This is a genomic window from Paenibacillus radicis (ex Gao et al. 2016), from assembly GCF_014641555.1.
Taxonomy (GTDB): Bacteria; Bacillota; Bacilli; order Paenibacillales; family Paenibacillaceae; genus Pristimantibacillus; species Pristimantibacillus radicis.
In genome coordinates this window covers 44,652-102,322 of record NZ_BMHY01000013.1, presented here as the reverse complement: position 1 = coordinate 102,322, position 57,671 = coordinate 44,652, and the positions used below count along the sequence as shown (strand labels likewise).

The following is a 57,671-nucleotide window of genomic DNA, read 5'->3' as shown; positions in this document are numbered from 1 at the left end:
AATTCAAGTCAATCGAATGCTCTTTGTCGAACAAGTCGGTCAGTACTGTATTTGCGGCAAGCGGGTCTTCGCCAAAATTGTATTTGACCGTCCAGTTGATTTCTTGTGTACTTTCATTGTAGCTTCCGGACTTCTCTAAAAACTTGCCGCGCTGGTTTTGAACCGTAGCCGGTGCTTGAACGTTAAAGCTGTTTCCGCCGACGTTGCCGGTGAACTTAGCTGTGTTCGTAAAGTTAGCTTTCGTAATGTCCGTAATGTCCGTCTCAAATACGAGGCGGTGCGGCCGGTTAATATCTCCCAGCTCCACTTTCAGCTCGGTAGAAGCTCCTGCAGGTTCCGTTACCGCGCTAGGAGTAACCAACACCGGATTCGACAATGTGCCATTCGTATTGATGTCCATTTGGTACACTTTAATGGAACCAGGAACATAAGTAAGTCCCGCAGGTATGTTGTCGGTCACTACCCCGGATTTAATATTTTTCAGGTCTGTATTAACATCTACAGTCCATGTAATTTTGGTGGCATTAAACGGCTTATCCGCTAGGCCCTTCTTATTGATAGGGGTTCCGTTGCTAGGTGCGATCGGAATTGTAATCTCATCACCAATCGCGAACTTCACTTTTACTTCCGTCTTCTGCTGCACGCTCGCGCTTGTAAATTTACTCCAGAAGTTTAATGTACCGTTCGATGGCGTACCTGCATTAATTTCCTCGTTGAACGTCATCGTGACGGTTTTCGTATTTTTATCCATCTTGAACGTGCCTACCGATGGATCACCGGCCAGATTGGTTAAAGGAATGTCATTGTACATTTCCATCTCGGCTGGCAGTTGAAATACAAAGGTATCGCCTGCTGAGTAAGTATGATTTTCCGGCAGCGCCCATTCATAGCTTAATTTAAGCTCTTTTTCAAGCTCCACCCGATATTCAGTGTTTACGTAATCATCACCCTGATAGACCGACGCGATAACCGTCTGTTCCTGATCTTTCGGAGTGAGCGTCATTTTCGTTAAGATCGTACCTTGAATCGTACCTGCAGCTTCAACCTTGTTGAAGTAACCGTTAAAATTCATGTACTGAAAGATAAGCAGAAAAGCCAGTATCATTGCCACTGATTTTTTTCTCATTGCTTTGAACCTCCAACTTGATGAATTAAATAATGAATGAAAAGATACTTTACATTCCCTCCTTTTCCGTTTATGACAATCGGCCTGCAATGGGTTGCCTTCATGCTATAGTGAAAGGCGTTGTCGTTTTTTAGCAGAAAAATAGATATGCACTCCACATTATGTCGCATGGTCCTATACATAATCTGAACAATGTCGAAATACCCAAAAGAAGGCACAAAAAAAGCCTGCTGAGTGAGCAGGCTTTACTTTTGGCAAGTATTTGGTTAGCTAACCTATGCCATCCATACTTTAAAGATCATGATGTAATCTATGTACAGGAAAAGCGCTAACGATACAGCCGTGAATCCGATTGCAAAAATATTCTTCTTCGGACGCGTCATCACTAGTCGTACGAATCCGATCCCAATCAGAATGGTGAATGCAAGCATAAACCAGTCGAAATGGTTGATGTTGCTGGTTGCTTTTGCTGCCTCTTCTGCCAAAAACATCGGGTACCCTCCTTTTATTCACACGTAGCCTATATTAATTATATGTTATCTTCTGATGCTCTTTGATGCAAGTCCGAACTTGGATTCGTAACAACTTTGTCACCATTTTTTTTATTTTCCTTATTAATGAAGCAATTTTTACGTGTTACCCTATAGACTTTACGAAATACTACCACAGCAGTCATTCCTCTAACAATAAAATGTCCATCTCTTCCATTGTTTATTACCGCCTGTTTTCTTTCTATCGCTGCCGAAGCTAAAAAAATGGTCGAATGAGCATTACTCATTCGACCGTTCATCATTCATTTATGATTCGGCAGCGCCAGCCGCGACGCTTTCTGCTTGACGATGTTTGTTAGCGGTACGTTCGCGGTCGCGTTCCAAAATTGGCTTTAAATATTTGCCGGTATAAGAGCCTGAGACTTTGATGACTTCCTCCGGCGAGCCCGCAGCGACAATCATGCCGCCGCCGTTACCGCCCTCTGGCCCCAAATCGATCAAATAATCCGCCGTTTTGATCACGTCCAGATTATGCTCGATGACAAGTACGGATTCTCCAGAATCAACAAGACGATGCAGGACATTCAACAGCCGATCGATATCGTCGACATGCAATCCCGTCGTTGGTTCATCCAGAATGTATAACGTTTTGCCGGTGCTGCGGCGATACAGCTCGGAAGCCAGCTTCACCCGCTGCGCTTCGCCGCCAGACAATGTCGTTGCCGGCTGCCCCAGTTTCATATAACCGAGTCCAACATCAAGCAGCGTTTGCAGCTTCCGATGAATACGCGGGATGTTCTCGAAAAAGCTGCAGCCGTCTTCGATCGTCATCTCCAGCACTTCGGCTATATTTTTGCCCTTGTACTTAACCTCAAGTGTTTCCCGGTTATAACGCTTGCCCTTACAAATCTCGCATGGCACATAAATATCCGGCAAGAAGTGCATCTCAATCTTAATAATTCCGTCGCCACGGCAAGCCTCGCAGCGGCCGCCCTTCACATTGAAGCTGAACCGGCCTTTCTTATAACCGCGAACCTTCGCTTCATTAGTCGTTGAATACAGGTCGCGAACATCATCGAATACGCCGGTATAGGTAGCAGGATTGGAACGAGGCGTACGCCCGATTGGCGATTGGTCAATATCGATGACCTTCTCCAAATGCTCCAAGCCGCGAAGCTCCTTGTATTGACCAGGCCGCGTCTTCGCTTTGTTCAAATCGCGAGCAAGCGTTTTGTACAAAATCTCGTTGACGAGCGTAGATTTGCCGGAACCGGAAACACCGGTTACCGCGGTAAAAATACCTAGCGGAATTTTCACATTCACACTCCGCAGGTTGTTTTCCTTCGCGCCGCGAATTTCGAGCCATTTCTCACCCGTAGCTCTGCGTTGTTGCGGTACTTCAATGAACTTCCGTCCGCTTAAATATTGTCCGGTGAGCGAATTCTCGTCCTCCATCACTTCTGCCGGGGTTCCTTCGGCGATAATCTGTCCGCCGTGAATACCGGCGCCAGGACCGATGTCGATAATATAATCAGCTGCAAGCATCGTGTCCTCGTCATGCTCAACGACAATGAGCGTATTACCGAGATTACGCATATGCTCCAGCGTCTCAATTAGCTTATCGTTATCCCTTTGATGCAGTCCGATACTTGGCTCGTCCAAAATATACAGGACGCCCATCAGGCTCGAGCCTATTTGCGTAGCCAAGCGAATGCGCTGCGCTTCACCGCCAGATAACGTACCGGCTGCACGGCTCATCGACAAGTACTCCAAGCCTACGTTGACCAGGAAGCCAAGACGGCTGTTGATTTCTTTCAGAATCAAATTAGCAATCTGGCGTTCTTTGTCGTTCAGATTAAGCGTAGTGAAAAACCGCTGCGCTTCGCCGATCGATAGAGATGTAACATAGGAAATACTTTGCGCCCCGATCGTTACCGCTAGACTTTCTTTTTTGAGCCGGTGGCCTTTGCAACTGCTGCAAGGCTTCGCACTCATATAGGCTTCAATATACTCGCGCATCATATCGGATGCGGTATCCCGGTAACGACGCTCCAAGTTATGGACGATCCCTTCGAACGGAACGTATGCTTCTTTGCGGTGGCCGAAGTCATTCTCATAAACGAACTTGACTCGCTCGCCTCCTGTACCGTAGAGCAGCTTCTTCATCTGCTCAGCAGAGAGCTCAGCAACCGGTACATCCTTCGGAATATTGTAATGCTCACACACCGCGCTTAAAAACTGAGGATAGTAATTGGATGTGCTGCCCGCCCATGCTTCAAATGCAGCTTCGTTAATTGATTTGCTCGTATCCGGTACAAGCAGATCCGGATCGACGATCATCTTCACACCCAAGCCGTCGCATTCCGGACAAGCACCATAAGGGCTGTTGAACGAGAACATCCGCGGTGCAAGCTCTTCGATGCTGAATCCGCATTCCGGACAAGCCAGGTTCGAACTGAACAACAGCTCTTCCTGATCGATAACATCGACGAGAGCACGGCCCTCAGATAGCTTCAAAGCCGTTTCCAAAGAGTCGGCTAATCGGCTGTGAATATCCGATTTCACAACGATCCGGTCCACGACGACCTCAATCGTATGCTTTTTGTTTTTCTCCAGCTCGATTTTCTCGCTCAATTCGCGAAGCTCACCGTTCACCCGTACACGTACATACCCTTGCTTCTGAATATCAGCAAGCAGCTTTGTATGTTCGCCCTTACGGCCTGAGATCAACGGGGCTAATATTTGCAATTTTGTTCTTTCCGGGTACTCCATAATCCGGTCAACCATTTGTTCGACCGTTTGCGAGGTAATCTCGATGCCGTGATCCGGACAATGCGGCTTGCCTACCCGTGCGTATAACAACCGCAAGTAGTCATAAATTTCAGTAACGGTACCGACGGTTGAGCGCGGATTACGGCTTGTCGTTTTCTGATCGATCGAGATGGCCGGCGAAAGGCCCTCGATAGAATCGACATCCGGTTTCTCCATCTGCCCAAGAAACTGCCGGGCATAAGCCGATAAAGATTCAACGTAGCGACGTTGTCCTTCCGCGTAAATCGTATCGAAAGCAAGCGAGGACTTGCCCGAGCCGCTAAGTCCCGTCAGCACGACGAATTTATCGCGTGGAATTGTGACGTCAATATTTTTCAAATTGTGGGCGCGGGCGCCCTTAATGACGATTTTATCACTAGCCAATCGAAAGCCCTCCTATCCCTTTCATCTCTCTATCCCATTTCGGCACGAAGCTCAAGCAGCGCATCACGCAATTCTGCGGCTTTTTCGAATTGCAAGCTTTTCGCCGCTTCCTTCATCTCGGCCTCCAGCCTCTGGATCAGTGACTGACGGTCTTTCTTTGACATATTGCCTTTGCCGACACCCGTCAAATAATCGGCCTTTTCTTCGGCGACCTTCGTCGCTTCGATTACGGCATGCACCTTTTTGCGGATCGTCTGCGGCGTAATGCCATGCTTCTCGTTATGGGCGATCTGAATGCCGCGACGGCGCTCCGTCTCCTTGATCGCTTTGTCCATCGAATCGGTAATTTTATCGCCGTACATAATAACACGTCCGTCGCTATTCCGCGCTGCGCGGCCAATCGTCTGAATGAGCGAGCGCTCTGAACGAAGGAATCCTTCCTTATCGGCGTCAAGAATCGAGACGAGCGACACTTCCGGCAAGTCCAATCCTTCCCGCAGCAAGTTGATGCCTACAAGCACATGGAATGTACCGAGCCGTAGATCACGTAAGATCGCAATCCGCTCCAACGTCTTGATATCAGAATGCAAATAACGCACTTTGATGCCAATTTCCTTGAAATAATCGGTCAAATCCTCCGCCATCTTCTTCGTCAATGTTGTGACAAGGACACGTTCATCCTTCGCAATCCGATCCCGAATCTCAACAAGCAGGTCATCGATTTGCCCCTTCGTCGGACGCACCTCAATGATGGGATCCAGCAGGCCGGTTGGCCGGATAATTTGCTCCACCATCGTCGGGCAATATTCCAGCTCGTATGGGCCGGGTGTTGCGGAAACATAAATGGCTTGCGTGACTTTCCCTTCAAACTCCTCGAATTTCAACGGCCGGTTGTCCATTGCAGACGGAAGACGGAAGCCGTGATTAACCAGCATTTCCTTCCTCGCCCGGTCACCGTTGTACATCGCCCGAATTTGCGGCAGCGACACATGTGACTCGTCGATCACGATCAGCATATCTTCTGGAAAATAGTCCATCAGCGTATATGGCGTTGCGCCGCGCTCCCGGAACGTCAGCGGGCCCGAATAGTTCTCGATGCCCGAGCAGAAGCCCATTTCCGCCATCATCTCCAGATCATAGCGGGTGCGCTGCTCCAGCCGCTGCGCTTCCAGCAGCTTGCCTTCTTCCCGCAATACCGCTAGCCGTTCCTCCAGCTCACGCTCGATGTTGACGAGCGCAACCTTCATCGTCTCTTCCTTGGTTACGAAGTGAGAGGCCGGGAAAATGGCGACATGCTCGCGTTCCCCGGCAATTTCGCCAGTGAGCACGTCAATTTCAGTAATACGTTCAATCTCGTCGCCAAACAGCTCGACCCGAATCGCCCGTTCATTGTTCGCTATCGGAAAAATCTCTATAATGTCGCCGCGCACACGAAACGTACCGCGGGTAAAGCTGATATCATTGCGCGCGTATTGGATATCGACGAGCTTATGCAAAATCGCATCGCGTGGCTTCTCCATCCCTACCCGAAGCGACAGCACGAGACTGCCGTATTCATTAGGAGAACCGAGACCGTAGATACAGGAAACGCTGGCAACGATAATGACGTCGCGGCGATCGAACAGAGAGCTCGTCGATGCATGCCGCAGCTTGTCAATCTCGTCGTTGATGCTGGAGTCCTTCTCGATATACGTATCGGTGGAAGGGATGTAAGCTTCCGGTTGATAATAGTCATAGTAACTGACGAAATATTCTACCGCGTTGTCGGGGAAAAATTCCTTGAACTCGCTGCATAACTGCGCTGCTAGCGTTTTGTTATGCGCAATGACGAGTGTCGGCCGATTCAGCTGCTCAATCGCATTGGCGATCGTATACGTCTTCCCTGTCCCAGTCGCTCCGAGCAGTGTCTGGTGCTTTACACCTGCGTTAACTCCCGCCACAAGCTCGCGGATTGCCCCTGGCTGATCACCTTGCGGCTTATATTCCGACTTCAACACAAACTTGTCTTTCACTTGCTTCCTCCACCCCGTTCCCGGCTCTTTGAATAACCATTTCTTGCATATATGCTTATAACCGCTATAAATATCAGGATAAACACAGATAGCTTTGCATCTGAGCATCAGCCTCCGCACTTATCTATCATTATAGTCAAATTTTCTCAAAACAAGCAGAAAAGAATCGTCTTTTACATCCCGATTCCATTTCCCCAAAATCAATATAAGAATGTATGTTCTCCTGTCTATTATAGCTTCAATAAGGGCGTGTTGCAATGGGAAAACAAGAGAAGACTCCTCCTAAACTTTGCAGTTTAGGAAGGAGCCTTCCAGTAGAGCCCACAGCGGCGATTTAGTGTCATTAGAGCGATGTTTCCTCGCTGGACGTTTTCTCCCGCGTTGTGCGGCGATTGGATGTTCTGGAGCTGCGAAGCAGCTCCAGCAAAGAGCTGGGTCCTGCTGCGGCATAATAATTCGCGTTCTCATCAGGCGCCAATATGACGCCAAGCTGATGATGGTCGCCGGCGTAACGCGCCCGCTGCACGAATTTCACTTCGCCCGCATGATTCAGAACTTCCAGCTTGCTGAGCGCCGAATTGCTTTGCAGCGCTGCATGCAAATCTTCTTTGTTATAGACGCGGGTGCCATTTACCTTAGCTAAAATCTCGCCAGATTGAAGTCCCATAGCCTCTGCCGGCGTCTCCGGCACGATGCCCAAGATACGCAGACCGCGGCGGTCATTCACGAACAATGGGCTTCTAGCCGCTTCTACCGATCGGCTGCGCCATATAATCACTTCATGCAGCAACAGGGATACCAGTGCGGCAAGCGGAAGCAGCACGGGCTGCCACCAAGCGAGCAAAGCGGCTCCCATCAAGCCGACGCTGAATAGCGTCAGCCCTTTGGCCGCATGCTTCGCCTTCTCCTTCGGGAGCATAGATCGGGTCAATTCGCTGAAGCCAATTACCATTGGCAGCGCAATGACCGTCCAGCCCTGCGACCAGTCAGCGCCAAGCAGCGGCGTCCACGGCAGCGCCGTCTGTTCGCCTCCGGCTGCCGGAACGAGCAGCAGCAGCGGCACTGGCCAGAAGCCTTGCAGCATATAGCCGCCAACCAGCTTGCCGCGCTTGCCCTCTAAGAACAGAGGCGTCGCAAGCTTGTCCCCTTGCCGGGCTACAAGCAGCGCTTCCGCCAAATGCAGAAGAGCAACGAGCATGAGCAAGCCCGGCATATCGATTTGCTCCAAAGATGCCGCCATGCGGGCAATCGTCCCGCCTTGATCGGCCAGCGGGAAAAATCCGGTCAGCCATTGAAGCAGAGCCAGAATGCCCGCTCCATAGGCGAAACATAAATAACGGATGCGGAACAGCATCAGCACTGCTGCAGCGCCCCATAACCACAGTACAGTCTCCTGGGTAATGGCGGCTCCTATAAACGCACCGATTACCGAGAAGCATAAGCCAGCCAGCAATCCAGCCAGCATAGCCCGGCCGAGCAGTCTTGGCCAGTAGTGAAGACGAACGGCAAACATTTGCCGTTCCAATCGGATTTGCCTCGTATACTGCAGGGCAATGAATAAAACCGCTATATAATAAAAAGGCTGTGCAAGCAAGTGCACCGCTGCCGATTCCAGTTGCTTTAATAGGGTTAAAGCTGTATCCACAGTTGCGACCGTCTCCTCTCCTATAACCTATGTACGCAAACAAAACCTTTGCGGCAAAAATAAAAGGCTGACTCCGACTAACCAGAGCCAACCTCTTATTTATTCGACGCGGCCAAGTTATTTCCTGCCGGCCGCTTTGATTGCTTCGATCATTTGAAGATCATGTCCTTCGTCACGCAGCCATTTCACAACAGCCTGCTCCAGCGCCTCCGCTGTTTTCACATCCACCTCACCGGTCGCTGAAAGGCCGGCATCACTCTGGAAGCTCTTCACCGCTTGAGCCGTCCCGTCGCTAAAGTAACCGTCATAGCGATCCAGATCATACCCAAGGCCGCCCAGCATCACCTGTACGCTTCGTACCTGCTCCCCAAGCATATCTTTGTGAAGCGGTTCAGCCAATGAAAGTCTGACCGCATTATATAAGGCCGGAGGCTGAACTTCGATATCGGGCTTAATCCCCTTTTCGTGAATCCAGTTGCCGTCAGGCGTCAGCCACTTCGCGATCGTCATCTTCACCAGACTGCCATCGCCAAGCGACTTGTTGTAGCTCACTTGAACCGTCCCTTTGCCAAACGTTGTCTCTCCAATAAGCACGGCGTTTGCGCGTTCTTTCAGTGCTCCGGCCAAAATCTCGGATGCGCTCGCGCTGCCTTTGTTGATAAGCACGACAAGCGGATATTTTTTCGCGACACCATCCTTCGATTTCGATGCATCCCGCTTCCCATCCCGGTCCTCGACCTGGACGATCGTCTCCTCTTTCGGCACAAAGGATTGTGCTACCTCCACGACAACTGGCAAAACTCCGCCCGGATTGTTGCGTACATCGATGACAAGGCCCTTCAGCCCTCCATTCTCTTCGAGACGGGCAAGTTCCTCCTTGAAGCGGTCTGCCGTATTCCATGAGAACTGGCGAATTTCAATGACGCCTATGCCGTCATCGCGCTTCTTGGCATACACCGTCTCGACGTCAATGTCGTCGCGAACCAAAATAAGCTCGATCGGTTCGGCATAGCCGCTCCGCACAATATTCAGCTTCGCTTTTGTTCCCTTTGGCCCGCGAATTTTGCCAACCGCCTCATTCAGACTTAAGCCATCAAGCTTCTCGCCATTGACCGACACGACGACATCTTTAGCCATCAGTCCGGCGCGCTCCGCCGGGGAGTCTTTAATCGGGGACACAATCGTAATCCGTCCCTTGTCCATCGTCACTTCCGCACCGATACCTGTGAACGAGCCTTCAATCGTTTCCGAAAAATGCTGCGCAGTATCCTTCTCCATATACACGGAATAAGGATCGTTCAACGAGGTCATCATGCCCCGGACCGCGCCGTCCACGAGCTTATTCCGATCCATTTCATGAACATATTTCGTCTCGATCAGATCGAGCACCGTATTCATTTTGGACAACTCCGCTTTGGAGAAGCCCTTGCCTTCAGCCGCGGCTGCCGAAACGGCAGGCCGTTTTCCCGCATCCTTCAGCATTCGCTGGTCCGCCCAGGTCAATGTAATTGCCATCGTGGCAATCATCGTCAACAGGACGAATGCGACTACGGTACGCCCTCTAAATTGCACCTCGACACCACCTTTGCCATGAATGGCCGCCGTACGCACAAACGCGCAAGCGAGCCATGCATGCGTCAAATTTCGCTAACCACGCTAGTATATGACAAGCCGTCCATCTTTATTGATCATTTTCCTTTTTTATATAGCTGAAAAATAAGGCAGCCGCTTGGCTGCCTCTGTCGTTTCTTCTAATTCTTCTTATTTCAAGTATCCGCTCGGATTGACCGGAACTTGATCTTTGCGCACTTCAAAGTGGAGATGCGGCCCTGTTGATATACCGGTATTGCCGCTTTCCGCGATTTTCTGGCCGCGTTTGACCGTATCTCCCTTGCTTACCAGCAAGCCGTTATTCTTTATATGGCCGTAAAGCGTCCATAGACCGTTGCCATGATCGATAATGATGCAGTTGCCGTAGCCGCTCCATACTTGCGAAACAATGACAACGCCGCCCTCAGCCGCATAGATGGATGTTCCTTGCGGTACTGCAAAATCCATACCGGCATGCAGCTTTTTCTTGCCTGTTACCGGATGAATCCGATAGCCGAAGTTCGAGCTTACCCGGTAGTTATCCCGGATTGGCATGGCAAGTTTGCCGCCGCTGTAAGGCGTTTTAATTTTTTTCTTTTCTTTTTCCAAATCGGAAACCTTCTTCGCCAGTGCAATCAGCAGTGCTTCCTGCTCCTCGCTGATTTCATCCAGTTCCTCGATCTTCTTGTTATAGTTAGCGATCAAAACTTCCTTCTGCTCTTCCTTCTTCTTCAGCTCCGACTTGTATGTCTGAAGCTTGGCGTAGGAGACTTTGACTTCATCCAGCGCTTTTGCAACTTTATCTTGCTTTTCAATAACGAGAGCCTTGTCTTTTTTATGCTGCTCCAGAATGTTGCGGTCCTGGCTTAAAATCGACTGCAAGGAATCAAAACGGTCTAGAAAATCCATAAAGCTCGTGGAGCTAAGCAAAACGTCAAGGTAAGAAACGAACCCATTCTCATACATCAATCGAAGACGCTGCTGCAGCAGCTGATCACGGGATTCGACACGCTGCTCCGCTTCCACTAAATCCTCGCCGGCTTGCTGAAGCTCCGCTTCCTTATCATCCACCTGCGTCTGTACGCGGACCAGATTGACTGTCACAGCGTCGAGCTCTTTCATAATCGTCTCAATCGATTTTTCAGCATCGGCTTTCTGTCCGTTAATCGAAGCCTTCTGCTGCTCCGCAGCAGCGGCGCTTTTCTCCGCTTGGTCGATCTGTTTTTTCGCGGCAGCAAGATCTTTATTGATTTTATCAATGGAGGAAGCGGCATGACCGCCTACAGGCTGCAACATAAAAACCGTCAGCATCGTTATGACAATAAGCAGTTTTTTCCCTTTCACCCTAGCGGTCACCTACACTTTCAAATATTTTCGAACCGAAATTGTACTTCCCCAAATACCAAGCAGCGTACCCAGACCAATCAGCAGCACACCTACCTGCATCCCGCAGTCCTCAACCGGCACCAGCTTCAGCAGCATTAATCCCAAATCTACTTTTGTCAGCCGCACGAGCTCCGAGTAGGAGAACAGCACAACCGCCGTCGTAATAACCGACGAGACGATGCCAATGATCGCGCCTTCAATGAAGAACGGCCAGCGAATAAATGCATTGGTCGCGCCTACCAGCTTCATAATGCCAATTTCACGCCTGCGGGCGATAATGGTCATTTTGATCATATTGGAAATTAGGAACATCGCCGTGAGACCCAAGCCGATTACGATAATGAGGCCGATATTGCGGACCGCATTCGTTATTTTGAACAGCGTCTCAATGGTGCCTTGTCCATATTTCACTTTGGTAATCGGCTTCATGTCATCCGACTTGTTGATTTCATTAATTTGCGCGGCAGCCGCTTCGATCGTTTGCGGATCGAATACTTCTACGGTGAATGAATCGGGCAACGGATTGCTTTCCTTGTCGTAGCCGTCAAGCAGATCATCGCCATCTTCGCCCAAGTTGTCGCGCAACAGCTCCAGCCCCTCTTCCTTGGAGACAAAAGTTACCTTGCTGACTTCTGTCATGCGGCCGATCTTGTTCTGCAGCTCGTTCTTCTTCTCCTGGTCGATATCCGTCTGCAAATAAACGCGAATCTGAACCTGGCTCTCGAAGTCCGCCGCCAAGCTGTTGATATTGAGAGCGACGATGAGAAACACGCCGAGCAGGAACAGGGAGATAAACATGGAGCTCATGGAGGCAAATGTCATCCACCCATTGCGGAGTATGCTTTTCAAGCCTTCGCGAATATGGCGAATCAGGGTGCTAAATCTCATAGCCGTACTCCCCTCTTGCCTCATCACGCGCGATATTGCCGTCCTCGATAGCGATGACGCGTTTGCGCATTGTATTGACGATTTCTTTGTTGTGCGTAGCCATCAGGATCGTCGCACCGCGGAAATTGATCTCTTCCAGCAGGTTCATAATGCCCCAGGACGTCTCGGGGTCAAGGTTGCCGGTTGGCTCATCCGCTACGATAACGGACGGATTGTTCACAATCGCTCGGGCGATCGCCACCCGCTGCTGCTCGCCGCCGGACAGCTGAGCCGGGAGACTGGCATGCTTATGCTTCAAGCCGACGAGATCCAGCACCTCCATCGTCCGCTTCTTAATGATGCGGCGGGGCGCTTCAATAACTTCCATCGCGAAGGCGACATTTTCATAAACCGTAAGCTTGGGGAGAAGTCTGAAATCTTGGAAAATGACGCCGATATTGCGGCGGACGTATGGGATTTTACGAGGCTTCAGCTTCCCGATATTGAATCCGTTGACGGAAATTTGCCCTTTGGTCGGCACTTCCTCCCGGTAAATAAGCTTCATAAATGTCGATTTGCCGGCGCCTGACGGTCCGACCAGGTAAACGAATTCATTACGATCTATGCGTACGGACACACCTTTAAGAGCATGTGTGCCGTCAGTGTAGGTCTTCCATATGTCTTGCATCTCTATCACAAAAGTCACATCCTGTTTTTTATATAAAGAAAACGGTCGATTACGGAGTAAGGGACGAGGTTGTGCGACACAACTCTCAACTCGCCAGCGTTACTAATTCGACAGGGATAGTCGAATTCCTCCACAATGGGGATTTTTCCCTCATATTTTCACAATTCTCATAATGTGTTTTTGGATTGCAGCAAGGGAAAAAAGAGCTATTTTCGACAAGGTATTCCGCGGATTGCCCGCTGCAAGAATGACAAGAATGGGCCGGCCGCTGCATATATATGAAATATTGTCATTTTGGGACAGGAAGAAGGGTGGTCAAGGGATGAAGAAAGTTCATATGGGTCTAATCGTTATTATTTCGCTGCTGCTCATCGCCTCGGTTGCTTGGGGAGGAATCTGGTATTATGCCCAGCAGGACACTGTGCCGGACGAGGTAACGGCAGGCGGCATCTCCATAGGCGGCATGAAGATTAACGAAGCGCTGGAGCTGCTGGATCAATACGAGAAAACGCTGGAGCAGCGGACGGTGAAGGTAGAAGCCAACGGAGAAACAGCAGACAGCAAGCAGTGGACGGTGACGCAAATTGGTTATAGTGCCGAATGGATTGACGTTCGGAATGATTTGGATCAGTTGCGGAAAGGTACAGTCTGGGAACGAGCCAAGTACCGCTACCACTTCCCGAAGCAATACGAGCTTGCGCAAACGTTTGACCGCGCTGTATTCGAGGATTTGGTCAACAAGCAATGGGGCTGGATCGACAAGAGCGAGTCTAAGGATGCGACCCGAACGATCACCGACAAAGATGAGGTCACCTATAAGCCGCATGTCGATGCCTTCCGGATCGACGTTGCTGCATTGGTCGAGGAGGTCAGCCCATGGGTAATCGTACCTTCGGAGGAGCTCGGCAAGGCGCCAGAAGCTTCGATTCATGCGAAGCTGCCTGTCGGGATATTGCATCCAAAGGTGACGCTGGAGCAACTGAAGGACGAGGGCATTGAGCGGAAAATTTTCGAGTATACGACCGATTTCCGAACAAGCGCTGCAGGCCGCGCCTACAATGTAACCGCGGCGGCAAATGCTTTGAATGACTGGCATCTTGCTCCAGGGGAAATTTTCTCATACGGAAAAGTCATAAAGCTGGCGGAAGAAAAATACGGGTTCAAAGAAGCACCGGTCATTCAAAACGGCAAGCTGGTTCCCGGCGTTGGCGGAGGCATTTGCCAAGTGTCCAGCACCTTGTACAATACGATTATCCGCACCGGCATCGAAATCGTAGAGCGCCGCAACCACTCGCTGCCGGTCGCTTACTTGCCCAAAGGCCAAGATGCTACGTTCGCCACCGGCGCTATCGATTTCCGCTTTAAAAACTCGACGGGCAAGCATCTCATTATCCGCACCAGTGTCGAAGGGCAGAAGCTGACAGTGAAGCTGTTCGGGACGCTGCCGGAGGATATTCGCTACGATATCGAATCCGTTACTGTGAAGGAGCTGCCTGCTACTGTGCAGCAAATTACGGATAAATCGCTGAAGGCAGGCCAACGGGTCGTCGTCCAGCAAGGACGCAGCGGCACCGTTGTCGAAACGTACCGCAGCCTCATTCAAGACGGCAAAACGGTGTCACGCGAGCGCATCACCCGCGACACGTACCGCGCCCAGCCGACGATCGTGCACGTCGGTCCCGGCAGCAGCGCGCCGTCCGCGACGCCGACGCCAAAGCCATCCGAGCAAATCGTCGAGGATGGGATTTAAAGAGGAGTTGATCGAGCGGGCAGTACTGCCGATTACCCTCGCGCAAATTAGCGAAGCTGGTTCGTTGTAACCGCAGTAAACACCGGCTAATGGAGCTCGTTCGCGCTAACCTTAGTAACCATTAGCTAACGAAACTCATTGGCCTAACCTTAGTAACCATTAGCTAACGAAACTGATTCGCTAACCTTAGTAACCATTAGCTAACGAAACTGATTCACTGCACTTGGGTAACATTAGATTAACGAAGCAGTTTCGCTGTACAGCGAAACTGCTTTCGCTATTCCGCCTCATTCCCGGCAACCTTGGCCTACAGCGAACCAAATTTCGCTTTTCGCGAAGCTAGGTTCACCAATTGCGAAACTAGGTTCGCTATTCCATTCACAAACCACAACCAGCCATCTCCGAGCGAACTTACCTTCGCTAATTAGCGAAGCTGGTTCGTTGAAGACTCGACTACCTTAGGCTTTGGCCCCCACCCGCTCCATTCAAGCGCAGCACAAACAAGAACGGCCCCTTCCGTTTCCGAAAGGGGCCGCTCTGCATAAAACGAGCTTAAGCGATGGTGTGGGTTTTAGCCCGTTTGAAAAAGGATAAACACGCAGCGGATGCATGGCGTCTCAAGAGCTTCGTCTGATCAGCCTCGCCTTCGAAAAACCGATCGTCGCGCCAAAGCCGGCACAACGCCTCTTTAGCCGCACCATGTGCCAATACTTCGCTATCGAGCAATGCATAGCATAACCTGTAGCAGATCTCTTCCACTTCTCTCAGACGCTTGATTCGCTGCGTTTTATCCATTTCCTTCACCCCGCCTCTCTACAAATGTTTGATTGGATTCGTCTGGCTCCCTTTGTTAGACAATTACTGCATGGAAATAGTTCATTATTGCTTGAAATTAGTTCAATGAAATGATCGACGTTCTGAATTGGTCTTCTTTATACGTGGATGTGACCAGCTTGGTGCCGGTTGCGTCCCAATTCAGTGTGTCAGCCGCTTGCTCGACTAGCACCGAAGTTGTTTCCCCTGTCAACGCATCTGCTACAAAAATCCCGTTGTCTCCGCTATTTTCAGAAGTCAGGCTGTAGGCCAGCTTCGTGCCATCCGGCGACCAGCGCGTTCCGAAAATTTGCGTGCCCTTTGTAATTTTGAGCAGCGTTTTCCCCTTCTGATCCACAACCGACAGCTCTCGCACGGTCTCCGACGTCTTTTTCACCATTGCCAGCTGCTTCAGATCCGGGGAAGGGATAATCCACTCCACACCCTCGGCGATCTTTTCCGGTTTCGTTCCTTCCTCCAGTGACTGGAAGTAGAGCTCCATCCGGTCGCCTGTCACATAATAGATGCCGTCATTACCCATCGCCGCTGTGAAAATATATCCGTTCGCCTGCGCGATCGTCTTCAGATTGCCGTCCGTGTCCGCTACGATCATTTTGCCTGACAGTGTCGTGAAGAAAACATGACTGTTATCGATCCACTGTCCAGAGCTCAGATCAATCGGCTCTTTGCCGAGCATGACCGACTGCTTCGTCTCCAGGTTCAGTATACGACCAAACGCGGTAGCTTCCTCCGTCATTTTGTAGAACAGATATTTGCCGTCCGGCGACACTTCCGAGAACCCTTGATTTTCCGAGGCTGGAGCAAGCGCTTCAGCTTTCTTCGTCTGCAGGTCGTACAAGTAGATATTGTTAGGTTGAACCTTTTCCCCTTCACCCTGGATCGGCTCGACATCCTTGTTCGGACGGCTAATGATCAGCTTGCCGTCACCGATAAAATTCATGCCGCGCGCATTGTCGATCGTTGTGATGCCGCTAACCGTCAGCTTCACGTTTTTCTGCACGGGCTCGTTAATAACGGTAATCGTCTTGTCCGGTTTGTTGACCGTCTCGCGTCCCCCTGGTCCTCCAAGCTCTTTGCCGGTTCCGCTGGAGCAAGCAGTCGCCAGCATGACAAAGCAGCCAAGCACCACGGTTCCTGCTATCCATTTGCTGTTTCTTTTTCGATTTGATTTCATTATATTAAGGCCCCTCTCATCGGTATAGCTGTATCGTACACAACCGATGTTTCGTCACCGTCTCCAGTTGTTTCCGATATGTTTCAACCGTGTAAAACAATTGCATCGTCATGCCTCATTCCGAAACATTGGAAATGTAATGCGAAACACGGTTCCGCCTTTCACAGCCGGAAACAGCTCGATTGTCCCGCCCTGCGCCTCCGTCAATTGCTTCACAAGAGACAATCCCAGTCCCGTACCGCCCGACCTCCGGGCACGATCCTTGTTTACCGTGAAGAACGGCTCAAAAATTTTATCCTGCGCTTCCGCCGGAATGCCGATGCCTGTATCCTCGACCGATACGATTACCTGGCCAGCATCGCTCGCTTCTGTACGAATGACGATTCGTCCGCCCGGCAAATTATATTTGATGGCGTTGTCCAGCAGATTGACGAAAATATGAATCAGGTTCTCGCGGTCCGCCCATACAACCGACGGTTTAAGTTTTGTCTCAATCGTCAAATCGAATTTCGCAGCCTTGCCGCGCATTCGCCCCGACAGGTCGAGCAGCAGTTCATCCAGCGCAACCGCCTCCGCCTGATGTTCAAAATCATATTTCTCCAGCTCCGCCAGATGCAGCACCTTATCCACCATCTCATACAGCCGCTCTGATTCCTTGCCCATGCTGCCGATCGCTTCCTCCGTCAGCTTCGGATCGTCACGGTACATACTCAATAAATCGATATAGGCGCGAATCGCGGTTAACGGCGTTTTAAATTCATGGCTGATGTTGCCGATAAACTGCTTTTGCTGGCGCTCCAATTCCTGAAGCTTCCGAATCGCCAACTCCAGCTTTCGCTGCTCCTCTTGCATTCCCGCGATATTGGCCTCGATCGAGCCGCTCATATAGTAAATGTCATTGCCCAAATCGCCAAGCTCATCACGCCGGCGCACCGGCGGCCGCTTCAGAAAATGCCCTTCTCGAATCTCCCTTGATGCGCGGCGCAGCTTGGAAATGACGGCGGCAAGCCGGTAAAAGTAGCCGTATCCGATCAAAAAGCTGGCAACGAGCACAACTAGCCCTGCCGTGCGGAATAAATCGCGAATCTCCTTCACAAAGTGAAGATCGCCGCCCGTAGAGTAGTGCAGCCGGATGACACCCAACATGCCTTCATCACTTCGAATGGGGGCAAAATAAACAACGGAATCGCCAGCCGTCTGATAAGCAATACTCCCCTTCAACGCATAACCCAACGTATCACTATAGTCGGGCGAACCCGGCGTCGTTAGGGAGCTTCCTGTCTCCTTGCCGCTGGCGTCATAAAGCGCTGTCGGCAAGCCGCTGAGCATCGCAAGGTAAAGTGACAGCCGTTTGCCGTTTTGCGACATAAACGTCGCTGCCGGCAGCCGTTCCTCGCCGGTAACGTAATTTTGCCGGACATATTGAGCCGCCACCTGGCTCTGCTTCGCCAACACCTCTTCCATCCGCTGCTGCTGATTTTGCGTGATGCCCCGCAGCACAAGCCCGCTTAGCACAGCAACGGTCAAAATTAACAGGATGCCTAGCACTAGACTCATTTTCAGCTTAAGGCTAAATCGAAATCTCATGCCCGATCTCCCGATGCTTTATAGCCAATGCCATAAACCGTCTGGAGCAGCAACTGCTGCTGGTCGCCGAGCTTTTTGCGGAGCCGCTGGATATGGATATCGACGGTCCTCGTTCCTCCCGCATACTCCATGCCCCATACGAGCTCTAACAGCTCCTCGCGCGTGTAGACACGTTCGGGATGCCCAAGCAGCAGCACAGCGAGATCAAATTCCTTTGGCGTCAGCTCGACCAATTCACCATGCGCATGCAGCGTACGCTGCAGAACGCCGATTTTCACCCCGCCCAGCTCAATGAACGCCGCTTTCTCCGGCTCTTCCGCCGCGCTCTTCTCCACCCGCCTCGCCAGCGCCTTCACTCTCGCCGTCAGCTCGCGCAGATCAAACGGCTTGGTCATATAATCATCGGCTCCAAGCTCCAAACCAAGCACCTTATCGACGATGTCGTTTTTAACCGTTAGCAAAATGATCCCGATGCCTTTACGGTTCTCCAGCCGGCGGCAGACGTCGTAGCCATTCATCCGGGGCATCATCACGTCCAGCACGATAACATGCGGCCGGAAGGACGCTGCCTTGGCAAGCGCCTCTTCCCCGTCGTACGCTGTCTCCACGATATAACCTTCCCGCCGAAAGGCATAGGCGATTGCGTTCACAATGCTTGCCTCGTCGTCCACCACCAGCAGCCGATGCTCCACCCTAGCCACACCACGCTTTCTCTATTCATCCATTAAATAACCATATGGTTCCTATTTTAAACAAAGAATATATGCGAACCATCTCCAACTTGTTTCCAACTTGTAAACAAATCGCCTCTTATGTATAGCGCCCAGCCTTGAGCATTCTCTGCGGTAAGCAAGATCATGTGTTTAGAATGCTCTATTTTAGGATAATACCAAGTACAAAACTTAAATTTGGATAAGGAGGCTCTTCCACATGTCTAATGAATTTCGTGAACTCAACCATACAGCCGCAGACTCTAGCCTTTCCGCCCCAAAAAGACTGCAAGGGACAACGGCACTTATCACCGGCGCAGCCTCTGGGATCGGCCGGGCAACCGCGATTCGTTTCGCACAGGAAGGAGCCGATTTGGTGCTTCTCGACCTGCAGAGCGACGCGCTTGCCGGTGTAAATGCGCTTGCTGAGCATTATGGTGTGCGCTGCCTGCCTATTGAAACCGATATTTCCTGCAAGGAACAAGTCTCTACCGCGTTCGAACAAGCGCATGAGGCCTTTGGCCGATTGGACAGCGTCTTCGCCAATGCCGGCATCAACGGCGTTATTACGCCTATCGAGCATATGGAACTGACCGACTGGAGCCAGACAATTGGTACGAATCTGACCGGTACTTTCCTCACCGTTAAATATGCGATTCCGCTGATGAAAGAAAAGGGCGGCAGTATGATCATCACAAGCTCTATTAACGGAAACCGTGTATTTTCCAACATCGGCTTCAGCGCATACAGCAGCTCCAAAGCAGCGGAGACGGCTTTCGCCCAGATGGCCGCGCTGGAGCTCGCAGACTACCGCATCCGCGTCAATGCGATTTGTCCCGGTGCAATTGATACGAATATCGGCCAAAGTACGGAAAAGACGCCGGAGCTTGAGGAGGTCACCATACCGGTGGAATACCCGGAGGGCAATCATCCGCTTGAAAAAGCGCCGGGCAGTCCAGTGCAGGTGGCGAATCTCGCTCTTTTCCTAGCATCCGATGAATCGAGTCATATTACCGGGACAACCGTCTATATCGACGGAGCGGAGTCACTGCTGCGCGGATAAAATAAAAATAACCTCAAGATGTCAGTCGCAACCGACTCCTTGAGGTTATTTCCCATTCTATTTGAATTACTGGCTGCGCTCCGCGTATTCCGTTACCCAAGCGGCAGCATCGGCAAGGTTTTGCTCTGCGCGTTCAATCGCGCCTTGTACCTGCACCTTCGCCGTTCCGCCGTATACGTTGCGGGCATCAACGACTTGCTCCGGCTGGAGAACCGCATAAATGCGGTCATCGAACAACGTCGAGAATTGTTTGAACTCTTCCAGCGTAAGATCGAGCAGGTATTTGTTTTGCTCGATGCAATAAAGCACCGTCTTACCGATAACTTCATGCGCTTGACGGAAAGGAAGCCCTTTGCCAACGAGGAAGTCTGCAATATCCGTCGCATTGGAGAAGTCTTGGTTGACCGCTTGGCGCATCCGGTCCTTGTTGACCTTCATCGTTGCGATCATCGGTGTGAACAGCTGCAATGCACCCTGCATCGTTTTTACCGTATCGAACATGCCTTCTTTGTCTTCCTGCATGTCCTTGTTGTAGGCAAGCGGAAGCGACTTCAGCACCGTCAGCAAGCCAACGAGGTTGCCGTAGACACGGCCTGTTTTGCCGCGAACGAGCTCCGGCACGTCCGGATTTTTCTTTTGCGGCATAATGCTGCTGCCTGTGCAGAAGGCATCGTCCAGCTCGACGAAGCGGAATTCTGTGCTCGACCACAAGATAAGCTCTTCGCTAAGACGCGACAGATGCATCATGATGATCGAAGCGTGGGACAGGAATTCCAGAATGAAATCGCGGTCGCTGACTGCATCCAGGCTGTTCTCGTACACGCGGTCGAATTTCAGCTGGCTGGCTACAAAATGGCGATCGATCGGGAACGTCGTTCCCGCCAATGCACCCGCTCCGAGCGGCAATACATTGATCCGCTTGTAGCTGTCCTGCAGACGCTCCAAGTCACGGCCGAACATCGATACGTAAGCCATCAGATGATGAGCGAACAGGATCGGCTGCGCCCGCTGCAAATGCGTATAGCCTGGAACAATTGTATCGATATTGGCTTTCGCCTGCTCAATAAGCGCCGCTTGCAGCTTTTGCAGCAGGTCAACAAACTCGACGACGCGCTTGCGCAAATACAAATGCATATCGGTCGCTACCTGATCGTTGCGGCTCCGGCCTGTATGCAGCTTGCCGCCAACCGGACCTACGTCGTCAATCAGCGTTTTCTCAATATTCATATGAATATCTTCGTCGGAGATGGAGAATTCCAGATCGCCGCGCTTGATCTTCTGCAGCACGCGGTGAAGGCCGTCTTTAATCGTCTCTACGTCATCAGCAGGCAGGATGCCTTGTTTGCCCAGCATTGTGACATGTGCCAGACTGCCTTGAATGTCCTCTTCGGCCAATTCTTTGTCAAACGTAATCGATGCCGTATATTCCTCTACTAATTGGTCGGTCTTTTTCGTGAACCGTCCGCCCCATAGTTTGCTCACTGGCTCGTACACTCCCTTACGGATGCAAGCGTGCGGATAGGCCGCTGTCTCCGCGCAAAGCGAACATACAGCGACCTATCCCAATTTGATCCGGATTATTATTTATTGTTTTGCTGTACGCCGGAAGATACTTTCAGACGCAAAGCGTTCAGACGGATAAAGCCGGTTGCATCGCCTTGATCGTAAGCTTGCGAAGGATCAGCTTCCATTGTAGCGATGTCCGGGTTGTACAGACTCACAGGGCTCTTCACGCCTGCGCCGATGACGTTGCCTTTGTACAGCTTCAAGCGAACGACGCCTGTAACGTTCTTCTGCGATTCCGATACGAGCGCTTGCAGTGCAATACGCTCAGGTGCGAACCAGAAGCCGTTGTATACGAGCTGGCTGTATTTCGCCAGCAGCGAATCACGCAGGTTCATTACTTCACGGTCCATCGTAAGGGACTCCATTTTGCGATGTGCGGAGAACAAAATCGTACCGCCCGGCGTTTCATATACGCCGCGGCTCTTCATGCCGACAAAACGGTTCTCGACCATATCAACACGGCCGATGCCATGCTTGCCGCCCAGTTCGTTCAGCTTATCCATAACGCCAAGCGGGCTAAGCTGCTCGCCGTTCACCGCCGTACAATTGCCGGCTTCAAACGTAAGCTCTACATATTCTGCTTGGTCAGGAGCGCGCTCAGGCGAAACACTCAGCACGTACATGCTTTCGTTCTCTTCGGAGCTTGGGTCGAACCAAGGATCTTCCAGCATGCCGCTCTCGAAGCTGATGTGCAGCAGGTTGCGGTCTGTGGAATATGGCTTAGCAGCCGAAGCCGTTACCGGAATACCGTGTTGTTCCGCGTAAGCGATCATTTCCGCACGTCCAGGGAATTGGTCGCGGAACGCTTCTTCACGCCAAGGAGCGATAACTTTAATGTCCGGGGCCAGTGCAGCTGCATTCAGCTCAAAACGGACTTGGTCATTGCCTTTGCCCGTTGCGCCGTGTGCGATTGCCGTAGCGCCTTCTGCACGAGCGATCTCGACCATGCGTTTCGCGATCAGCGGACGAGCGATCGATGTACCGAGCAGATATTGTCCTTCATATAGAGCGCCCGATTGGAACATCGGATAGATGAAATCGCTAGCGAACTCATCGCGCAAATCGTCGATATATACTTTCGAAGCGCCTGTTGCCAGCGCTTTTGCTTCCAGACCGTCCAATTCTTCCTTTTGGCCGATATCAGCCGTGAATGCGATAATTTCCGCATCATACGTCTCTTTCAACCATTTCAAGATAACGGACGTATCCAGTCCGCCGGAATAGGCTAATACGATTTTTTCTTTTGCCATGAGCTTGGTTGCACCCCTTAATTGTAATATAAAACTGGATTACATAATTGCTGCCATGATCGCTTTTTGCGCATGCAGACGGTTCTCCGCCTGGTCAAATATAATGGAATGCTTGCCGTCGATAACGCCCTCGCTCACTTCTTCGCCGCGATGCGCCGGGAGGCAGTGCATGAACATATAATCTTTGTTCGCATATTTCATCAGCTCTTCATTCACTTGGTAGTTAGCAAAAGCAAGCTCGCGCTCTTTTTGCTCCGCTTCTTGCCCCATGCTTGCCCATACGTCGGAGTAGATGATATCGGCATCCGCAACGGCTTCCTTCGGATCACGGCAGATGTGAATCGTCGCGCCCGTCTCGGCAGCATGCTCCTTCGATTGCTGAATCATGTCCGCATCCGGCTCATAGCCTTCCGGCGTCGCCACCGAAATGTTAACGCCAAGCTTAGCCGCGCCCATCATAAGCGAATGAACGACGTTGTTGCCGTCACCGACATAAGCAACCTTCAGCCCTTCCAGCTTGCCCTTGTGCTCCAGAATCGTCTGGTAGTCGGCAAGCGCCTGACAAGGGTGAGAAAGGTCGGTCAGACCGTTAATAACCGGAACCGTCGCGCCGCGGGCCAGCTCGACCACATTGCGGTGAGCGAACGTACGGATCATAATGCCGTCCAGATAACGGGACAGCACTTGCGCGGTATCCAGAATCGGCTCGCCGCGTCCGATTTGCAGATCATTGCCGCTTAGGAACAACCCTTGGCCGCCCAGCTGATAAATGCCAACCTCAAACGATACACGCGTGCGTGTAGACGATTTTTCAAAAATCATGCCCAGCGTTTTGCCTTTCAGCAAATGATGCGTCTCGCCTGCTTTTTGCTTCCGCTTCAAATCGATCGCCAGATCGATCAGGTAACGAATTTCTTGCGGCGTGTAGTCAACCAGCATAAGAAAGTCGCGACCTTTCAAGCTCAAAGCCAGTTCTTCCTGCACTACATCTTGCATTGAAGTTCCTCCTCGGCGAATGCGGCAGCCCGGCAGCGTCTCATCGCTCTATTGATCCGATGCGATGATGCCCCGGAGCCGCCCACTCCCTTTATTCTTCTATGTGCAATTGCTTTAATCTAACGGTGGTAACCGGCCAGCAGCTCTGTCAAAATCGCCACCGCCGCATCGATCTCTTCGTTCGTGACCAGCAAATTCGGCAGCAGACGGATGACGTTTGGTCCCGCTGTAATGACGAGCAAGCCTTGTTCCTGTGCCGCTGTAATAATCGAAGCTACCGGCTCTGCGCACTCAATGCCAACGATAAGCCCGAGGCCGCGCACTTCCTTCACAAACGAGTTGCCCGCCAGTTTGGAGCGAAGCTCGCTGATCAGGTACTCGCCCGCTTCCGCTGCACGCTGTGGCAGCTTCTCGCCTACGATTTCTTCGATCGTCGCTTTGACGACGGCCGTCGCAATCGGTGTACCGCCAAACGTCGAACCGTGGCTGCCAGGTCCAAACGCTTCACGCAGCTTTTCCTTCGCAACTGCTGCCCCAACCGGGAAGCCGCTGCCAAGTCCTTTTGCCAGTGTGAAAATGTCCGGCTCGATACCGTAATGCTCATAAGCGAACAGCTTGCCGGTACGTCCCATCCCCGTCTGAATCTCATCGACGATGAGCAGAATGCTATTTTTCTCGCAAAGCTGTGCCAATTCTTTCACAAACTGTGGATCAGCAAGCAGAATACCGCCTTCTGCCTGAATCATTTCCAGCATGATTGCTGCGGTTTTGTCAGAGATTGCTGCCTCAACTGCGCCGATGTCGTTGATCGGTATATACTTGAAGCCTTCCGGCAATGGAGCAAAGCCTTCCTTCACCTTCTCCTGACCGGTAGCGGTCAGTGTCGCCAGCGTCCGTCCGTGAAAGGACTGCTCGAACGTAATGATTTCGTAACGTCCATTGTTCAGCACCTTCTGGTTGTAACGGCGGGCCAGCTTGAATGCTGCCTCATTCGCTTCGGCTCCGGAATTGCTGAAAAATACTGCGTCGCCGCAGCTGTTCTCCGTGATAAGCCGCGCCGCATCCTCTTGATTCGGAATGCGGAACAAATTCGATACATGCCACAGCTCGTCAAGCTGCTTCACCAATGCTTCCTTTACTTTGCGGGGAGCATGACCCAGATTGGTCACGGCAATGCCGCTCATAAAGTCGAGGTAGCGCTTGCCCTGATCATCCCACAGGTAGCTTCCTTCCCCTTTAACCAGCGCGATCGGAAATCTGCCGTATGTAGGCAGCAACGATTGACCGGCGTCAACCGCCGCCGTATTCGTATCGCTCATTAATGATACCCGCCCTTCTATCGTTTCTTACGTGCTCTTCACCATCTATCGAATAATTCGCGTACCGACGCCGCCTTCTCGCACGGCTTGCGTTAGTACGCCAGGCTGTTCACCGCTCACAATGACTACCTCTTGCACACGTCCTTGGATGCACTGTACGGCAGCGCGTACTTTCGGGATCATGCCGCCGTAGATCTCGCCGCTTTCAATCATCGCCTCGATCTCTTCAACCGTCACCGACGGGAGAACAACCTTCTCGCCATCAACCGTCTTCATAATGCCCGGCACATCCGTCACAACAATCATTTGCTCCACACCCAGATGGGAAGCGACCGCTCCCGCTGCTGTATCCGCATTGATGTTGTAGCGCTGGCCGTTACCATCGATGCCAATTGGCGCGATAACCGGCATATAGCCCATCGCCATAATGCCTTCGATAACAGCCGCATTCACGTCCGTTACATCGCCTACAAATCCGATCTCATCGGCATTCGCCACGGGCTTTGCTTGAATTAGCAAACCGTCGACGCCGGACAAACCAAGCGCCTGCGCTCCGTTCGATTGGATTTTGCGGACGATTTCTTTATTAATCCGGCCGGCAAGCACCATTTCCACGACGTCAAGCACCGCTTCATTCGTTTTGCGCAGGCCGTTAACGAAGCCCGTCTCAATGCCAAGCTTGGTCAAAGTCTCCGAAATCGCCGGACCGCCGCCATGTACGATGACGGGATGTACGCCGGACTGCTGCAGCTCGCGAAGCTCGCCAAAGAAAGAATCGGGCAGCGCCGCCAGCGTGCTTCCGCCGCATTTCATTACAAATCGTTGTGCCATGTTGAATCGTTCCCCTTTACCCGCATTCCGTTACGTGCGGTAAGCCGCGTTAATGCGTACATAGTCATAGGTCAGATCGCAGCCCCATGCCGTAGCGGAGCCGTTCTCCAAGTGCAGATCTACTTTAATCAGAACGGTATCGCCCTTCAAGTATTCAAGCGCTACGTCTTCGTCGAAAGCGACAGGGCGCGACTGCTCCAGTGTCAGTATGCTTCCGAGACTCACGTCTACCGTCTCCGGATTAACAGGCTCGCCTGCACGGCCAGCAGCGGCTATGATCCGTCCCCAGTTCGCATCCGCACCAAATACGGCAGATTTGACGAGCGACGATCCGATGATCGTCTTCGCTATTGCACGTGCCGATTCATCACTGACTGCGCCATTCACTTGAACCTCAACCAGCTTCGTTGCACCTTCGCCGTCACGGGCGATCGCTTTCGCCAGCACTTCGCATACATAACGAACTGCAGCCGCGAAATCGGTCCAGCCTTGGTGCTCCGGTGTAAGCTCTGTATGCCCCGCAAGACCGCTCGCCATTGCAACGAGCATATCATTGGTGCTCGTATCGCCGTCCACCGTAATCATATTAAAGGTCAGATCCGTCACTCCGCGCAGCAGCTGGTGCAGCGGTTCGCTGTCAATCACTGCATCTGTGGTCACGAAGCCAAGCATCGTAGCCATATTCGGATGAATCATACCAGAGCCTTTGGAAGCGCCAGCGACATGAACAAGTTTGCCGTCGATTTCAACCGATACGCAAACCATCTTTTGAACCAAATCGGTCGTAAGAATCGCTTGGCAGAAATCATCCGATCCTGTGCGGTCCGCTGCCAGCTTAGCAGGCAATGCGTCGATACCGCCGCGAACCTTGTCCATCTTGAGCAGCTCGCCAATAACGCCGGTCGAAGCTACTGCGACCTGATCGGCTTCCACGCCGATCTGCTCGGCAAAGCGCGAACGCATTTCGTAGGCGTCCGCTTCCCCTTGCTTGCCGGTCACAGCATTGGCGTTGCCGCTGTTCACCAGAACGGCGCGCAGCTTTCCGTCCGAACCGATACTCTCTCGCGTCACCTTAAGCGGTGCCGCCTGGAATACGTTCGTCGTATAGACGCCAGCCGCCGCGGCCGGCACCTCACAGACGATCGCTCCAAGATCATGCCGGGTTGATTTTTTCAAACCGCAATGCAGTCCGCCAGCCGTAAAGCCTTTAGGTGTCGTAATCGAGCCTTCCGCCACGACCTTGAACGTCGCGGCTGTCGCATTTGAACCTTGCTCCAGTCCCATGATTGAATCGTATCTCCTTCATCCATTTCAAATATGCTGCACGTTGCTAATTTTGTTTATGGATATACCGGCACGAATTGCAAACCAAGCGTCTCGTCCCAGCCCATCATTAAATTCAAGTTTTGAATCGCTTGGCCAGCAGCCCCTTTAACAAGGTTGTCGATGACCGAAATGACGGTTACCCGTCCTGTGCGCTCATCCACTGCAAAACCGATATCGCAATAGTTGGAGCCCCACACTTCCTTCGTCATCGGCCATTTGCCTTCGCCGCGTACCCGAACGAACGGACGGCCTTCATAATAGCTGCGGTATAAGTCGATGAAATCAGCCGCTTTGCGGCCGCCTTGCACCGTCGCATACATCGTCGACATAATGCCCCGCGTCATCGGTACGAGATGCGTTGTGAAGGTCGTTACAACCTCACGTCCTGCCGCGTCGGAGAGTACCATTTCGATTTCTGGAATATGCTGATGCTTGTTCAGCTTATAAGCTTTGAAGTTTTCATTGAGCTCGGAATAGTGCGTGCCAAGACTCGCGCCGCGTCCCGCTCCGGAGACACCTGATTTGGCGTCAATGATAATGGAGGACGGATCAATCCAGCCCGCTTGCAAAGCCGGCACCAGACCGAGTACAGTCGCTGTTACATAACAGCCCGGATTGGAAATAAACGATGCGCCGCGCACCTTATCGCCGTATACCTCAGACATGCCGTAAACCGCCTGCTCCAAATACGCTTTGTCAGCGGGTTCCTTCTTATACCATTCTTCATATAAAGCCGTATCCTGCAGGCGGAAATCGCCCGACAGGTCAATCACCTTAAGACCTGCATCCAGCAATTGCGGAGCCAGCTTCGATGCAATTCCCGCAGGCGTCGCTGTGAATACGACATCTGCTTTTTCCCGGATTTCTTGCGGATTCACGTCATCCAGCAGTTCCGTCCGGATGTTCGTCAAATGAGGGTAGCCTTCCGTAATTGGCGTGCCCGCACTGGAGGAGGAAATCACTGATGTGACTTCAACCAAGGGGTGGGATGCCAATAGACGGATCAATTCAACGCCGCCGTAACCCGTAGAGCCTACGATGGCCGCTCTTAATTTATTGGTCATGATTCTTCTCTCCCTATGAGATCTATCATTATATTTTACATGATTCAATAGCCCATGGAAATAACGTCTTGTTTCGTATTATTATACAGTCGTATTCATAATAATACAACGCAAAAATAACCCGGTGGCAGACGTTTCCTTACTCCAATTTAAACCCTTGTCCAACCACTTCCGCCGTGTCGCTAATGATAACAAAAGCATCCGGGTCAATAGCCTTAACAAGCTGTTTCAGCTTCGCCACCTCGGTTTGCCCGACGACTACCATCAGCACTGTCCGGCCTTCCCCCGTATAGCCTCCACGGGCATCCAGCTTTGTCAGTCCACGATCCAAATCATGCAAGACCGCTTCCGCCAGCTCCTCCGTATGCTCGCTAATAATAAAGGCTACCTTCGAAACCGATAAGCCGCTCTGTACGATATCAATCGTCTTGCTGGTGACGAATAAGCCGATAAGCGCATAAAGCGCCACCTCCGGCGATATGATGATGCCGGCAGCTACGATGACACAACCATCAAAACAGGCAACCGCTAGACCCAGCGGCAAGCCTGTATACCGATGTAGAATTTGGGCTGCAAGCGCCAATCCCCCGGTCGAGCCGCGGCCGCGGAATACGAGGCCAAGTCCCAGACCTACACCGATACCGCCGTAGATCGCAGCAAGCAGCGCATTATGGGTTGGCGGCTGCCAATGGGAGCTCATCAGGACGAACAAGGGCAGCAAAGCAGAGCCAATTAACGTATTCAGCGCAAACTTGCGCCCGATCAGCCACCAGCCTGCGAAAAACAACGGAATATTGAGCGCCCATTGCGAAATGGCCGGCGTGATGCCGGTCAACCGCTGCACCAGAATCGAGACGCCGGAGACGCCGCCCGATGCGATTCCGTTAGGCAGTAGGAACAGGTTGAAGCTAATCGCAACGATCAACGAGCCCAATATGACTTGAATGACGCCCCACGCCGCCTGTTGTTTTTGGCCCATCGGCTGCTTGTGCCGTTTCCGCTGCTTTTGCCGGACGGCGCTTTCGGTTGCAATAGCCACTTCGTTCATATCCCCTTTCAAGTTCTGCTGTACCTGTGTTTCCTATGTATGACGCAAAAAAAGAAGAGCTCCTCCAATCAGTATCGGAACTCTTCTTATAGCCTATGCGCTATCCGTGCATATAAGCGGCTATTCCTTGCGAATTTGATGGCGCAAATAACCGTCGATAAAGGCGTTAATGTCGCCGTCCATTACAGCGCCGACATTGCCGGTCTCCACATCCGTGCGATGATCTTTGACCATGCTGTACGGATGGAATACATAAGAACGGATCTGGCTGCCCCAGGCGATGTCGGACTGCTCGCCGCGAATCTCAGCCAGATGCTGCCGCTGCTCCTCGATTTTACGCTCATAAAGCTTTGAACGAAGCATGTTCATCGCACGTTCACGGTTCTGAATCTGCGAGCGCTCCTGCTGGCAGGCAACGACGATGCCGGAAGGAATATGCGTAATCCGGATGGCCGACTCCGTCTTATTGACGTGCTGTCCGCCGGCTCCGCTCGCGCGGTACGTATCGACCTTTAAATCCTCGCTGCGAATTTCAATGTCGATATCATCCGTAATCTCCGGTACAACATCGCAAGAAACGAAAGACGTATGGCGACGGCCTGACGAGTCAAATGGCGAAATCCGCACTAACCGGTGAACGCCCTTCTCCGCCTTCAAATACCCGTATGCATTATAGCCCTTCACCGCTATCGTTACGCTCTTGATGCCCGCTTCATCGCCGTCCTGATAATCCAGCACCTCAACCTTGAAGCCGCGCTTCTCGGCCCAACGCGTGTACATCCGGTAAAGCATTTGGCCCCAGTCCTGAGACTCCGTACCGCCTGCGCCGGGATGCAGCTCGAGGATGGCATTCAGCTTGTCATATGGCTGATTCAGCAGCAACTGCAACTGGAAGTCGTTGACCTTCGCTACCAATGCCGCAGTGCCCTCAACGATGTCGGCTTCGATCGACTCATCGTCCTCATCCTCAGCCAGCTCCAGCATCGTTTGCAAATCTTCCTGGTCGCTGTTTAGACGCTCGTATTGCTCGACGACCGACTTGACGGCGTTCAGCTCGGAGATCAAGCTTTGCGCTTTTTCATTATCGTCCCAGAAGTCGGGAACGGTCATTTTCTCTTCATAGTTGGCGATCATCTCTTGCTTAAGATCTAAGTCAAAGAGACCCCCTAAGTTCTTGGAGACGCTTCGCTGTTTCACGCAAATCCTGTTTTACCGTTATATCGATCATAGCGTTTGCTCACCTCAATTTAAGTTTGAACCGCATAAACGCGCCGTCCCTTGCGCGAGAGTGGACGAACCACGCCTCACGCGACAGGGACTGACGCGTCCGTTCTTTTTTACCGTATGCGCCTGAACGGTATTCCGTTCTTTATCGGCTTCTTACTTCTCAACGCCGTGGCATTGCTTATATTTCTTGCCGCTGCCGCAAGGACAAGGATCATTCCGGCCTACGCGGTCATTGCGTTTCACCGGACGCTTCTCCTGGCTTTCGCCCGGGCTGTTCGTCGACGTCTGGCCCTGTGCCACCTCTTGGCGCTCCAGGTTGCTCTCAACGCGAGCCTTCATAATATATTTCGCGACTTCTTCTTGAATATGCTCAATCATTTCCTTGAACATCTCGAAGCCTTCGAATTGATATTCACGAAGCGGATCAGTACCGCCGTAAGCACGAAGGTGGATGCCCTGACGCAATTGGTCCATCGCGTCGATATGATCCATCCATTTGCTGTCTACAGCGCGGAGCACGACAACCTTCTCGAACTCACGCATTGTCTCTTCACCAAGCTCTTCTTCACGCTGGTCATAATAAGCAATGACCTTGTTGTAGATAAGCTCGTTGATTTCTTCCTTCTCTTTGCCCCACAAATCGTCTCTCGTAAGCGAATCATCCGGCAGCAGTGTCGCGTGGACGTAATCCACAATCGCTTGCAGATCCCACTCTTCGGGGATATCCTCGGATGTATGTGCATCGACGATCCGGTCGATAACAGGCGTGATCATATCCAGGACAGCTTGACGGATATTCTCGGAGCTCATTACGTCGCGGCGCTGTTTGTAAATAACTTCACGCTGCTGGTTCATGACATCGTCATATTGCAAGACGACTTTACGGGTATCAAAGTTGTTGCCCTCTACCCGTTTTTGCGCGGATTCCACTGCACGGGAGATCATACGGCTTTCGATAGGCTGATCGTCTTCAAGACCGAGACGCTCCATCATGCCCATAATGTTCTCAGAGCCGAAACGACGCATCAGCTCGTCCTCAAGCGACAGATAGAACTGCGAGGAGCCCGGGTCGCCCTGACGTCCCGCACGACCACGAAGCTGGTTGTCGATCCGGCGGCTCTCATGCCGTTCCGTACCGATAATATGAAGTCCACCAAGGTCGGCTACACCATCGCCCAGCAAAATGTCGGTACCACGGCCCGCCATGTTCGTTGCGATTGTCACCGCGCCAGCTTGTCCTGCACGGGAGATAATCTCCGCTTCCTCGGCATGGAACTTCGCATTCAACACTTTATGTCCAACGCCGCGGCGTTTCAGCATTTCTGCCAGCTTCTCGGAGTTTTCAATGGAGATCGTACCAACGAGAACCGGCTGATTCTTGCTGTGACGTTCCACGATTTCTTCGACAACAGCCTTGAACTTGCCAAGCTCGTTTTTGTAGACGACATCTGCCAAGTCAGTACGGATCATCGAACGGTTCGTTGGCACTTGAATAACATCAAGGCCGTAAATCCGCTTGAACTCTTCTTCCTCCGTCTTCGCCGTACCGGTCATGCCCGCCAGCTTGCGGTACATCCGGAAGTAGTTCTGGAACGTAATCGTCGCCAGCGTCATGCTCTCGTTCTGTACCTTCAGCTGCTCTTTCGCCTCAATCGCTTGATGCAGACCATCGCTGTAGCGGCGGCCCGACATGAGACGGCCGGTGAATTCGTCGACGATAACGACTTCTTCTTCCTGCACGACATAATCGACGTCGCGTTTCATAATGACATGCGCCTTCAGCGCTTGTTGGATATGGTGATTGAGCAGGACATTGGCATGATCAAATAAGTTCTCGATATGGAACGCTTTCTCTGCCTTTTCCACGCCCGATTCCGTCAGCATAACAGTACGAAGCTTCACGTCGATCGTGAAGTCCTCTTCCGCTTTCAGACGGGTAATGAAACGATCCGCTGCAAAATACATCTCTGTCGACTTAGCGGCTTGTCCCGAAATAATAAGCGGAGTCCGCGCCTCGTCGACAAGGATGGAATCCACTTCATCTATAATCGCAAAATAGAGCGGACGTTGAACCATCTGCTCTTTGTACAACACCATGTTGTCACGCAAATAGTCAAAGCCAAACTCATTGTTCGTTCCGTACGTAATATCGCAAGCATAAGCTTCCTGTTTCTCTTCATGCGACAAGCCGTGCATGTTGCAGCCGACCGTCAAGCCAAGGAAGTTGTACAGCTGGCCCATAATCTGGCTATCCCGCGATGCCAAGTAATCATTGACCGTAATGACATGAACACCTTTGCCCAGCAAAGCGTTCAAGTAGACAGGAAGGGTAGCTACGAGCGTTTTACCTTCACCGGTTCTCATCTCGGCGATTTTGCCCTCATGCAGCACCATGCCGCCCATCAATTGCACATCGAAGTGGCGCATGCCAAGCGTACGCTTGGATGCTTCGCGTACGACCGCGAATGCCTCGGGCATAATTTGCTCCAGTGTATCGCCTTTTTCAAGACGTGCTTTGAATTCCTCGGTTTTATTGCGGAGCGCCTCATCCGACAAGCCGGAAATCCGGGACTCCAAACCGTTAACTTCCTCTACGGTCCGCGTGAGACGCTTGACCTCGCGCTCGTTTGCGTCACCAAATATTTTTTTCACTAGTCCGAGCATGGTCTTCCCCTTTCGTATTACGCCTGTTTGCCTTAAATTGTAACAGTTTGTAGAGACCGCCGCAATGAGTCGATCTCATTTCCAGCAATAGGTATGGCTAACATATTGAAAAGAGCCTTCTCCAATGAAGGAAAAAGGCTCTGTTGATTGTATAAGTCGTTAAGTATTCCTTGTTAACCCTTTATAATCGCTTGGCTCTCAGCCTTGCTCAATTAAGCCGTATTTCCCGTCGCTGCGCTTGTAAACCACATTCACTTCCTTATTATCCACGTTGGAAAATACGAAAAAGTTATGGCCGACCATGTTCATTTGGAGAATCGCTTCCTCCACGTCCATCGGCTTCAGCGTAAAGCGCTTCGTTCTTACGAGCTCCAATTCGTCCTCTTCATCTAATACACGTACAGCCGAGCCGTTCGCCTCTTCCTTAAAGATGGTTCTTACGCCATTGCTGTTGCGGAATTTGCGGTTCAGCTTCGTCTTATGCTTACGGATCTGACGCTCCAGTTTGTCCACTACTACGTCAATGGAAGCGTACATATCCTGGCTCTTATCCTCGGCTCTGAGAAGGACTCCTACGAGCGGAATCGTCACCTCTACAGCATGCTGACCTTTCGTTACGGACAATGTTACTGTTGTTTCGGAGGCAGGTGCTTCAAAATACTTTTCCAAGCGGCTTAGCTTCTTCTCGGCATAATCTCTTAGTGCGTCTGTCACTTGAAAGCGTTGACCTCGAATGATGTATTTCATGGGGCATTCCTCCTTTACATGTTCTTATTATAACATAGGTGAAGGCCCATGACAAAACAGATTTTAGTTTATTGTGAATTTTCTGAAAATTTTATCGAAATATAACGAATTTAATAGGAAAGGGTGTATGGTGGCAGAACCATTGAAAAATCGGACCCCTTCATGCATTGCTTGCATTGCACAGTTGAGGTTGCGATCGGTATGCGATAAGCAATATCGTCGCCCCTTCCCTGCTCACAAGAAAAAGCCCCGGTTGCCCGGGGCTTCGAAGTTAGACAGTTATAAACGAACCATCTATCGTTGGCTAATTAGCCGGATGATTACAGTTTAACTACGTTAGCTGCTTGTGGACCGCGAGCGCCTTCTACGATGTCGAATTCGACCGATTGGCCTTCTTCGAGTGTTTTGAAGCCTTCGGATTGAATTGCGGAGAAGTGAACAAATACGTCGCCGCCTTGCTCAGTCTCGATAAATCCATAACCCTTCTCTGCGTTAAACCATTTAACTTTACCTTGCATACATAAACAGTCCCTTCATCTTCAAATACTGTGAGGCGTCTTATAGGTATGGCCCACAAATCGAATATAACATCTCCGTCACTATATTGTCAATATTTCCTTGTAAGCGAATTCATTCAGGTTCTGTCTGGCATTATTATTTATTTTGCAGGTGTACCTAAACATAAATCTGCGGTTTAAATTCAACGCTTATATGCAGCCGCCCAAGGAAGGTCGTATTTCTGCAATATGGCTTCAGATAACAACATTCCAACGCTTTACCAACACAGCTTCTATTAAGAAAACGATTGGGGTAATGAATTTTCATGTAATAGAACTTCGCATATTTTAAAATCCATTACTGTATCAATATCTATCGATCGCTCTTTAGGCATAATACAGCCTGACGTTTCTCCCGCTACAAAAGATTCAAACTTCTTTAAATGAGCTGCAGATGATACATACACGGCTCCGTTAAGTACGTAAATTTTAGGCAATTCTTGCCTCGTTAGCGGCTTTGTCTCACCCATGACGGGCTCAAGAATTTTCCCTTCATTCAGTTGAAACATCCAATATGGACTTTTTTCTTGTTCGGTTACGGTAACAGCTGAGGCAGCCCCGTCATTCACAAAGCATTCGATACATCTATCTATATCTTCATAGGTTCTTAAAGGAGATGTAGGCTGTAATAGAACAATATACTCGTATTCCGGCAAGTGTTCTATTGCATGCAAAATCGGCGCCATCCCAGGGGTATCATCTTGAGCCAAATGATCCGGCCTCTTAAATGGTACATCGCCGCCGTATTTTAAAGCGGTTTGGATAATAGCTTCATCATCAGAAGATACGATCGTCCTATCCAAATAAATCGACTTAGCAGCTTCCTCAATCGTCCATGCAATTAAAGGCTTATCTCCAAGCATCCGAATATTTTTGCCGGGCACGCCCTTTGATCCGCCTCTTGCAGGAATGATCCCCAAAACTTTCTTGTCATTGATCATCTGACCATAATTCCTTCTTCATACTCTATATTTGCCCGCTCAAAATCATCTGCTCTGCCAATGTCGATCCAATACTCCCGTATAGGGAATGCCGAGGTAGCGGCTTTGCTTTGAAGTAGTTTCTCGAACAGGGTTGGCATATCATAAAATGTATTAGAGGGGATATGCTGCAAAGCATCCGGAGATATTACATAAATTCCCCCGCTTATAAAAAAGCGCTGTAAAGGCTTCTCTTCGATACTCTCCAAACGAAAATTATCAACTTTCACTACACCATAAGGCACCTGAAATTCATATTCCCTGACACACATCGTAGCGCTAGCCTTCGTTTCAGCATGGAAATCGATAAGCTGTTGAAAATTAATTTTTGTCAGTAAATCTCCATTCATTACAATGATAGGTTTATCCGGAACGAAGGGCAGCAGACTTAAAGCTCCTGCAGTGCCAAGGCGTTTAGTCTCCTGAACATAAACAATTTCAACACCCCATTTTGAGCCGTCTCCAAAATAATCAATGATCATCTCAGCCTTATAATTAACCGAAATAATAAATCGATAAAACCCATTCGAAATAAAGTTTTCTAAAATGACTTCCAGTATGGGTTTACTTCCCACTTTCAATAATGGCTTTGGACAATCTCTGGTTAATTCTCCAAGTCTAGTACCCAAACCTCCAGCCATTAACACTACCCAATTATCACAACGTTCGGATGTAATAATTTCATCAAGCAAATCCAATCGAACTACTCTGCCATGTTGATCAATTACCGGAATATGTTTTAAATGACAATGTTTCATCTTAGAAAATATAATATCTCGACTATCGTCCACATAGGAAACGGTTGGGTCAGATTTCATAATCAAGCTAACCTCTCGGTTCAAGTCTATGCCGCGTAATATCCCTCTGCGAATATCCCCATCCGTTAACGTTCCTATTAGTCTCTGTTCATTATCAACAACTAATGCGATCTGTACAGATCCTTTATCAATAATTTTTAGAGCCTCTAGTATAGATGTAACCGGGGAGATAAGCAGTTTTTCGATGTTTTTCATATATAGACACTCCTTAAAACCAAGATCCTTTACTATCTATATCGGCTGGAGTATGCAATTAAATAAGAAATACCGCATATTATGCGGCATTTCAACTGTATTATAATTTTGAATAAGCTTTAGCGGGAACACCGTAGGCTGTTAATTCATAACCTTTGATCTCTTTGCCCTGACGCAGCAATAATTTTTGCATACTTTGGCATGCCAGCCCCCTCCGATGACAATATACACCGGCTTCATACAATAAGATCATCCGGTAAGTAGTCTCGATCAGATATTTTGCCTAACAATTCCCAGAACGCTGACGGAGCCAAGCCATTGCCCGGACGTTTAATTGTAAGGTTAGCTTCTGTCAATAACTCGCCTTTTTTTATTTCCACAGCGGCCACTACGCTTTTTCGGGCAGCTTTAGCATTACCTAGCTCCGAGGATACCGGAATTTTCACTGCTATTCCTAATGCCTGTTCTACATTGCGGATTTGTCTAATCATCGCAGTTAATTCCTCTGGTTCCATGGAAGCTTTATGATCTGGCCCTTCCATTGATTGATCCAATGTAAAATGCTTCTCAATCACAGCAGCCCCTAGTGTAACTGCTGCAACCGGGATCTCTGTTCCAAGGGTGTGATCGGAATAACCGGTTTTCAATCCGAAGGCTTGTTTTAATGTAAGCATCTTGTTGAGATGGACGTCAGTATAAGCGGTTGGATAATCAGTTGTACAGTGTAAAAGGGTTACTTTACGCTTCAGAACTGCTTGTCCTTCATCAGAAAAGTATGCGTGCCGAAAGCTGTTAGCTGAAGGAATATCATCTGCAACCGTGTAAGCATAGGCCAATGCCCCTAGCGCTTCTTCAATATCTCCGAGTGTACAAATACCAGTCGATAGAATGATATCCGCACCGCTTTTTCCAGCTTCGTAGAGTAGAGGAAGATTCGTAATATCTCCTGATGAGATCTTCAAAGTTTGCATGTTGTACGTATACGTTAACAAACGTAAACTGCTCGTATCGAAGGGTGTAGACAGAAATGTGATACCTGCTCGTTCGCATTCCAAAATAATCTGGGAATGATCTTCCTCAGACAATTCTAATTTACGGATCATATCAAGCTGCGATTCGTTCCGACCCGTCGTTTCCTTTTGATAGTCCGCTTTAGCTGCATGTTTACTGACCAACTTCTCAGCTTGAAAGGTTTGAAATTTTATCGCATCAGCCCCTGCCGCTGCGGCCTCTCGAACCATCTTCTTTGCCAGTTCCAATGAACCGTTATGATTAACTCCTGCTTCGGCAATAATATAGGTTCTCATCATATCCCCCATTACAGCTGTATATCGTAAAAAGATTTCAACAAAATGCCGTCCAGGCTCGTATTCTTCAATATTTGTTTTATTTGGATCGCGGTATTCCCGTCTCCATATAAATTCTGGGATGGATAAACGTTCGATGCCAGAAAATCCTGATTAAGCGCCATTTCTATAGCTTTTACAATATCACTTTCGTTTTCTGAAGAAGAGATAATACTGCTTCCCTTAATACGTCCCTTTTGCCTGTTGCCAATATCTACGGTTGGCTTTTTGAACATAGGCACTTCAAATATACCGCTAGAAGAGTTGCCGATCACAACATCTACAAACTGCATCGCGCTTAAATACCGTAGTTTGCCAAGTGACTGGAAGGCTGCAGCATTACCTGGCCGACTCTTTACATACTCATGAATCATGGCGGACATGATTCGTCCATCCGCATCGGAATTAGGCATCGTGAACAATATCTTAGCTTCGGGAAAGGTGTGCAGTGCCAACAGCAACTGCTGCATTAATTGCTCTGAGCTTTGTCCTTGTAGAGTGGCTGGATGGTAGGTGACCAAAAAATTGACTTCACCAAGCCGGAAATCAATCGATTCTTCAAACTGTTCTCTCGTTAAATATTGAAGCTCTCTAATGTTATCCAAACCGATTGCACCGACATGAAACACTTTATCCGGTTGCTCTCCCAACTGAATTACCCGATTTCGATATTGTTCCGTAGCTACAAAATGGAGATGCGACATTTTTGTAATTGAATGTCTGATTGCCTCATCCACTGCACCTTCCGTACGTTCCCCGCCGTGCAAATGTGCAATTGGAATATTTGCAATCATGGCGGCTTGTGCAGCTACCATAATCTCATAGCGATCACCCAAAACAACGACAATATCTGGCTGCAAACGATATAAGGCATCAGCAAATCCAATTAAGCCTAAGCCCATCGACTTTGTTATTCCAACGTGCGAATCGCTAGAAAGCAGCATCTCTACTCTTTCATCAATTTGAAACCCGTCGGCCTCTATTTCAGAATAAGTTAAACCAAACTCCGGTGACAGATGCATACCCGTTACGACTAATTGCAAGGTTAATTCAGGGTCTTCCTTAATAGCCTTCAAAAGCGGATACAGTAAGCCGTATTCGGCACGAGAACCAGAAATAATACATATTTTTCGCAATGTGCGCTTACCGTCCCTTCGTTATTCATCAAACAATCGTGAACCGCTTGGTATGTTAATGATGCGGAATTCCAATTGCTCCGTAACTGTCAGTTCCATCCGCGGGCTCTGGCTGAACATTGACAATCGATGCATAGGTGTCCAGATCGGACGTGTCATAATACCTGCATCGTTAGTAATCTCAAGCATCCGATTTAACAAACCCTCATCCGGTTCATCAAGCAGTAATGCATTGAGCCAGTAGTTACTCGTTACATGTTCTTGTTCTTCAAACCATTGTATGCCATTTATATGTGAAAAAGCTTCTTTATAACGCATGGAGAGTCGTCTTTTCCTGTTCAAAAAGCTCGGCAGCTGCTCTAATTGAGCGCAACCTAGTGCAGCATTCAAGTTAGGCATCCGATAATTATAGGCTGTTTGATCATGCTGATACGACCAACGGTGAGGAAGTTTTGCCGTAGTCGTTAAATGCTTCGCCATTCTAGCTGTCGCTTCATCAGCTGCCAGTATGGCTCCCCCTCCTCCGGTAGTAATCACTTTATTGCCATTAAAGCTTATCGCTCCTAACTTGCCGAACGTACCTGTATGGCGGCCTCTATAGAAGGATCCAAGAGATTCAGCAGCATCCTCAATCATTTCTAAATGATACTTCTCGCACACTCTCATAAGCTTGTCCAATTCAACAGGATGCCCGAAAGTATGCATAGGTATGACTGCCATTAATCTTCGCCCAGTCTGCCTGTTGTAAGCATAGCCGTCTGTGCCGAACTGAACAATATCGTTCAAATATTGTTCAAGTTTATCCGGGTCTACCCCCAGCGTATCATTAGAGACGTCAATCAGATGGGGAATAGCTCCGCAGTATGCGACTGCATTCGCCGTCGCGATAAAAGTCAGCGAAGGCATTAACACTTCATCATTCGGCTTCACGCCCGCAAGCAATAAGCAGATATGGAGTGCAGCAGTGCCATTCATCACAGCGATGGCATGAGGCGAGCCTGTATATTCGGCTAAATTGCGTTCAAATTGATCCACATATTGCCCTACGGATGATACCCATCCGGTTTCTAAGCAATCTTTCACATAAGACCACTCGTTTCCTTCAAATAACGGTTCGTGCAAAGCTGTAAAATCAGTCGGATTGGACAGCACTTGTTGTATCGCTGCTAGTAATTGGCCGGGTAGTTGTTCCCCTATCATAGTCGCAAGGCCTCCATTATTTATTATATTGGTCTGCCTTATATTTCGATAAATGGTCTGCAGCAGTAAACCAATTGATAGTCTGCTCAAGTCCTTGTCTAAAACCTGAAAGTCCTGCAAACTGTGGTTTCCAGTTCAATAAACGATCTGCCTTGGCATTGTCTGCCCATAGTCTCTCTACTTCACTTTTCTCCGGACGATTGCGAGTCTCGTCACTTATAATTTCGATGGCTACATTCATAATGTCGCCAATAAGTTTTGCCGTATCGCCGATAGAAATCTCATAGTTGCTTCCGATGTTGATTTCCTGACCAATGCTATTGTCGCTCTCCAGCATAGCAATGAATCCGCGAACAGTATCATTAACATAGTTGAAATCTCTAGTCGGACTCGTCTTTCCTAGTTTAATCTGCGTGTTTCCTGATGCAATTTGTGTAATAATTGTTGGAATAACTGCCCTTGCCGATTGACGCGGCCCGTAAGTATTGAAGGGTCTGATGATGCCAACTGGCAACTGAAAAGACCGATAGAAGGATAAAGCAAGCTGATCCGCACCAATTTTCGTTGCCGAATAGGGAGATTGACCTTGAAGCGGATGCTCCTCTGTAATTGGCACAAACTGCGCAGTCCCATACACCTCGCTCGTTGAAGTATGTACGAGTTTGGAGACGTTCAGCTCACGTGCAGCCTGAAGTACGTTCAGTGTACCTTTAATATTAGTATCGACATAAGTTTCAGGCGAATGGTAGGAATAAGGGATGGCAATTAGTGCTGCCAAATGAAGAACGGCATCACACCCCTTCATTGCCTCCTTTACACCATACGGATCACGGATATCCCCTGCAAAAACTTCAAACTTACCGCGAACTTCCTCTGCACACTCATCCAGCCATCCCCAGCTGTTGTTTGAATTGTACATCGTAAACGCGCGAACCTCATAGCCTTGACGAATGAGTTCTTCCGTTAGATGAGAGCCTATGAATCCATCCGCTCCTGTTACTAATACTTTTTGATAGCGAGTCATAATAATCTCCTTTAATTTTGAGGATTAAGTTTTTGCAATGTCTTATCCATTCTTGCCCTTGATTCTGCAATAACATTAGACAGATCATTTGAAAGGTTAAGCATCGCCGCTATTAGCGGCATCATGCAATCCAAATAAAAATCAACTTGTTGCTGCAGCGTTGTTGATAATATCAGCCGGGATAAGCTGGCTTCAAATATTTTCATTTCACCTCTGTTAGCTTTCAAAAACAGACCTTTAAAAGGGCTGCTGTTCGTAATCACTTCCCAGTCCTGGTCAATGGAATGAATCACCTTCATGCATTCCTGCTCGTTCGTCTTGCTTAATCTGGAAAGGGAATTAATTTGATCTTTTACTTTTTTCAGCCCCCGCTGACAATTCCTCATTTGTTCAGGCAATTCTATAAGTTCATTGTTCAATGCGGTTATGCGTTTCTCTTCATGCCGTTTCAATGCTTTCATTTCATTAATTAAAACATGACTGGAGACTTCCCGATTCTGCAGGCGCAACACTACACTCTCCATTGATTCCCAAACCGTATGTTTGATTACAGCCCCCATCGCAGTCGTATTAATAAACCGAGTACTGGTATATGTAGAGATCAGATTTTCAATATCCTCAAGCGTTTGCCTGAGTCCGCTATGCGTGCGATTTACGGTTCCTTTAACATTTTCCACCAATAGATTTGCGGAGTCCACTTCTGCTTTCACTTGTTCCTCTGTAACGTGCTTGGCTCCCTGCGCATACAGTTTGTAATTGTAATAAGATAGGTCTTGACCTGCAAATACAATTTCTTCGCATCCCATATAAATGGCTGTCTGAATTGCGGTGCCGGTAACCGAATGTGTTGTAGAAAATATAGGATCATCATTTGTTAAACTCATAAAATGGTTAGCCGTAATATCACTTTTCAAAAACAAATGAGCCGAGAGTTCTCCCCTATCATCTGCAATTGAATAGTTTAGCATTGGGGAGAACACAAATGGGATATGTCTAATATCAAGATGCTGGAAGGCTCTATAATTCGCCTCTGACCCGTCAATCGAAACAATCAAATGAGGCTCTATCCCATAGTGCAGCAAGGATTGCGTAGTTGTTCCCGCAGCTATAATAATGGCATGTTTTTTTAATTGCCTTAATTGCTCAATATCGGATTCCAGCGATGGACCAGCCCCTACAATGACAGCAGTCATCCCGCTTAGCCTATTTTTTAGTCCAGCTATAGAAGGCGTAGCAATGATGTTCGAAAAATTGTACATGATATTTTTTGCCCAATTGAACCCGTTCAGCTTATAGTTATAAATGAAATTGGCATCCTTCGTTATAGACGATCTTACCTTCCCAGCAAACTGGTCGATTTCTACTTTGCGTGATTTCAAATAAAAGGGTAATGCTACAATTTCCGCTTCACCATAACTAAATCTATGAAAAGAATCCATTAACTCATCTACTGCTGATTTAGAGTGGCCTACAATAAAATGAATGACAGATAAACGGCTAAATAAACGTTGCAGATTCACGCAACCCATCATCATTAATAGGGCATTTATATCCGGTTCATAAATAAATAAGACATGATTGGGATAGATTTGTGCATAACGTTCCACCTCATAGCCTAAACCTAGTCCGTAGAAAATAATTTTTGATTTTTTATCCACATGCTCTCTTAACGTATCCGCCCAATAAGCTGCTTCATTCTCCGGGTTAAATTGACTATTTAAATAAACGGGTTCCGCCTGTTCGTTTAATAAGTAGGCAATCGGACTGCCGTTATTTGCATAAGATAATTGATATACAGTACCCTTTGTTTCTTCTTTGATTTGATTATAAATATTTGGATATTTCTTCTCTAAAAACTTCATGTTTGTTTGAAACCTTTGCCTATTTACATCATTTGAATCGCCAAGAGCCAAAGCAAGTCTCCTGAAAACGGGAATTAGTTCATAACGAATAATGTCACCCGCACTGCCATGGTCATCAATATCCATATATTGATTCATAGATCCGAAATGCTTCGCAATGGATTGCAAACTTTGTGCAATACAATCCTTCAAAGGATCAAAATTATTGCTCTCCTTGTGCCGCTCTTGCATCTCACTTAGAGTTCGATACAAATCGTCAATTCCTTCTACCACATCCGCAAATTGCAACCATCCTTGTTCATCTAGCGGTTCGAATAGCAACTTGGATACTTCCAAGCTCGCATCGGCCAATTGAGGCATAAATTTCCGTATTGCTTCTATAGTATCATCACATATGTACTGTGTTTCCATATTTGTGTCCTCCCTGTTTCACTATTTATTATATCGGAAAAACAGCCGCTTAAAATAATAAAACCGTCAAGGACTCTTGACGGTAATGCGATTAGTTTGCCTACTTTGCTCTTGATTCCACCCTTTGTTTGGCTTCTTCAACAATTTCCATGATACTCGGGCAATATTCCAGCATTTTATGTACAAGCGGCTGCATCAATTCACGGATTAATTTCGATTTATTGATAAGGTTTAATTCATTGGCAAGTTCGGGTAAATCACGCTCAAAAGCGCTCAAATCATTGCGCATAATCATTAAATACAGGGAGTTAAATACTGTGCTGTCTACTACAACTCTCCAGTCCTTGTCAATTGAAAGAAAGGCTTGATAGGCCTTCTGCGGATGAGTAATACTTAAGCCCTGAACCTTCTCTATACTTTGATCGATGCGGCGCAATAATTGCTCGCACTCCTTCAGTTCTTCTGGTAATTGATAAACCGTTGCACGAATGGAACGGATTCTCCGTTCGTCGTAACCTTCCAAATCCCGAATCTGTTTAATTAGAAAATCATCAGGAATAGCTATGTTGTTACTTAAACGAGCAACCACTTTGTCCATCGGTTCCCATACCGTATGCTTAATTTTTGCCCCGTTTTCTGAAGTATTGACATAAGGAATTTGAGGATTTTTCCCCAATAATTCTTCAATGTCCGCTAATGTGGTTTTCAATGAGTTGTTCGTTCGGTTCAAACCGCCTTTGACGTTCTCAACGGTCAGTACGGCGCTTTTAATCGTCAAATCCTTTATTTCATCGGATACATGGCGAGCCCCGGAGGCATAAATTTGGTCGAGCGGGTACGAAAGATCTTGTCCCGTAAAAACAATCTCTGTGCAGCCCATATAAATTGCTGCTTGAATTGCAGTTCCAGTGACTGATTGATTAGTAGTAAATATAGGATCCTTCTCTGTCAGAGCCATTATTCCCTTAGTAATTACATCCGAAGTAAAGTGAACATGAAATAGATTTTCTTCTCTTTCATCCATAATCTTATACTTAACCATCGGAGTAAATAAAAACGGAATATGATTAATACTTAAATCTTTAAAGGCATTATAGTTGGCCTCGCTCCCATCCATCGAAACAATCAGATGAGGAACAACTCCAAAATGAAGGAGTGATTGAATTGTTGTTCCTGCCGCGATTATTACTGCATGTTTTTTAAGCTCCCTTACATATTCAATATCTATCTCCAATGACGGTCCTGCTCCTACAATAACGGCAGTCATACCCTCAAGCTTATTTTTCATACCTGAAATAGATGGTGTGGCGAGCGTAACCGCCAAATTGTTCATACTGTTTGTTGCCCACTCCAAACCGTATTTATTATACATTCTTAAAGAGCTGTAATAGTTCACAATTGCATATTGGGCATCATTTGAAAAAGTTTCTTTATCCAATGACTTCAGCTTATCATAGACAGAAATCGCTATAATTTCCGGATCCCCTTTCATATACTTCAAAAAACGGAAAAACATTCTGTCTCTCAATGATTTGTTTTCTCCAACGACAAAATCTGTCACATTGCAGCTTTCAAATAAAGTTTTCAAATCAATTGCACTCATGCCGGCGAGCAAAATTTGTTCATCTGGTTCATAGATAGATAATTGATGATTCGGATAGGCTTGTGCATACTGCTGCAAGTGATAGCCGAGACCTAAGCCATAAATCATAATATTCAACTTGCTCTCCACTTTACTCGCAAGTCTATCTGCCCACCACTGAGCTTCATTCATAGGATCATATTGGCTATATAAGAGTACATCATGCCCCTCTTCATGAAGAAGGAGATTAGGAAAACCATGCTTAGAATAAATCACACGGTAATGCTGTTGATCGACAGTAACAGCTTCTAGGTGTGTATGAACCTTAGGATAAAACTGTTTTAAAAAACTCATATTCGCCTCATACTGTTGCTCCCGAATTATTGATGAGGGTCCTAAACAATTAGATAGTTGTTGGAATACAGACTGAAGCTCGTATTTTAAATGATCGCTGGCACCAACGTAATTTTTTGCATCCACACATTGATTCATGGATTGAAAATATTCACTTATTGAATTTATTGCATTCTCAATGGTTAAACCTGTATGAATGTCCATATATTCCTTAGTTTCATCACAAATGCTTGTTAAGGTGCGATAAAGATCGTCAATCCCTTCTACAACCTCACCTAATTCACTCCATAACTCATTCGTTATTGGACCATAGAACATTCTCTCTAATTTGCTGCAGGCTTGAATCAACTGTGGCAAAAACACTCTTATCGCTTCCACAGTATCCTTCAATTGTTCCTCTTGCTGATTCATTATTCATCCCCCTGCCTTTTTCATAAACAAAGAAACCGTCGAATAATTTCAACGGCGTCAGTTTAAACTACTTATTCTTTTTGATCCACGAAGACACCTTCAAAATTGTAGGGGTTTTCGTATTTCTTTTTATGCATTCTAGTTTTGGCAATTGTCTGGATCTCTTGCGATGCTTGATCTTTAAATTCTACCATCTTTGCAACAATGATCTCATCAAACTCGCCAATTTGATGCAATAGCTGCTTTTCATCCGCAGAGATAGACCGGTTCCCTATTTCATTAAGAACCTCTTCCCTTAAATCAGTAAGTTGAACAGCATCCTCATAAGAAATTCGCTCTATTTGTTCTATAAAATATAAGGTCGCAGTATGTAGAGCTTCAATACTCATGCTAAAGATCCCACTTCAGATTGAAATTGTCCAGTCCCTTTGATTACTTGCTTCCATGCATCTCTCAACTGGAGCAAATGCTCAAGCACTTCATTTGCTGGTACAGCATTTTTCTTCATATTTGACTCAATGAGTAAATGCAGCATATATTCATAGATCTGAAGCAAGTTATTTGATATTTCATACTCATGATTAAGAGATGCAATTAATTCATTCACGATAGCTTGAGACTTTTTGAAATTTTTATTAGCCATTTCGTAATCACGAATACGTATACCTTCAATTCCAGCCTTAGTGAAGCGGATAGCACCTTCATACAACATGATTATTAGTTGTCCAGGTGTTGCCGTCTGAACGGATGATTGCTGATATTTTTGATATGGCGAGTTTAACAAGTCGTTTCACTCCTTTTAGCTAGTAAAGCTCATGATTGCCGAAGACTGTGAATTAAATTTATTGATTGCTGTTTCCATTGCAGAAAACTGCTTATAGTACTGCTTCTCCATTGCATTCAGCCGGTCGAGCATAGATTTTTCACGATCTTTCATTGATTTAATTTGCTCACTTAACAATGAATTGTTAAGAAAAGTGGCTGTAGCATCCGTACTTGTCAGAGATGTCCCCGCCTTGGTAGAAAGTATATTTAAAGCTGTTAACGAGGATGCGCTCATTTTTGCAAACACACCGGATGTTGTACTGCCTGGACTTGTATCGCTGCTTCTGGATGAGAATACTTTTACTACGGCGTCCGGATTAATCTCAAGGGCGTTCTTCAGCTTATCTTCATCTAGCACTAACTTCCCTTTTTCGGTGTAGCTGCCTGTAGTTATACCAATAGATAAAGGATTGCCACTGCTGTCTTTAATTCCGCTAACTAAAGAGGTAGCTGCGATCCGCAGATCCGATATAAATTGACTTAAAGTACCGTCATTACGGAGTGATCCATTCCTTGCCTTAGTTTCCCATAGCTTAATCTCGTCATCAGTCATTGCCTTTTTCTCTTCACTAGTTAAAGGCTTATAATTGCGATCTGCTACTTCTGACAATTCCGAGTTTATAGCCCCTATTAAACTGTTATACTCCGTTACAAATGACTTAATCGTATCTACAATTTTTTGCGTGTCTTGTACAGCGCTAATCGTTGTCCCGTTTGTTGTAACTGAGGCAGACTTTACAGTAAAATCAAATCCATTGAGCGAGAAACGGTTGCTAGCCTGTTCGTAATTAATTCCATTAATGGATATTTTGGCATTTAAACCCACTGATCCGCCTGTAGGAGTTTTTGCAGTAAAAACAGCATCTCCAAGAACTAGCTTTCCCGCACCTGTTTGGGTAGCAGCAATAGAGAACTGCCCGCTAGCCTCATCATAAATCGAAGTTGCTTTAAGCGTGCTTGATTTCTCATTAATGGCCTTTGATAGATCAGTCAGATTGGCGGTTTTAGCGACCGATACCGTTTGCGAGTTAATGGTTACGAGGACATTATCTGCATTATCCGGATCTTCTGTTGTAAAACCTAAATCGGTCATATTTTTAACTTTATCAGCTGCGGAGAACGTATACACTTTACTGTCACTTGCCGCTACTTGCTCCACCTTAACTGTAAGTGTTCCAGCCGCAGTCGAACTCGTCGAATTGATAGTCAATGCAGCCGTATCTCCGCTAACCGCTGAAGTTTTGGCATTAATCGCCGACGATAAATTAAACGAACTTAATTTATTATTTCTAAAATCAACGATTTTGGTGCTAAGGGAACGATAATCTTCCTGTTTCCATTCCACCTTAGTACGTTGCTTGACCATATTGTCATAAGTCGTCCGCTTAGCTTTCATGAGCTCTTTAACCATGCTGTCGATATCTAACCCCGAAGCAAGTCCCGTCATTCTCACCTTGCACGACCTCCTTTATATCTTCTCGTCAATCATTAGTCCGTTAAGTTCCATCAGTTTAGCCGCCATGTCCAGTAGCTTTTCTTCCGGAATTTCACGGATTAGTTTTCCCGTTTCCTTGTTCATTACTTTATAAACGACATGATTCGTTTCCTCATGAATGCTTCGCTCAATTGTTGTCTCAGGTTTATGAATAGCTTTCAGAATTCGATCCACATTGCGGATTGCTTGTTCTTTATCATAAACTGGGGCATTTATTGCATTATTAACTGTATTATCGGGATTTGCTGTAATCGAATCATTTGTTCCATTTTGTTCTTTTACCGGTCCGCTGTTTATAATTTTATCTGAAGGATATCCCGCCGAGTTGTTAACAGATGAAATATTCATCTTGACGCTCCCCGCCTCGTTCTAAAATGTACCTACCTCTATTTATTATCGGAATATATGATGTATTTTGTTAGTCTTCTTCATTTTGTTAATAAAAAAAGAGGCCTTTGGTAAACCAAAGGCCTCTTCTTCTAAAAGCGGTGGTACTATTGAAGCAGCGACAGGACGCCTTGCGGCTGCGAGTTCGCTTGACCCAGCATAGCTTGGGAAGCTTGAAGAAGAATGTTGTTCTTCGTCAGGTTCACCATTTCTTTAGCCATGTCTGTATCACGGATACGGGACTCAGAAGCAGTCAAGTTCTCAACAACTGTACCCAAGTTGTTGGAAGTGTACTCCAGACGGTTTTGAACAGCACCCAGTTTCGCGCGTTCAGTCGAAACGCTAGTAATAGCATTCTCGATAGCCGAAAGCCCATCAGAAGCACCCAGGCCAGTAAAGTTGGTAGTAGTGATACTGCCAACGCTAATTTGTTGAGCCGAATCATCGGATTGAATATCAGCACCGGAAGTAATTGCAATTCCGTTGAACTTAGTATCCTTCATGATGTTCGTAATTTGCGAGCCAAGCTCGTTAAGCTCCAAATCAATGTTGGACTTATCAGAGTCGCTGTAAGTACCGTTCAATTTTTGAACGTTAAGCTCTTTCATACGAGTCAGCATGGAGCTAACTTCGTTCATTGCGCCCTCAGCTGTTTGTACGAACGAAACCCCGTCTTGAACGTTCTTTTGAGCTTGCTCAAGACCACGGATTTGACCGCGCATTTTTTCGGATACTGCAAGGCCTGCAGCATCGTCAGCAGCACGGTTAATACGAAGACCCGAAGACAATTTTTCCATGTTTTTGCCCGCAGAAGCATTGTTCAAAGTCATGTTGCGGTGCGTGTTCAAAGCTGTAATGTTGTGGTTAATACGCATTGATATTTCCTCCCTGAATGGTTATTTAGTCCCACATCCTTGTGGTAAGCTAATTTCGGTTGCCCTCCACTCGCTCTAAAGAGTTTATCGGCAGATTTCTCCATTTCTTTTATAGCAGATTCAATTTTTTTTAATTTTTTCGAATTGATTTTTCAAATCTGCCACAGTGATTGTCGATTGCTGCGCATTTTGATTCATTTTCTCAACCGAAACGTACAGTTCCTTACGAATAATACCGATCTCGCCAGGGGCTTTGATTCCAATCTTAATGCTGTCTCCTACTATTTCCAGTATACTTATCTCAATATCATCACCTATTAATACCGATTCTCCACGTTTTCTAGTTAAAACAAGCATTTTATTCGCCCCCTGCAGCCAAAGCCGCTGCAAATAACGGCTGATGAATAGAATACGATGCATCGGATAATATAAATTGCATGCCAGTGCGATCCTGCATGTTAATAATAACTGGAGCAGCCAAATTAATCGTTGCTGTTACCAAGTCACCTTTTACGTTAACAATATTAAATACTTGAATGTTCTTACTATCCTCTAAATTCATTTCTACTTGCAGCTGCTCGGGCAACTCGAACTCATAATTAGGAAAAAAAGCGAATGGCTCCGCAATAATAAAAGCTAAAGCTGCATCCTCTAGCGATTGCAAGTAGTCAAACGGACTTTCCTCAACTTTAACCAGCATATACTTCGTATATTGCTTGAAACCCGGTATCCCGCCGGCAAATACAATTACTTCCTCATCCGAACAATCCACTTCACCAAATCGAGTCGTTTGTACAATCATCTCTTCACGCTCCAAGTATATGTATGATGATTTAAACTTTTCTTTTTTTGTAAAACAAGAAGCTACAGCATCGTTACCGATTCCATAGCTCCCGCTTCATCAATGATTCTATTATTCCATTCGCTAGTTCAAGAAATCAACTAGCGATCTACTAATTACCTTTGCTCCTACAGATAAGGAGGCCTCGTAAATAGTTTGGGCCGTCTTTGAATTAATGAGTACATGTTCCAAGTCGGCATCCTCTACCTTCGATTGAAGATCAGTTAAGCTGAGCTCGAAATCAGACAAGCGTCCCTGTAATAATTCAATTCGATTCACCTTTGCCCCGATTTGCGCCCGTGCATTCAACATACGAGCACTACTGCTCTCAATGTTCGGCAATTCAGCTGAAATCGCTCCATAATCGGCAGGGGCTGTTAATGCTGTCATAATTCGGTCGATAACAGAAAAAACATTATCATTGTTTGTACCTGCAGGCATATCTGCATTACCAAATACTTGATTGCCGGTAAGATTAATATCTACGGTTACATTAGCATTCAGCGCATAATGTACGGAACCGGTATCCGTTGCCGTCTCTCGAACAGGTATCGTCCCGTCATCATATGGAGCTTGATCAAATCTTTCTCCGTTAAATATATATTTGCCGTTCATTTTGCTGTTCCCGATATCGATTAGCTGTGTCTTTAGTTGGCTAATTTCACTTTTAATCGCATCTAACGCTTCCTGGGGATTAGTCCCGTTGGCGGCATTGGTCGTCAACTCTTTCAAGCGTTGCATAACATCGCCAGCCTGATTAATTACTGTATCCGTAAAATCAAGCCAGGAAAGCGCCTGATCGGCATTTTTTTGATATTGTATGTTGGCCGACAGCTCTGCACGATACCGCAGCGAATATGTAATACCTACCGGATCATCGGAAGGCTTGTTAAGCTTCATACCCGTTGATGACACATTTTGCAAGTCCGACATGACCTTCAGGTTTTTATTAATATTCCGGTTCAACTGCAAATGCATCATGCCTTGCGTAACTCTCAAGGACATCTGGAACAACCCCCCATTAATAGCTATTGAAAAGCGTTATTATCTGCCAACCGTTCCGGTTCCGTTAATCAATTTATCCAGCAGTTCATCAAATGTGGTCATAAAACGGGCCGCCGCGCTGTACCCATACTGATATTTGATTAAATCAGACATTTCCTCGTCTAGTGATACGCCGCTGACTGACTGGCGATTGCCTTCTACCTGCTCTAATTGGGCTTGTGTGTTCGTATAGAGCCTTGATGCCTCTTGGCTTTTCACACCGAGAGTGCCGACAGTAGCGCTATAAAAATCATTAACCGTAGCATTGGTAACGCTGCCGCCGCTTGCCGACTCATCGAAAGTAAAGTTGACCTCTTTGAGTTCTGCCATAATCAATGCCAATCCATTATTACCTTTAATCGGAGTTACAACCCCGCCACCATCAATTGTACCACGAAGAGACGTCGCTATTTTGTTCGAATCACTGTCTATTGTCGGATTTAATTGAATGCTAGCCGCAGTTATCCCATTTGCTCCACTCTTGAACGTAAAGAAATCTTCCCCTACAGAGCCATCTAACGCATAGCCTAGCTTGTGCAAGCCGTTGATGCCCTTTACTGTTACAATTTGATCCGCCGTTGTCTCCGTAGTTGTACCTGGCAACAATGAGCCTTTAGGAATTGTGATTTGGAATTCACCATTGGCAAGCGTATTCGCCAGCGTATCTAGACTTTTAGAAAGCCCTGCTACATTTACATCACGGGAGACGATCATTCCGTGAACCTCGCCGCCAGTCAATGCTCCGGTTGCAAACGCTGTTTCCAAAGCTCCTGAGGTTAATGGTGTGATGTCTCCGCCGTCTACAAGGTTGACATTCCCCATTGTGATGGAATAACCTGTTGCCCCTTCAACCACGTTAATATTCACGATTTTGGACAATTTGTCCGTCATCAAATCCCGCTGGTCACGTAAATCATTCGCATTGTCCCCGATGGACTCGATCTTTCTGATTTCATCATTCAATGAGGAAATCGTCTGCAGAAGCGAATTCGCCTCTGCCGCTTTATTCTCAATATTCGTTGTCAAATCAGTACTCATTTGGGACAACTGCCGACTCAACTCATTAAATGAATCCGCCAGTGCTTTAGAGGTTTCTCTCAAAATTTCGCGTCCAGTTACGTTCTCGGGATTTTTACTCAGATCGGACCATGCATTCCAGAAGTTTTCGAGAACGGTTCTAATCCCAGTATCAGACGGCTCATTCACAATCTGTTCTAGTTTGCTAAGTGTATCTGCTTGAATAGACAAGCTCCCTACACCTTTATTTTGCTCACGGTATTGCGTATCCAGAAAAGAATTGCGAATTCGTGTAATGGAGGTGTATTCCACCCCTGTACCGAGCTGGCCTGGTGCTGTGGAGCGCTGCAAGCCATAGGCTTCAATTGGTCTCGCCGCAATCATGTTAACTTTTTGTCTTGAAAATCCTTCTGTGTTTGCATTGGCGATATTATGCCCTACGGTATTAAGAGCTGCTTGCTGTGTGAACAAGCTCCGCTTAGCGGTCTCCAATGAATGGAACGTCGATCTCATCGTAAATCCTCCTTCTTATCCTCGGGAATCGAACAATCCGTTGCGCTTGTAATTCCCAAGCTGATTCATCGGATGCTGGTAGACGACATCCTCGCTTGGATCCTCCACCATCAAATCAATGGAAAAGTCGATAAACGCAATCGATTGCTGAACTAGCTGCTGATTCAACTCGTTCACTTGCTTTAACTCCTTAAGAATCTCTGTTAGCTGTCCATGCAGCTGCATAAGCTTTTGCTTGGTTTCCAATTCACTAACCGATTTTATGACCTCTGACAGCAAGGACACACGGTAACGGAAGCCGATATCTTTGAAATAACGCAGTGTAATCAAGTTGCGGTTGCGTTCCAATTCCTCAGCCTGAGCGACTAAAAGCTTCTCCTTTTGGGTAACCACGTTAAGCTGAAGAAAATCATTACTCATGATCAATGGTTTCTTGGAACTCTCGATCTCCAACAGGTTGCCATACAAGGCAAGCTGCGCCTGAAGGACATCAATAATCGGCTGTACGGACATAATCAGCTGCATCCTTCCTTATTTACCGGGATCGCTTTTAAAATAAGCCATTAGTTTTTCGGCTATTTTACCTGCTTCAACATGATACGTACCGGACGAAACCTCTTGTTTTAATTGTTCGATCTGCTTTGATCGCTCCGTACTTTGTGCCTGACTGGAAGAAAGCATTTCCTTCGCTTCCGCCGAAATTTGAACATTGTCCTTCTGACGCTTCTGGCTCGTGCTTGCCGCACGGGATTCATTTTGCTTCAAGTAATTGTTTAAAGCGCCAATACGCTGGGGCTCATTTATTTTCAAATTCTCCACCTCATCTTTTCAGTGCATCAAAAAAGCCGATAACTCTTTACAAGTATTATCGGCTTGAATGAAATGAAATTTTATAGAACATCTGTAGAATGCCATTATTTACTGGTTTTACTGGTCTTTTATCCGATAAGCATTGTGCGCGCTCGTCGGTTTTTCATCATCCGGTTTGCTGGCAAATGTCGATTTCATCTTGTTTGCATCCTTCTGCAAACGCCCCCGGCAACTATCGCAAATATGATTCTCACGAATAAGCGTCCCGCAAACTTCGCAAGGGTAGGACATATTCGGCGCATTCACAAGCGAAATTCTGCCCTCACGCACAAATTTCGTAATTTGCCGGATGGACACTCCTGTTGCGTCGGACAGCTCCGTAATAATAGCACCTTTGTTTTCCCTCAAGTAAGTCGTGCAAATCTCGTATTCTTTATCAATATCTTTCATGCATGCCGGGCATACATCACGGAAGTTTTTAGCGAAAAGTTTGCCGCAGCGAGGACAATTGTCTAAATTCATCATAAACATCCCCCAATTTCATCTATGAACGATTAATTATCCTCTATTCTAGCGGATTGCGCCGATGATTTCACTATTAATCTTGCAAGTGCCATTGCCGATTAAGAGCGGGCCCAGGTTAAGGCATAAATATCAAGAGGGAGGGGTGATTGAAGATGAAGCGCTTCAGAGCAGGACTGGATGGTGCTGCCGGTCGTATAGATGTCGTCAATGAGAAGGATTTGCCTTTTCTGACGGCGCTGACTGGTCTCAGAGATGTAACCGGATTCAAGAGAAGCGGTTCGTTTCCCAGCAGACGGCTTTGCGGCTAGTTGAGACAAATGGGCAAGTCCCTCCGGCAAAGCCCGAAAAAGACGCTGCGTGTTTCGCATCCTCTCAGAACGGGATTGAAAGCTTTGTTTCTCGGTATGCCGATCACGGTATAGCAGATTGATAAGGGGGATTTGGAATTGACGGGATATTCGCTCCGCAAACCGCTCGGCTTGATTAAAGCCCCGCTCCTCCGCCCGTTCGGAACTAACCGGCACGTACGTGATAGCATCCCAGTGGACTTCGCTCACTGATACTGCTCCGCCTTTTGGCGGATTGTTAAGAGCTGGATTTCGAAGGGCAATTCGGGCCGCGGCGAGTTTTGTCACGGCCCGGTAAGCCGGAACCATCATTTCTGTTAAAAGCGGCTCCATCTGCTCATTTCCTCGATACTTGTATTGAGCCAGCCACTCTCTCATTTCGCTCGTATATTGAACAGCGCTTCGATTGGCAACAAAATAAGCATTCGTTCGTCTTGCGCAATCTCCGCAAACGACTCCTCGCCCACAAATCCAGCACTTCGGACGAAGCAGCCAGGGGATATTGTACAGACAGCTATGGCAGACGGAGCTGATGAATGATTTTGGCAGCTCGGACGGCAATCCGGCTCGTGAGGTTGAATTCCCTCCCCCCCGAATCGTCTGTCCGCAAAAAGTACATGACACGGGGCTCGGCCCCAGCCATTGAATGGAACGGTCAATACCCGAATAGGAGCGTTGCAAAAATTGAATGAGCCACTTCATAGCAATAACACTACCTCCTTATTGTTCTAAGTAGCCGTTAGAGCGCGCGATTCGATTCATTTTCTGGATATGTCTGACCGCTGCAACTTGTGATCGCGTCCGCTCCTTACCTCCAAAATAGACGAATCCGTTCGGATCGTCAGCCGAACGTCCTGCCCGGCCTGCCATCTGAACGAGTGAAGCCTCGTCGAACAATCTGCCATCCGCATCCAAGATATACACATCGCTGCGGGGAATCGTTACGCCCCGCTCTAAGATTGTTGTCGTGACGAGCACGCGCAGCTCTTTATTTCGAAAACGTATAATTTTGTCCGCCCGCTGCGGGTCTTTGGAGGATGTTCCTTCGATAGCCGGTTGCTTTAAAATGCTGCGCAGCAGTGCCGCCATTGGCTCCGTCTGCTCAATGCGCTGGACAAAAACAAAAAGCTGTGCGCCCCGGTTCAACGATTTCAGCATGGCTGTTTGAAGAGCCGCTGGTATCCGTTTCATCGCAAGCATCTGCTTGACCGTTGGTGTTCGAAGCAGGCTAGGAACAGGCAGCGGCTGACGATGATAACGCGCCGGCACCCGGGCATGGGGCAAGCGTCCCTTTCTCGCTTGCCTTTGAAGCTCCCTCGGCGGCGTGGCCGAAAGAAACATCCTTGCCGCAACCGGAGAGCAACAGCGCTCCGCGGCATAGTGCAGTACGGGATCATTGACGTAAGGAAAAGCATCCAATTCATCGATAATGACGAGATTAAAGCTCTGATGAAACCGCATCAGCTGATGGGTAGTAGCCAGCGTAATCCCTCCCCGCTCCCAGCGTTGCTCGCTGCCGCCGTACAACGTTACCACTTTAGCCTCGGGGAAAGCCTTTCGAATACGAGGATCCAATTCCAGCACGACATCTCTCCGGGGGGTAGCAATCAGCACTTGTCCGCCAAGCCGCGTTACAGAATCAACAAGCGGAAAAATCATTTCCGTTTTACCCGCTCCTGTAACCGCCCATAGGAGAAAGCTTGGCGGCGATTCGCCTTGGCGCGTACCTGCTGAAGCAGAATGAAGGGTCAATTCGACGAAGCGAAGCGCTGTTTTTGTGGCGGCCGCTTGGGCTGGGCTAAGCCCCCACCGTGCGAACGCCGCTTCAGTTGGTGGCGGCGCAGGAGCAGCGCCGCCAAGGAGCGAGGGCATGCCGAGGATAAGCAGCTCGCATTCGCGGCTGCGTCCCATTCCGAGGCATGCCGAGCAGTAGGCGCACATGCGCCCGCACGATGCGCAGCGCGTGCGGTGCATGTGCGCTTCACCGCTGCCGCAGCGCAGGCAGCGGGCCCCGCCCTTGCGGCGCTGGCGAAGCCGCCCGCCGCCCCCGGCGGCGACAGCGCCGCTAAGGCGCAGCCAGCCATGCAGCTGCGCCAACTGCAGAGCGCCGCCAATATCGGCGGCGCCTTCCAACAGGGCGTGCGCTTCGCCGCGAAGCAGCGCACGGCCCTGCAAGGCACTGGCGGCCCGCTTCGCGGCGGCCGACAGCTCTCTCCACTGCGCGCCGCTGCTGTCCGCGCGCTGTGTCCCATTCCCGCTTCTCCCCACATCAGCTCGCGTCCATCGCTCCATCCGTGCGCGCAGGCTTTCGCCTTCTTGCTGCTGCGCTCCCGGATGATCGCCATGCGTCTCGCGCTTCGCTTGCTCAACACAAGCCGCAAGCCGCGTCATCACCACGGCCTCTTCCCTGCTATGCCCGTCTGCTCCCTTCATCCCCGATTCCCTACAACGCCCATTCACTCCCTCCATCACTCCTGTCCTACTACGTCCGTTCGCTTCCTCCATCGCCCCTGTCCTACTACGTCCGTTCGCTTCCTCCATCCCCGATTCCCTACAACGCACATTTTCGCCCTCCAACGCTCCTGTCCTACAACGCCCATTCGCTCCCTCCATCCCAGCTTTCCCTTGTCCATCCCAATCCTCTCCCAACTTTTGCTCTTGCTTACTCGCCTCTCTCCTCCCTTCTATCCATCTCCCTTGTTCTCCAAAGTTCACCCTTCTCCCCGTCCCAATTATTTTTTGCACCACCGGTATCCTCCCCAATGCTTCTAACAACGCACCGCGTCCTCTGTTCTCGCCCTTACCCTCCTCATAATCCCACAATTCCTTGCAGCGCCAAGCATCCCCAAGCGGCAGGAGCTCCTTCCACAATAAAATCAGTTCTGCTGAGTGGCCTTCTTCCCGTAGGCGCATTGCATCATTTTTATACTCTCCTTCATTCCTTCCTTGTCTTTCATGTC

At 48.3% G+C, this 57,671-nt stretch carries 50 protein-coding genes (1 of these 50 only partly in view); 2 read left to right on the top strand and 48 right to left on the bottom strand.

Features of this window, described 5'->3' with window-relative positions; genetic code table 11:
* The 10 genes from IEX98_RS24120 to ftsE all read right to left on the bottom strand — a co-directional run.
* On the bottom strand, nt 1-1,126 hold the 5' portion of the coding sequence (locus IEX98_RS24120; RefSeq protein ID WP_188892248.1) for a SpaA isopeptide-forming pilin-related protein. It extends 3,911 nt beyond the left edge of the window; the window shows 1,126 of its 5,037 coding nt (coding positions 1-1,126); the start codon lies at nt 1,124-1,126; its stop codon lies beyond the left edge, outside the window.
* A 275-nt stretch (nt 1,127-1,401) separates the two neighbouring features.
* Entirely contained in the window at nt 1,402-1,617 is a 216-nt protein-coding gene (locus IEX98_RS24115; RefSeq protein ID WP_188892247.1) for a hypothetical protein, read from the bottom strand.
* A gap of 38 nt (nt 1,618-1,655) precedes the next feature.
* Nucleotides 1,656-1,904, bottom strand: coding sequence for a hypothetical protein (locus IEX98_RS24110; RefSeq protein WP_188892246.1), 249 nt, complete (start codon nt 1,902-1,904; stop codon nt 1,656-1,658).
* Between the two features lie 19 nt (nt 1,905-1,923).
* Nucleotides 1,924-4,812 (bottom strand): excinuclease ABC subunit UvrA, encoded by a 2,889-nt coding sequence (gene uvrA / locus IEX98_RS24105; RefSeq protein ID WP_188892245.1) that lies wholly within the window; start codon nt 4,810-4,812, stop codon nt 1,924-1,926.
* Nucleotides 4,813-4,841: 29 nt separating this feature from the next.
* On the bottom strand, nt 4,842-6,824 hold the full coding sequence (gene uvrB, locus IEX98_RS24100) for an excinuclease ABC subunit UvrB (RefSeq protein WP_188892244.1): 1,983 nt from the start codon (nt 6,822-6,824) through the stop codon (nt 4,842-4,844).
* Between the two features lie 343 nt (nt 6,825-7,167).
* On the bottom strand, nt 7,168-8,469 hold the full coding sequence (locus IEX98_RS24095; RefSeq protein WP_188892243.1) for a PDZ domain-containing protein: 1,302 nt from the start codon (nt 8,467-8,469) through the stop codon (nt 7,168-7,170).
* 117 nt (nt 8,470-8,586) lie between these two features.
* Complete coding sequence (locus IEX98_RS24090) at nt 8,587-10,110, bottom strand: S41 family peptidase (RefSeq protein WP_374705380.1); 1,524 nt, start codon at nt 10,108-10,110, stop codon at nt 8,587-8,589.
* A gap of 120 nt (nt 10,111-10,230) precedes the next feature.
* Nucleotides 10,231-11,403 carry a murein hydrolase activator EnvC family protein gene (locus tag IEX98_RS24085; RefSeq protein ID WP_229692360.1) on the bottom strand — a complete coding sequence of 391 codons (1,173 nt, stop codon included), beginning with the start codon at nt 11,401-11,403 and terminating at the stop codon, nt 10,231-10,233.
* 12 nt (nt 11,404-11,415) lie between these two features.
* Nucleotides 11,416-12,333 (bottom strand): permease-like cell division protein FtsX, encoded by a 918-nt coding sequence (gene ftsX, locus IEX98_RS24080; protein ID WP_188892242.1) that lies wholly within the window; start codon nt 12,331-12,333, stop codon nt 11,416-11,418.
* On the bottom strand, nt 12,323-13,009 hold the full coding sequence (ftsE, locus tag IEX98_RS24075) for a cell division ATP-binding protein FtsE (RefSeq protein WP_188892241.1): 687 nt from the start codon (nt 13,007-13,009) through the stop codon (nt 12,323-12,325). The genes ftsX and ftsE overlap by 11 nt, the downstream gene beginning before the upstream one ends.
* 313 nt (nt 13,010-13,322) lie before the next feature.
* On the opposite strand from ftsE, the gene IEX98_RS24070 reads away from it, so the two are divergent.
* Nucleotides 13,323-14,750 carry a VanW family protein gene (locus tag IEX98_RS24070; RefSeq protein WP_188892240.1) on the top strand — a complete coding sequence of 476 codons (1,428 nt, stop codon included), beginning with the start codon at nt 13,323-13,325 and terminating at the stop codon, nt 14,748-14,750.
* Between the two features lie 552 nt (nt 14,751-15,302).
* Here the strand turns inward: IEX98_RS24070 and IEX98_RS24065 are convergent.
* From IEX98_RS24065 to IEX98_RS24050, 4 genes are all read right to left on the bottom strand, one after another.
* Nucleotides 15,303-15,545: a hypothetical protein gene (locus tag IEX98_RS24065; RefSeq protein ID WP_188892239.1), complete on the bottom strand. Its 243-nt coding sequence runs from the start codon at nt 15,543-15,545 to the stop codon at nt 15,303-15,305.
* A 97-nt stretch (nt 15,546-15,642) separates the two neighbouring features.
* The gene (locus tag IEX98_RS24060; RefSeq protein ID WP_188892238.1) at nt 15,643-16,758 is read right to left on the bottom strand and encodes a PD40 domain-containing protein; all 1,116 of its coding nucleotides are present in this window, start codon (nt 16,756-16,758) and stop codon (nt 15,643-15,645) included.
* Between the two features lie 108 nt (nt 16,759-16,866).
* Complete coding sequence (locus IEX98_RS24055) at nt 16,867-18,345, bottom strand: sensor histidine kinase (RefSeq protein ID WP_188892237.1); 1,479 nt, start codon at nt 18,343-18,345, stop codon at nt 16,867-16,869.
* On the bottom strand, nt 18,342-19,037 hold the full coding sequence (locus tag IEX98_RS24050; protein ID WP_188892268.1) for a response regulator transcription factor: 696 nt from the start codon (nt 19,035-19,037) through the stop codon (nt 18,342-18,344). The genes IEX98_RS24055 and IEX98_RS24050 overlap by 4 nt, the downstream gene beginning before the upstream one ends.
* A gap of 238 nt (nt 19,038-19,275) precedes the next feature.
* On the opposite strand from IEX98_RS24050, the gene IEX98_RS24045 reads away from it, so the two are divergent.
* Entirely contained in the window at nt 19,276-20,118 is an 843-nt protein-coding gene (locus tag IEX98_RS24045) for an SDR family oxidoreductase (protein ID WP_188892236.1), read from the top strand.
* 66 nt (nt 20,119-20,184) lie between these two features.
* Here the strand turns inward: IEX98_RS24045 and argH are convergent, their stop codons facing one another.
* The 34 genes from argH to IEX98_RS23875 all read right to left on the bottom strand — a co-directional run.
* The gene (argH, locus tag IEX98_RS24040; protein WP_188892235.1) at nt 20,185-21,600 is read right to left on the bottom strand and encodes an argininosuccinate lyase; all 1,416 of its coding nucleotides are present in this window, start codon (nt 21,598-21,600) and stop codon (nt 20,185-20,187) included.
* 98 nt (nt 21,601-21,698) lie between these two features.
* Nucleotides 21,699-22,934 carry an argininosuccinate synthase gene (locus IEX98_RS24035; RefSeq protein WP_042169991.1) on the bottom strand — a complete coding sequence of 412 codons (1,236 nt, stop codon included), beginning with the start codon at nt 22,932-22,934 and terminating at the stop codon, nt 21,699-21,701.
* Between the two features lie 39 nt (nt 22,935-22,973).
* Nucleotides 22,974-23,930, bottom strand: a complete 957-nt coding sequence (gene argF, locus IEX98_RS24030; RefSeq protein WP_188892234.1) for an ornithine carbamoyltransferase — start codon at nt 23,928-23,930, stop codon at nt 22,974-22,976.
* A 119-nt stretch (nt 23,931-24,049) separates the two neighbouring features.
* Nucleotides 24,050-25,249: an acetylornithine transaminase gene (locus tag IEX98_RS24025; protein ID WP_188892233.1), complete on the bottom strand. Its 1,200-nt coding sequence runs from the start codon at nt 25,247-25,249 to the stop codon at nt 24,050-24,052.
* A 45-nt stretch (nt 25,250-25,294) separates the two neighbouring features.
* On the bottom strand, nt 25,295-26,080 hold the full coding sequence (gene argB / locus IEX98_RS24020) for an acetylglutamate kinase (RefSeq protein ID WP_188892232.1): 786 nt from the start codon (nt 26,078-26,080) through the stop codon (nt 25,295-25,297).
* 30 nt (nt 26,081-26,110) lie between these two features.
* Complete coding sequence (gene argJ, locus IEX98_RS24015; RefSeq protein WP_188892231.1) at nt 26,111-27,364, bottom strand: bifunctional ornithine acetyltransferase/N-acetylglutamate synthase; 1,254 nt, start codon at nt 27,362-27,364, stop codon at nt 26,111-26,113.
* Nucleotides 27,365-27,420: 56 nt separating this feature from the next.
* Nucleotides 27,421-28,470, bottom strand: coding sequence for an N-acetyl-gamma-glutamyl-phosphate reductase (gene argC / locus IEX98_RS24010; protein ID WP_188892230.1), 1,050 nt, complete (start codon nt 28,468-28,470; stop codon nt 27,421-27,423).
* Nucleotides 28,471-28,609: 139 nt separating this feature from the next.
* Nucleotides 28,610-29,449, bottom strand: coding sequence for a YitT family protein (locus IEX98_RS24005; RefSeq protein ID WP_229692367.1), 840 nt, complete (start codon nt 29,447-29,449; stop codon nt 28,610-28,612).
* Nucleotides 29,450-29,638: 189 nt separating this feature from the next.
* Nucleotides 29,639-30,746, bottom strand: a protein-coding gene (gene prfB, locus IEX98_RS24000) for a peptide chain release factor 2 (RefSeq protein ID WP_188892229.1) whose coding sequence is annotated in 2 segments (ribosomal slippage) — nt 29,639-30,673 and nt 30,675-30,746 — 1,107 coding nt in all. Because the reading frame shifts where the segments join, the coding sequence is not laid out codon by codon here.
* A 152-nt stretch (nt 30,747-30,898) separates the two neighbouring features.
* Nucleotides 30,899-33,409, bottom strand: coding sequence for a preprotein translocase subunit SecA (gene secA / locus IEX98_RS23995; protein WP_188892228.1), 2,511 nt, complete (start codon nt 33,407-33,409; stop codon nt 30,899-30,901).
* Nucleotides 33,410-33,607: 198 nt separating this feature from the next.
* Nucleotides 33,608-34,156, bottom strand: coding sequence for a ribosome hibernation-promoting factor, HPF/YfiA family (hpf, locus tag IEX98_RS23990; RefSeq protein WP_042170005.1), 549 nt, complete (start codon nt 34,154-34,156; stop codon nt 33,608-33,610).
* Nucleotides 34,157-34,476: 320 nt separating this feature from the next.
* On the bottom strand, nt 34,477-34,674 hold the full coding sequence (locus tag IEX98_RS23985) for a cold-shock protein (RefSeq protein WP_028599014.1): 198 nt from the start codon (nt 34,672-34,674) through the stop codon (nt 34,477-34,479).
* Between the two features lie 275 nt (nt 34,675-34,949).
* Nucleotides 34,950-35,654, bottom strand: a complete 705-nt coding sequence (locus tag IEX98_RS23980; RefSeq protein WP_188892227.1) for an acylneuraminate cytidylyltransferase family protein — start codon at nt 35,652-35,654, stop codon at nt 34,950-34,952.
* Complete coding sequence (locus IEX98_RS23975; protein ID WP_188892226.1) at nt 35,651-36,706, bottom strand: nucleotidyltransferase family protein; 1,056 nt, start codon at nt 36,704-36,706, stop codon at nt 35,651-35,653. Before IEX98_RS23975 ends, IEX98_RS23980 begins: the two co-directional genes overlap by 4 nt.
* A gap of 236 nt (nt 36,707-36,942) precedes the next feature.
* Nucleotides 36,943-38,016 (bottom strand): N-acetylneuraminate synthase, encoded by a 1,074-nt coding sequence (gene neuB, locus IEX98_RS23970; protein ID WP_188892225.1) that lies wholly within the window; start codon nt 38,014-38,016, stop codon nt 36,943-36,945.
* Between the two features lie 8 nt (nt 38,017-38,024).
* Nucleotides 38,025-39,188, bottom strand: a complete 1,164-nt coding sequence (neuC, locus tag IEX98_RS23965) for a UDP-N-acetylglucosamine 2-epimerase (protein ID WP_188892224.1) — start codon at nt 39,186-39,188, stop codon at nt 38,025-38,027.
* 21 nt (nt 39,189-39,209) lie between these two features.
* The gene (locus tag IEX98_RS23960) at nt 39,210-40,388 is read right to left on the bottom strand and encodes a LegC family aminotransferase (protein WP_188892223.1); all 1,179 of its coding nucleotides are present in this window, start codon (nt 40,386-40,388) and stop codon (nt 39,210-39,212) included.
* A gap of 16 nt (nt 40,389-40,404) precedes the next feature.
* Nucleotides 40,405-41,412, bottom strand: coding sequence for an NAD-dependent 4,6-dehydratase LegB (locus IEX98_RS23955; RefSeq protein WP_188892222.1), 1,008 nt, complete (start codon nt 41,410-41,412; stop codon nt 40,405-40,407).
* A gap of 11 nt (nt 41,413-41,423) precedes the next feature.
* Complete coding sequence (locus IEX98_RS23950) at nt 41,424-43,685, bottom strand: motility associated factor glycosyltransferase family protein (RefSeq protein WP_188892221.1); 2,262 nt, start codon at nt 43,683-43,685, stop codon at nt 41,424-41,426.
* Nucleotides 43,686-43,785: 100 nt separating this feature from the next.
* A complete protein-coding gene (locus IEX98_RS23945) occupies nt 43,786-46,032 on the bottom strand; it encodes a motility associated factor glycosyltransferase family protein (protein WP_188892220.1) in 2,247 nt (748 codons plus the stop codon).
* A 71-nt stretch (nt 46,033-46,103) separates the two neighbouring features.
* Nucleotides 46,104-46,421: a hypothetical protein gene (locus tag IEX98_RS23940; RefSeq protein ID WP_188892219.1), complete on the bottom strand. Its 318-nt coding sequence runs from the start codon at nt 46,419-46,421 to the stop codon at nt 46,104-46,106.
* Complete coding sequence (gene fliS / locus IEX98_RS23935; RefSeq protein WP_188892218.1) at nt 46,418-46,816, bottom strand: flagellar export chaperone FliS; 399 nt, start codon at nt 46,814-46,816, stop codon at nt 46,418-46,420. The genes IEX98_RS23940 and fliS overlap by 4 nt, the downstream gene beginning before the upstream one ends.
* Nucleotides 46,817-46,831: 15 nt before the next feature.
* Entirely contained in the window at nt 46,832-48,304 is a 1,473-nt protein-coding gene (fliD, locus tag IEX98_RS23930) for a flagellar filament capping protein FliD (protein ID WP_229692366.1), read from the bottom strand.
* A gap of 21 nt (nt 48,305-48,325) precedes the next feature.
* On the bottom strand, nt 48,326-48,700 hold the full coding sequence (locus tag IEX98_RS23925) for a flagellar protein FlaG (RefSeq protein ID WP_188892216.1): 375 nt from the start codon (nt 48,698-48,700) through the stop codon (nt 48,326-48,328).
* 146 nt (nt 48,701-48,846) lie between these two features.
* Entirely contained in the window at nt 48,847-49,614 is a 768-nt protein-coding gene (locus IEX98_RS23920) for a flagellin N-terminal helical domain-containing protein (protein WP_188892215.1), read from the bottom strand.
* A gap of 120 nt (nt 49,615-49,734) precedes the next feature.
* Nucleotides 49,735-49,971 (bottom strand): carbon storage regulator CsrA, encoded by a 237-nt coding sequence (gene csrA / locus IEX98_RS23915; RefSeq protein ID WP_188892214.1) that lies wholly within the window; start codon nt 49,969-49,971, stop codon nt 49,735-49,737.
* A 1-nt stretch (nt 49,972) separates the two neighbouring features.
* Nucleotides 49,973-50,416, bottom strand: coding sequence for a flagellar assembly protein FliW (gene fliW, locus IEX98_RS23910; RefSeq protein ID WP_188892213.1), 444 nt, complete (start codon nt 50,414-50,416; stop codon nt 49,973-49,975).
* A gap of 123 nt (nt 50,417-50,539) precedes the next feature.
* Nucleotides 50,540-51,460: a flagellar hook-associated protein FlgL gene (gene flgL, locus IEX98_RS23905; protein WP_188892212.1), complete on the bottom strand. Its 921-nt coding sequence runs from the start codon at nt 51,458-51,460 to the stop codon at nt 50,540-50,542.
* A 39-nt stretch (nt 51,461-51,499) separates the two neighbouring features.
* Nucleotides 51,500-53,029, bottom strand: a complete 1,530-nt coding sequence (flgK, locus tag IEX98_RS23900; RefSeq protein ID WP_188892211.1) for a flagellar hook-associated protein FlgK — start codon at nt 53,027-53,029, stop codon at nt 51,500-51,502.
* Nucleotides 53,030-53,044: 15 nt separating this feature from the next.
* Nucleotides 53,045-53,542: a flagellar protein FlgN gene (locus tag IEX98_RS23895; RefSeq protein ID WP_188892210.1), complete on the bottom strand. Its 498-nt coding sequence runs from the start codon at nt 53,540-53,542 to the stop codon at nt 53,045-53,047.
* Nucleotides 53,543-53,560: 18 nt separating this feature from the next.
* Entirely contained in the window at nt 53,561-53,839 is a 279-nt protein-coding gene (flgM, locus tag IEX98_RS23890) for a flagellar biosynthesis anti-sigma factor FlgM (RefSeq protein WP_188892209.1), read from the bottom strand.
* Nucleotides 53,840-53,956: 117 nt separating this feature from the next.
* Nucleotides 53,957-54,361 carry a TIGR03826 family flagellar region protein gene (locus tag IEX98_RS23885; RefSeq protein WP_188892266.1) on the bottom strand — a complete coding sequence of 135 codons (405 nt, stop codon included), beginning with the start codon at nt 54,359-54,361 and terminating at the stop codon, nt 53,957-53,959.
* 101 nt (nt 54,362-54,462) lie between these two features.
* Nucleotides 54,463-55,413: a ComF family protein gene (locus IEX98_RS23880; RefSeq protein WP_188892208.1), complete on the bottom strand. Its 951-nt coding sequence runs from the start codon at nt 55,411-55,413 to the stop codon at nt 54,463-54,465.
* A gap of 18 nt (nt 55,414-55,431) precedes the next feature.
* On the bottom strand, nt 55,432-57,671 hold a 2,240-nt coding region (locus IEX98_RS23875; protein ID WP_308421823.1), incomplete at its 5' end, for a DEAD/DEAH box helicase.

Coding starts and splice junctions, on each gene's coding strand:
- IEX98_RS24055 (WP_188892237.1), bottom strand. CDS start 18,345: ATGAGATTTCGATTTAGCCTTAAGCTGAAAATGAGTCTAGTGCTAGGC.
- IEX98_RS23895 (WP_188892210.1), bottom strand. CDS start 53,542: ATGTCCGTACAGCCGATTATTGATGTCCTTCAGGCGCAGCTTGCCTTG.
- IEX98_RS24035 (WP_042169991.1), bottom strand. CDS start 22,934: ATGGCAAAAGAAAAAATCGTATTAGCCTATTCCGGCGGACTGGATACG.
- hpf (WP_042170005.1), bottom strand. CDS start 34,156: ATGAAATACATCATTCGAGGTCAACGCTTTCAAGTGACAGACGCACTA.
- IEX98_RS23975 (WP_188892226.1), bottom strand. CDS start 36,706: ATGAAAAACATCGAAAAACTGCTTATCTCCCCGGTTACATCTATACTA.
- secA (WP_188892228.1), bottom strand. CDS start 33,409: ATGCTCGGACTAGTGAAAAAAATATTTGGTGACGCAAACGAGCGCGAG.
- IEX98_RS24005 (WP_229692367.1), bottom strand. CDS start 29,449: ATGGGCCAAAAACAACAGGCGGCGTGGGGCGTCATTCAAGTCATATTG.
- IEX98_RS23985 (WP_028599014.1), bottom strand. CDS start 34,674: ATGCAAGGTAAAGTTAAATGGTTTAACGCAGAGAAGGGTTATGGATTT.
- IEX98_RS23880 (WP_188892208.1), bottom strand. CDS start 55,413: ATGAAGTGGCTCATTCAATTTTTGCAACGCTCCTATTCGGGTATTGAC.
- IEX98_RS24070 (WP_188892240.1), top strand. CDS start 13,323: ATGAAGAAAGTTCATATGGGTCTAATCGTTATTATTTCGCTGCTGCTC.
- argJ (WP_188892231.1), bottom strand. CDS start 27,364: ATGGGACTGGAGCAAGGTTCAAATGCGACAGCCGCGACGTTCAAGGTC.
- IEX98_RS23980 (WP_188892227.1), bottom strand. CDS start 35,654: ATGATCAATGACAAGAAAGTTTTGGGGATCATTCCTGCAAGAGGCGGA.
- IEX98_RS24025 (WP_188892233.1), bottom strand. CDS start 25,249: ATGAGCGATACGAATACGGCGGCGGTTGACGCCGGTCAATCGTTGCTG.
- IEX98_RS23950 (WP_188892221.1), bottom strand. CDS start 43,685: ATGGAAACACAGTACATATGTGATGATACTATAGAAGCAATACGGAAA.
- fliD (WP_229692366.1), bottom strand. CDS start 48,304: ATGACGGGACTTGCTTCGGGGTTAGATATCGACAGCATGGTTAAAGAG.
- IEX98_RS24110 (WP_188892246.1), bottom strand. CDS start 1,904: ATGAGTAATGCTCATTCGACCATTTTTTTAGCTTCGGCAGCGATAGAA.
- flgL (WP_188892212.1), bottom strand. CDS start 51,460: ATGTCCTTGAGAGTTACGCAAGGCATGATGCATTTGCAGTTGAACCGG.
- argB (WP_188892232.1), bottom strand. CDS start 26,080: ATGGCACAACGATTTGTAATGAAATGCGGCGGAAGCACGCTGGCGGCG.
- flgK (WP_188892211.1), bottom strand. CDS start 53,029: ATGAGATCGACGTTCCATTCATTGGAGACCGCTAAGCGGAGCTTGTTC.
- ftsX (WP_188892242.1), bottom strand. CDS start 12,333: ATGAGATTTAGCACCCTGATTCGCCATATTCGCGAAGGCTTGAAAAGC.
- IEX98_RS24065 (WP_188892239.1), bottom strand. CDS start 15,545: ATGGATAAAACGCAGCGAATCAAGCGTCTGAGAGAAGTGGAAGAGATC.
- argF (WP_188892234.1), bottom strand. CDS start 23,930: ATGCAAGATGTAGTGCAGGAAGAACTGGCTTTGAGCTTGAAAGGTCGC.
- IEX98_RS23940 (WP_188892219.1), bottom strand. CDS start 46,421: ATGAGTATTGAAGCTCTACATACTGCGACCTTATATTTTATAGAACAA.
- IEX98_RS24060 (WP_188892238.1), bottom strand. CDS start 16,758: ATGAAATCAAATCGAAAAAGAAACAGCAAATGGATAGCAGGAACCGTG.
- IEX98_RS23885 (WP_188892266.1), bottom strand. CDS start 54,361: ATGAATTTAGACAATTGTCCTCGCTGCGGCAAACTTTTCGCTAAAAAC.
- IEX98_RS24045 (WP_188892236.1), top strand. CDS start 19,276: ATGTCTAATGAATTTCGTGAACTCAACCATACAGCCGCAGACTCTAGC.
- fliW (WP_188892213.1), bottom strand. CDS start 50,416: ATGATTGTACAAACGACTCGATTTGGTGAAGTGGATTGTTCGGATGAG.
- IEX98_RS24115 (WP_188892247.1), bottom strand. CDS start 1,617: ATGTTTTTGGCAGAAGAGGCAGCAAAAGCAACCAGCAACATCAACCAT.
- argC (WP_188892230.1), bottom strand. CDS start 28,470: ATGACCAATAAATTAAGAGCGGCCATCGTAGGCTCTACGGGTTACGGC.
- IEX98_RS23955 (WP_188892222.1), bottom strand. CDS start 41,412: ATGACTCGCTATCAAAAAGTATTAGTAACAGGAGCGGATGGATTCATA.
- neuB (WP_188892225.1), bottom strand. CDS start 38,016: ATGATGAGAACCTATATTATTGCCGAAGCAGGAGTTAATCATAACGGT.
- IEX98_RS23945 (WP_188892220.1), bottom strand. CDS start 46,032: ATGAATCAGCAAGAGGAACAATTGAAGGATACTGTGGAAGCGATAAGA.
- IEX98_RS23960 (WP_188892223.1), bottom strand. CDS start 40,388: ATGATAGGGGAACAACTACCCGGCCAATTACTAGCAGCGATACAACAA.
- IEX98_RS23925 (WP_188892216.1), bottom strand. CDS start 48,700: ATGAATATTTCATCTGTTAACAACTCGGCGGGATATCCTTCAGATAAA.
- csrA (WP_188892214.1), bottom strand. CDS start 49,971: ATGCTTGTTTTAACTAGAAAACGTGGAGAATCGGTATTAATAGGTGAT.
- IEX98_RS23920 (WP_188892215.1), bottom strand. CDS start 49,614: ATGCGTATTAACCACAACATTACAGCTTTGAACACGCACCGCAACATG.